At 40.5% G+C, this 57,671-nt stretch carries 55 protein-coding genes and 2 pseudogenes (2 of these 57 running past the window's edge); 29 read left to right on the top strand and 28 right to left on the bottom strand.

Annotated features, from left to right (window positions below; all coding sequences use genetic code 11):
• The 3 genes in view from RMZ43_RS10180 to RMZ43_RS10170 are tightly spaced (at most 5 nt apart) and all read right to left on the bottom strand, a layout consistent with a single transcriptional unit that may run on beyond the window.
• Positions 1-1,817, bottom strand: the 5' portion of a protein-coding gene (locus RMZ43_RS10180; protein ID WP_322653140.1) for a PAS domain S-box protein. Its footprint begins 13 nt before the window's first position; only the first 1,817 of its 1,830 coding nucleotides appear in the window; the start codon lies at positions 1,815-1,817; the stop codon falls past the left edge of the window.
• Positions 1,807-2,838, bottom strand: a complete 1,032-nt coding sequence (glsA, locus tag RMZ43_RS10175) for a glutaminase A (protein WP_416212091.1) — start codon at positions 2,836-2,838, stop codon at positions 1,807-1,809. Before glsA ends, RMZ43_RS10180 begins: the two co-directional genes overlap by 11 nt.
• 5 nt (positions 2,839-2,843) lie before the next feature.
• Complete coding sequence (locus RMZ43_RS10170; protein WP_322649683.1) at positions 2,844-3,602, bottom strand: MinD/ParA family ATP-binding protein; 759 nt, start codon at positions 3,600-3,602, stop codon at positions 2,844-2,846.
• 273 nt (positions 3,603-3,875) lie between these two features.
• Between RMZ43_RS10170 and RMZ43_RS10165 the strand changes: the two genes are divergently transcribed.
• Together RMZ43_RS10165 and RMZ43_RS10160 are read left to right on the top strand one after the other, a co-directional pair.
• On the top strand, positions 3,876-4,589 hold the full coding sequence (locus RMZ43_RS10165; RefSeq protein WP_322649684.1) for a rubrerythrin family protein: 714 nt from the start codon (positions 3,876-3,878) through the stop codon (positions 4,587-4,589).
• A gap of 96 nt (positions 4,590-4,685) precedes the next feature.
• Positions 4,686-4,850: a hypothetical protein gene (locus RMZ43_RS10160; RefSeq protein ID WP_322649685.1), complete on the top strand. Its 165-nt coding sequence runs from the start codon at positions 4,686-4,688 to the stop codon at positions 4,848-4,850.
• Positions 4,851-4,959: 109 nt separating this feature from the next.
• Here RMZ43_RS10160 and RMZ43_RS10155 read toward each other — a convergent pair whose 3' ends face one another.
• The 5 genes and pseudogenes from RMZ43_RS10155 to RMZ43_RS10135 all read right to left on the bottom strand — a co-directional run bounded on the left by RMZ43_RS10155 (position 4,960) and on the right by RMZ43_RS10135 (position 7,862).
• Positions 4,960-5,535, bottom strand: a complete 576-nt coding sequence (locus RMZ43_RS10155) for a TMEM175 family protein (RefSeq protein WP_322649686.1) — start codon at positions 5,533-5,535, stop codon at positions 4,960-4,962.
• Positions 5,536-5,659: 124 nt separating this feature from the next.
• Entirely contained in the window at positions 5,660-5,995 is a 336-nt protein-coding gene (locus RMZ43_RS10150; RefSeq protein WP_322649687.1) for a XisI protein, read from the bottom strand.
• Positions 5,983-6,398, bottom strand: a pseudogene (locus RMZ43_RS10145) (XisH family protein). The gene RMZ43_RS10150 and the pseudogene RMZ43_RS10145 overlap by 13 nt, the downstream one beginning before the upstream one ends.
• Positions 6,399-6,429: 31 nt before the next feature.
• A complete protein-coding gene (locus RMZ43_RS10140) occupies positions 6,430-7,068 on the bottom strand; it encodes a Uma2 family endonuclease (RefSeq protein ID WP_322649688.1) in 639 nt (212 codons plus the stop codon).
• A 158-nt stretch (positions 7,069-7,226) separates the two neighbouring features.
• On the bottom strand, positions 7,227-7,862 hold the full coding sequence (locus RMZ43_RS10135) for a transaldolase family protein (RefSeq protein ID WP_322649689.1): 636 nt from the start codon (positions 7,860-7,862) through the stop codon (positions 7,227-7,229).
• A gap of 16 nt (positions 7,863-7,878) precedes the next feature.
• Here RMZ43_RS10135 and RMZ43_RS10130 point away from each other — a divergent pair, with 16 nt between their 5' ends.
• Positions 7,879-8,109, top strand: coding sequence for a hypothetical protein (locus RMZ43_RS10130; protein WP_322653139.1), 231 nt, complete (start codon positions 7,879-7,881; stop codon positions 8,107-8,109).
• A 163-nt stretch (positions 8,110-8,272) separates the two neighbouring features.
• Here RMZ43_RS10130 and RMZ43_RS10125 read toward each other — a convergent pair whose 3' ends face one another.
• The 4 genes from RMZ43_RS10125 to RMZ43_RS10110 all read right to left on the bottom strand — a co-directional run bounded on the left by RMZ43_RS10125 (position 8,273) and on the right by RMZ43_RS10110 (position 16,351).
• The gene (locus RMZ43_RS10125; protein ID WP_322653138.1) at positions 8,273-11,938 is read right to left on the bottom strand and encodes an AAA-like domain-containing protein; all 3,666 of its coding nucleotides are present in this window, start codon (positions 11,936-11,938) and stop codon (positions 8,273-8,275) included.
• Between the two features lie 40 nt (positions 11,939-11,978).
• A complete protein-coding gene (locus RMZ43_RS10120) occupies positions 11,979-12,374 on the bottom strand; it encodes a hypothetical protein (RefSeq protein ID WP_322653137.1) in 396 nt (131 codons plus the stop codon).
• 571 nt (positions 12,375-12,945) lie between these two features.
• Complete coding sequence (locus tag RMZ43_RS10115) at positions 12,946-14,361, bottom strand: AAA-like domain-containing protein (protein WP_322653161.1); 1,416 nt, start codon at positions 14,359-14,361, stop codon at positions 12,946-12,948.
• An 832-nt stretch (positions 14,362-15,193) separates the two neighbouring features.
• The gene (locus tag RMZ43_RS10110; protein WP_322653136.1) at positions 15,194-16,351 is read right to left on the bottom strand and encodes an AAA-like domain-containing protein; all 1,158 of its coding nucleotides are present in this window, start codon (positions 16,349-16,351) and stop codon (positions 15,194-15,196) included.
• Between the two features lie 308 nt (positions 16,352-16,659).
• Here RMZ43_RS10110 and RMZ43_RS10105 point away from each other — a divergent pair.
• Positions 16,660-16,945, top strand: a pseudogene (locus RMZ43_RS10105) (IS982 family transposase); the annotation flags it as partial.
• A gap of 49 nt (positions 16,946-16,994) precedes the next feature.
• Complete coding sequence (locus tag RMZ43_RS10100; protein ID WP_322653135.1) at positions 16,995-17,891, top strand: hypothetical protein; 897 nt, start codon at positions 16,995-16,997, stop codon at positions 17,889-17,891.
• A 50-nt stretch (positions 17,892-17,941) separates the two neighbouring features.
• On the opposite strand, the gene RMZ43_RS10095 is transcribed toward RMZ43_RS10100, so the two are convergent.
• On the bottom strand, positions 17,942-18,112 hold the full coding sequence (locus RMZ43_RS10095) for a hypothetical protein (RefSeq protein WP_322649696.1): 171 nt from the start codon (positions 18,110-18,112) through the stop codon (positions 17,942-17,944).
• 20 nt (positions 18,113-18,132) lie between these two features.
• On the opposite strand from RMZ43_RS10095, the gene RMZ43_RS10090 reads away from it, so the two are divergent.
• A complete protein-coding gene (locus RMZ43_RS10090; protein ID WP_322653134.1) occupies positions 18,133-18,642 on the top strand; it encodes a GNAT family N-acetyltransferase in 510 nt (169 codons plus the stop codon).
• A 178-nt stretch (positions 18,643-18,820) separates the two neighbouring features.
• On the opposite strand, the gene treS is transcribed toward RMZ43_RS10090, so the two are convergent.
• The 6 genes from treS to RMZ43_RS10060 form a co-directional block, all read right to left on the bottom strand.
• Positions 18,821-22,207 carry a maltose alpha-D-glucosyltransferase gene (gene treS, locus RMZ43_RS10085; protein ID WP_322653133.1) on the bottom strand — a complete coding sequence of 1,129 codons (3,387 nt, stop codon included), beginning with the start codon at positions 22,205-22,207 and terminating at the stop codon, positions 18,821-18,823.
• A gap of 195 nt (positions 22,208-22,402) precedes the next feature.
• Positions 22,403-22,525 (bottom strand): hypothetical protein, encoded by a 123-nt coding sequence (locus RMZ43_RS10080; protein ID WP_322653132.1) that lies wholly within the window; start codon positions 22,523-22,525, stop codon positions 22,403-22,405.
• A gap of 738 nt (positions 22,526-23,263) precedes the next feature.
• On the bottom strand, positions 23,264-24,160 hold the full coding sequence (locus tag RMZ43_RS10075; RefSeq protein WP_322653131.1) for an SDR family oxidoreductase: 897 nt from the start codon (positions 24,158-24,160) through the stop codon (positions 23,264-23,266).
• 2,041 nt (positions 24,161-26,201) lie between these two features.
• Positions 26,202-26,363 carry a ribbon-helix-helix protein, CopG family gene (locus RMZ43_RS10070; protein ID WP_322651404.1) on the bottom strand — a complete coding sequence of 54 codons (162 nt, stop codon included), beginning with the start codon at positions 26,361-26,363 and terminating at the stop codon, positions 26,202-26,204.
• 588 nt (positions 26,364-26,951) lie between these two features.
• Positions 26,952-27,449: a GNAT family N-acetyltransferase gene (locus RMZ43_RS10065; RefSeq protein WP_322651405.1), complete on the bottom strand. Its 498-nt coding sequence runs from the start codon at positions 27,447-27,449 to the stop codon at positions 26,952-26,954.
• Between the two features lie 114 nt (positions 27,450-27,563).
• Positions 27,564-27,686, bottom strand: coding sequence for a hypothetical protein (locus tag RMZ43_RS10060; RefSeq protein ID WP_322653160.1), 123 nt, complete (start codon positions 27,684-27,686; stop codon positions 27,564-27,566).
• A gap of 232 nt (positions 27,687-27,918) precedes the next feature.
• Between RMZ43_RS10060 and RMZ43_RS10055 the strand changes: the two genes are divergently transcribed.
• Together RMZ43_RS10055 and RMZ43_RS10050 are read left to right on the top strand one after the other, a co-directional pair.
• Positions 27,919-28,044 carry a filamentous hemagglutinin N-terminal domain-containing protein gene (locus tag RMZ43_RS10055; protein WP_322653130.1) on the top strand — a complete coding sequence of 42 codons (126 nt, stop codon included), beginning with the start codon at positions 27,919-27,921 and terminating at the stop codon, positions 28,042-28,044.
• Positions 28,045-28,104: 60 nt separating this feature from the next.
• The gene (locus RMZ43_RS10050; protein ID WP_322653129.1) at positions 28,105-29,751 is read left to right on the top strand and encodes a hypothetical protein; all 1,647 of its coding nucleotides are present in this window, start codon (positions 28,105-28,107) and stop codon (positions 29,749-29,751) included.
• A gap of 119 nt (positions 29,752-29,870) precedes the next feature.
• On the opposite strand, the gene RMZ43_RS10045 is transcribed toward RMZ43_RS10050, so the two are convergent.
• Positions 29,871-30,098: a hypothetical protein gene (locus tag RMZ43_RS10045; RefSeq protein WP_322653128.1), complete on the bottom strand. Its 228-nt coding sequence runs from the start codon at positions 30,096-30,098 to the stop codon at positions 29,871-29,873.
• Positions 30,099-30,387: 289 nt separating this feature from the next.
• On the opposite strand from RMZ43_RS10045, the gene RMZ43_RS10040 reads away from it, so the two are divergent.
• From RMZ43_RS10040 to RMZ43_RS10020, 5 genes are all read left to right on the top strand, one after another.
• Complete coding sequence (locus RMZ43_RS10040; protein ID WP_322653127.1) at positions 30,388-30,945, top strand: GNAT family N-acetyltransferase; 558 nt, start codon at positions 30,388-30,390, stop codon at positions 30,943-30,945.
• A gap of 327 nt (positions 30,946-31,272) precedes the next feature.
• The gene (locus tag RMZ43_RS10035; protein ID WP_322653126.1) at positions 31,273-32,385 is read left to right on the top strand and encodes a formylglycine-generating enzyme family protein; all 1,113 of its coding nucleotides are present in this window, start codon (positions 31,273-31,275) and stop codon (positions 32,383-32,385) included.
• A gap of 171 nt (positions 32,386-32,556) precedes the next feature.
• Complete coding sequence (locus RMZ43_RS10030; protein WP_322653125.1) at positions 32,557-34,869, top strand: sulfatase-like hydrolase/transferase; 2,313 nt, start codon at positions 32,557-32,559, stop codon at positions 34,867-34,869.
• Between the two features lie 111 nt (positions 34,870-34,980).
• A complete protein-coding gene (locus RMZ43_RS10025) occupies positions 34,981-35,853 on the top strand; it encodes a bile acid:sodium symporter family protein (protein WP_322651412.1) in 873 nt (290 codons plus the stop codon).
• A gap of 112 nt (positions 35,854-35,965) precedes the next feature.
• Positions 35,966-36,847, top strand: coding sequence for a class I SAM-dependent methyltransferase (locus RMZ43_RS10020; protein ID WP_322651413.1), 882 nt, complete (start codon positions 35,966-35,968; stop codon positions 36,845-36,847).
• On the opposite strand, the gene RMZ43_RS10015 is transcribed toward RMZ43_RS10020, so the two are convergent.
• Positions 36,827-37,069 carry a PIN domain-containing protein gene (locus RMZ43_RS10015; RefSeq protein WP_322651414.1) on the bottom strand — a complete coding sequence of 81 codons (243 nt, stop codon included), beginning with the start codon at positions 37,067-37,069 and terminating at the stop codon, positions 36,827-36,829. The two genes, RMZ43_RS10020 and RMZ43_RS10015, sit on opposite strands and share 21 nt — an antisense overlap.
• A gap of 53 nt (positions 37,070-37,122) precedes the next feature.
• A complete protein-coding gene (locus tag RMZ43_RS10010) occupies positions 37,123-39,432 on the bottom strand; it encodes an FAD/NAD(P)-binding protein (protein ID WP_322653124.1) in 2,310 nt (769 codons plus the stop codon).
• Between the two features lie 521 nt (positions 39,433-39,953).
• Here RMZ43_RS10010 and RMZ43_RS10005 point away from each other — a divergent pair.
• The 10 genes from RMZ43_RS10005 to RMZ43_RS09960 all read left to right on the top strand — a co-directional run bounded on the left by RMZ43_RS10005 (position 39,954) and on the right by RMZ43_RS09960 (position 47,310).
• On the top strand, positions 39,954-40,217 hold the full coding sequence (locus RMZ43_RS10005; protein ID WP_322653123.1) for a hypothetical protein: 264 nt from the start codon (positions 39,954-39,956) through the stop codon (positions 40,215-40,217).
• A gap of 149 nt (positions 40,218-40,366) precedes the next feature.
• Complete coding sequence (locus RMZ43_RS10000) at positions 40,367-42,076, top strand: fumarate reductase/succinate dehydrogenase flavoprotein subunit (protein ID WP_322653122.1); 1,710 nt, start codon at positions 40,367-40,369, stop codon at positions 42,074-42,076.
• A gap of 2 nt (positions 42,077-42,078) precedes the next feature.
• Entirely contained in the window at positions 42,079-42,783 is a 705-nt protein-coding gene (locus RMZ43_RS09995; RefSeq protein ID WP_322653121.1) for an HAD family hydrolase, read from the top strand.
• A 26-nt stretch (positions 42,784-42,809) separates the two neighbouring features.
• Positions 42,810-43,505 carry an HAD family hydrolase gene (locus tag RMZ43_RS09990; protein ID WP_322653120.1) on the top strand — a complete coding sequence of 232 codons (696 nt, stop codon included), beginning with the start codon at positions 42,810-42,812 and terminating at the stop codon, positions 43,503-43,505.
• Between the two features lie 58 nt (positions 43,506-43,563).
• Entirely contained in the window at positions 43,564-44,346 is a 783-nt protein-coding gene (locus tag RMZ43_RS09985) for a class I SAM-dependent methyltransferase (RefSeq protein ID WP_322653119.1), read from the top strand.
• Between the two features lie 24 nt (positions 44,347-44,370).
• A complete protein-coding gene (locus tag RMZ43_RS09980; RefSeq protein WP_322651420.1) occupies positions 44,371-44,841 on the top strand; it encodes a GNAT family N-acetyltransferase in 471 nt (156 codons plus the stop codon).
• Between the two features lie 12 nt (positions 44,842-44,853).
• Complete coding sequence (locus tag RMZ43_RS09975; RefSeq protein ID WP_322651421.1) at positions 44,854-45,264, top strand: VOC family protein; 411 nt, start codon at positions 44,854-44,856, stop codon at positions 45,262-45,264.
• Positions 45,265-45,297: 33 nt separating this feature from the next.
• The gene (locus tag RMZ43_RS09970) at positions 45,298-45,525 is read left to right on the top strand and encodes a 4Fe-4S dicluster domain-containing protein (RefSeq protein WP_069068766.1); all 228 of its coding nucleotides are present in this window, start codon (positions 45,298-45,300) and stop codon (positions 45,523-45,525) included.
• 35 nt (positions 45,526-45,560) lie between these two features.
• Complete coding sequence (locus RMZ43_RS09965) at positions 45,561-46,523, top strand: HEAT repeat domain-containing protein (RefSeq protein ID WP_322653159.1); 963 nt, start codon at positions 45,561-45,563, stop codon at positions 46,521-46,523.
• A gap of 19 nt (positions 46,524-46,542) precedes the next feature.
• A complete protein-coding gene (locus tag RMZ43_RS09960; RefSeq protein ID WP_322653118.1) occupies positions 46,543-47,310 on the top strand; it encodes a DUF4058 family protein in 768 nt (255 codons plus the stop codon).
• A 53-nt stretch (positions 47,311-47,363) separates the two neighbouring features.
• On the opposite strand, the gene RMZ43_RS09955 is transcribed toward RMZ43_RS09960, so the two are convergent.
• Complete coding sequence (locus RMZ43_RS09955) at positions 47,364-47,876, bottom strand: 2'-5' RNA ligase family protein (protein ID WP_322653117.1); 513 nt, start codon at positions 47,874-47,876, stop codon at positions 47,364-47,366.
• Between the two features lie 118 nt (positions 47,877-47,994).
• On the opposite strand from RMZ43_RS09955, the gene RMZ43_RS09950 reads away from it, so the two are divergent.
• The 6 genes from RMZ43_RS09950 to RMZ43_RS09925 all read left to right on the top strand — a co-directional run bounded on the left by RMZ43_RS09950 (position 47,995) and on the right by RMZ43_RS09925 (position 53,233).
• Positions 47,995-49,029, top strand: a complete 1,035-nt coding sequence (locus RMZ43_RS09950; protein ID WP_322653116.1) for an Mrp/NBP35 family ATP-binding protein — start codon at positions 47,995-47,997, stop codon at positions 49,027-49,029.
• 179 nt (positions 49,030-49,208) lie between these two features.
• On the top strand, positions 49,209-49,358 hold the full coding sequence (locus tag RMZ43_RS09945; RefSeq protein WP_322651424.1) for a hypothetical protein: 150 nt from the start codon (positions 49,209-49,211) through the stop codon (positions 49,356-49,358).
• 4 nt (positions 49,359-49,362) lie between these two features.
• Positions 49,363-49,914, top strand: a complete 552-nt coding sequence (gene pyrE, locus RMZ43_RS09940; protein ID WP_322651425.1) for an orotate phosphoribosyltransferase — start codon at positions 49,363-49,365, stop codon at positions 49,912-49,914.
• 125 nt (positions 49,915-50,039) lie between these two features.
• Positions 50,040-51,443, top strand: coding sequence for an amidase (locus RMZ43_RS09935; RefSeq protein ID WP_322653115.1), 1,404 nt, complete (start codon positions 50,040-50,042; stop codon positions 51,441-51,443).
• Between the two features lie 177 nt (positions 51,444-51,620).
• The gene (locus RMZ43_RS09930) at positions 51,621-52,313 is read left to right on the top strand and encodes an HAD family hydrolase (protein ID WP_322653114.1); all 693 of its coding nucleotides are present in this window, start codon (positions 51,621-51,623) and stop codon (positions 52,311-52,313) included.
• 227 nt (positions 52,314-52,540) lie between these two features.
• Positions 52,541-53,233 (top strand): class I SAM-dependent methyltransferase, encoded by a 693-nt coding sequence (locus tag RMZ43_RS09925; RefSeq protein ID WP_322653113.1) that lies wholly within the window; start codon positions 52,541-52,543, stop codon positions 53,231-53,233.
• 76 nt (positions 53,234-53,309) lie between these two features.
• Here the strand turns inward: RMZ43_RS09925 and RMZ43_RS09920 are convergent, their stop codons facing one another.
• The 5 genes from RMZ43_RS09920 to RMZ43_RS09900 form a co-directional block, all read right to left on the bottom strand.
• A complete protein-coding gene (locus tag RMZ43_RS09920) occupies positions 53,310-54,752 on the bottom strand; it encodes an FAD-dependent oxidoreductase (RefSeq protein WP_322653112.1) in 1,443 nt (480 codons plus the stop codon).
• Positions 54,753-55,104: 352 nt separating this feature from the next.
• On the bottom strand, positions 55,105-55,344 hold the full coding sequence (locus RMZ43_RS09915) for a hypothetical protein (protein ID WP_322653111.1): 240 nt from the start codon (positions 55,342-55,344) through the stop codon (positions 55,105-55,107).
• Positions 55,345-55,405: 61 nt separating this feature from the next.
• Entirely contained in the window at positions 55,406-56,437 is a 1,032-nt protein-coding gene (locus RMZ43_RS09910) for an ABC transporter substrate-binding protein (protein WP_322653110.1), read from the bottom strand.
• A 46-nt stretch (positions 56,438-56,483) separates the two neighbouring features.
• Positions 56,484-57,245, bottom strand: coding sequence for a class II aldolase/adducin family protein (locus RMZ43_RS09905; protein ID WP_322653109.1), 762 nt, complete (start codon positions 57,243-57,245; stop codon positions 56,484-56,486).
• 29 nt (positions 57,246-57,274) lie between these two features.
• Positions 57,275-57,671, bottom strand: the 3' portion of a protein-coding gene (locus tag RMZ43_RS09900; RefSeq protein ID WP_322653108.1) for an LLM class flavin-dependent oxidoreductase. Its footprint extends 713 nt past the window's final position; 397 of the gene's 1,110 nt are visible here — the last part of the coding sequence; its start codon lies beyond the right edge, outside the window; the stop codon is at positions 57,275-57,277.

Below are 57,671 nucleotides of genomic sequence, written 5' to 3'. Positions count from 1 at the left end.
TCATCTAGGTTCACGTCTGCCATCTCTTGCTGCACCTCCTGAAAATAGCTGCTTTGAGTCAGCATTGCTACTTCTTTTTCGCGTTTCTTATGGTCAATTTCAATCTTTAATTCCTCTAATTGCCGTCTCAATTCATCTTCTCGGCGTTTGCGATCGCTGATATTCTGTACAATACCCTCGTAGTACAACACCTTCCCTTGACTATTTTTCACCGCCCGAGCATCAATTTGTGTCCAGATAATACTACTATCTTTGCAGTAAGAACGGTACTCAAAATTCTTCGCAGTGCCTTGTGTTTTTAGTAGTTCTTTAAATTCAGTGCGTTTCTCTCGATCAACATAAAGCTGCTCACTAATGTTCGTGATGCTCTCTATCATCTCAGCAGGTGAGTTATAACCATAAATCTTTGCCAGTGTCGGATTGACATTGATAAATCGTCCTTCTGGTGAGGATTGGAAGATACCTTCGAGGGCGTTTTCAAAGATGCTGCGGTAGTTTTCTTCGGCAATACGTAATTCTTCATTTTTGGCTTCCAGACTTTCAAAGGAGTTTTTCAATTGTCCTGCCATGCCATTAAAAGAATCTGCCAAAGTATCAATTTCAATAATCGGGCTGGGTGCAATTTGCTGATTGAGGTTGCCCTGAGCCAATTCATTAGATGCCTGAGAAACGCGCAGAATCGGATGAGTTATCCAACGTGAAGTATAGATACCAAGCGCGATCGCTACAGCCAATGCTGCTAAACATAGTAAAATAGTATTTTGGGTATTGGTATTGATTTGTGCCATGAAATCATTTTCAGGAACAATCACCACTGCTAACCAATCAATTCCTCGCCCATCTCGAATCGGCACTACTTCAATGTAATACCGTTCTCCATGCACAAAAAGTTTTAAATTCTGTCGCTTATTGATGTTATTAAAACCACCAAACTGATTTTGCAAAGATTGGGTGATTCCTTGAACTATAGCATTGCTACTCTTAATCGCTGGAAGCCGCTCTATTTCTTTATTATCGCCTTTAACCACAATCTTAAAAGGCTGGGAAACTGTCGAGCTTGCAATCAAATCACCCGATCTCTCAATAATAAAAGTTTGTCCATTTGGGCTGATGTACAAATCTTTCAGAAAATCTGAAATCAGTACTAACCGCATATTGATAGATAAAACCCCTAGCAGCTTTCCATTTGAGTCATAAACTGGTTTTACCGGAGAAATTTCTAAGGAATTGTTATGGCGAGAAAATGATGCATAAATTTTGCTCCAAGTAGACTTACCTGTTGCTTTCGCCGCCTCATACCAGGGACGGGGACGAGGATCGTACTTTAATAATTTTAGGAGTTTTTGTGGTTGTACCTGCTCATTTAATAAATAGGTTTTACGGTTTGGTGCTGATGCCTCTGTCCGAATTTTGAGTTGAACTGTGCCATCTTCCATTTGCTCAACACCAATAAACTCCCCTTGCTCGTTGCCATAGTAGAAATAGTCGATCAACCTTTGCTGATGAACAATTTGCCAAAGATAACGTCCCAATGCTTCAAAATCCTGCGGATTTAAATTGCTACTTTGAATGGCTGAGTAGGTTGCATCAATGAGATGATGGGGTTCTTCGAGGTAGTTTAAAACCCCCTGTTCAATCCGCTTACCAATCTCGCTGTTCAACTGGTTGGCTAAATTATCAACCGATCGCTGTCCATTACGGAGGGAGAGATAGCCTATCAGTCCAACGGCAATTACAATTTGCAGCACAAAAGGTACTACCAAGGTGATACGAAGAGGAAATTTACGGGGTGTTTTCTCAATAGCTTTACCAATCATTAATGCCGTCTCCTCCTACCAGCCATTGTTGTAAATCTCGCTCTGGCTTGGCAACGTTAAATAGATGTAAGCCAAAATCTTTAGATAGGTATTCACACACCTTAATGCCTCGTATACTGTTTCCCTTGGCATCTAAAGGTGGGGAGAACGTACCAATGCCTAACTTGCCAGGAACGACTGCTGTAATCCCGCCACCTACTCCGCTCTTAGCAGGTATCCCCACTCGATACGCCCACTCGCCCGACGCATCGTACATTCCACAGGTAAGCATGATGCTAATCACATCCTGAACATAGCGCTCATCGATTGCCCTTTCCTTCGTAACTGGGTTGATACCCCCATTTGCCAGTGTTGCCGCCAGCATTGCTAAATCTTTAGCGTTAACTAAAATCGAACATTGCTGAAAATAGAGATCCAGTGTTTCGTCAATCTTGTCGCTGATCATGCCAAAGTTCAGCATTAGGTAAGCCATTGCTCGGTTGCGGTAGCCAGTCGATTTCTCCGACAAAAAAACGGGTACATTGATGTCGTGTTCCCTTCCGGTATAGAGTCTGAACATTTCCAGTAGTCGTTTCAAGCGTTCCGTGCTGTTTTTGCCTTTGATCAGATCCGCAGTGGCGATCGCCCCTGCATTCACCATCGGGTTATAGGGACGGTTGGTAGCCTCGTCTAACACAATCGAGTTAAATGCTTCCCCTGTAGGTTCAACACTGACTTTGCTATTTACATACTCGCGTCCATGATCCTCTAATGCCAAGCCAAACACAAACGCCTTTGAAATGGACTGAATTGTGAATAGTTGTTGACATTCTCCCACCTCAAACACCTGTCCATCGGCAGTGACGACACAAATGCCAAACCACTCTGGTTTTGCCAGTGCTAATTCGGGAATGTAGTCAGCAACCTTGCCCTCGTTTAGCGATCGATATTTTTCGTACAGATCGTTCAAATAATTCCGAAAGGGCGACGTAACTGCACTAATGGAACTGGCAAGGGACTGCATATCTCCTAAATTTGGCATTGTGCTTACCCCTCTATAATTTGCTGTGCTACTTTGCGAAACTCCTGACTCACTGAGTGTTCTGGATATTTCACGCAAAACACTCCTTCACTGGCAAGCTGTACCATATCTTCCGACAAAGAAAACATACCAGCAACAGTTTCACCGTAGGTTTCCTCAACTTTTTGCTTCAGTGCCTCTAAATTGAGTTTGCTGTGTGCCTTGTTGATTGCCAACAGCATTTTTCGGACTTTCAGTTGCCGCGCCACATCCACGGTGATCGCAGTACCTTGGTAATCTTGCTTGTCGGGGCGCAAAATCAGGATCAGCACATGGGAGATGGCGATCGAGAGAAATGTCTCTTTCGACAAACCAGGATGGGTATCAATAAATAAATAATCAAGCTTGAGTGCTTTTACCAAGCTACGAAATCCATCATTCAGCAGCTTGACATCATAGCCGTCCTTCAAAATTCTGGCGATTTCATCTGCTTTGACACTGGAAGGCACCAAAAACAGCTTGCCTGGAATATCTACATCAATGTTGACACTGACATCGTAGGCAGCTTCTTCGATCGAACTTTCACCCCACAAATAGTTATTCAGGGTTTTGCCTATCTGCTCTGACTCTAGACAGAATAAATTGTGTATGCCAGGAGAAGGTATATCGGTATCAACTACGCCAACGCGGTTGCCCAGTGAAGCTACTGTGGTTGCTAGGTTGGCAGTAAAGTTAGATTTACCCGTACCGCCTCGATAGGAATGAATTGAAACAACTTTAGGCATTGGTTATGAAACTATTAATTTTAATTGGTTATACCACCATTTGCGATGTCACCAGTGGCAGAATATATAATTTGTCAGTTGCAAAACTTTTCGGTTTTATAATTGTCTAAGTAGGGGAACACAGCCGTGTTACCCTACTAAGAAAACGGATTGCAATATTTGGGCTGAAAAAGTTTGTATAAACCGTTTCTATTTTATACAAATAACGGCTCATATTATCCGGTTGTAGAGTCTGTGTTCTTGCACTAAATTACTTCGCAGGCATCCAAAATTATGGATTTGTCCAACTTTACTACACTCCAAAACTTAGAAGCTGCTTTCGGTGGTGAATCGATGGCAAATCGCAAGTATCTGTTTTTTGCTGAGGTGGCGCGTCAACTTGGGTTTACAGACTTGGCGAAACTTTTTAAAGAAACAGCAGAACAAGAAACCGAACACGCTTTTGCACATTTTAAGTTGCTGCATCCAGAACTTGTGGTAGAAGATTCGGCTGCTTTAACTGATGAACAAAAGCGCGAAATTGTATCTCGCTGTTTATCTTTGGCAATTGAAGGGGAAACTTACGAATATACCACAATGTATCCAGAGTTTGCCGCAGATGCTCAACGCGATCGCGACAATCCTGCGGCTGAAGAATTTCTCAAACAAGTTAAAGAATCTACCGATCATGCCAACACGTTTCGGGAAGCTGCACACCGTTTTGGCTTGTTAAAATCTATCGAAAATTACCACGCCGATCGCTACGCTGAAGCTTTAGAAGTATTAAACGGAGGACAAACAGCAACCAGAGTTGCAGGTGAAGATCCTAAAACTCGCAAATGGATTTGTAAACAATGCAGCATGATTTACGATCCGGTTGCTGGCGATCCTGATTCGGGAATTGCACCAGGTACACCTTTTGAAGAAATTCCCGATGACTGGGAATGTCCGATTTGCGGTGCTAGTAAAAAAACTTTTAAACCATTTGAGGAAAAAGTTGCAGCTTAAGGCGACAATCAATTAGGCACTCTTTTTTGCACATAAACGCGAAGCATCTTTTAAGACGCTTCGCGTTCTTTATTATTTATCCACTAAGGTAAAATCATGAATTTACCAGAAGATAACAGCCAATTTCAACAGCAAAGACCAATTTATTTAGAGTTAAATTTTCAGATTATTTGTGCAGTTGCATTGATTGCTGTTATCGGAGTTTCTAGCGTGACTCCAGCTTTTCCCAAGTTAGCCAAAGATTTAAATATCTCTGCTTAATTGGGTGGAGGTTTTAGTTTAGATAAAGGACAAGAAAGGGTAGGTTTGTTTTTGCTAGTCGATGCAATGGCATTGTCAGCCGATGCAATGGCATATTGAACAAATACGTTTAGGGAGTGATAGTGTTTTCAATGCGACGGTCGGGGATGAGCCACATAACTGCAACCAGAACGTATAGTATACAGGCAAGCCATGAGCTTACAAAGGCAAGGGGAATTGCTACTGCATACAACATCATCGATATTTTTCCTTTAAAATCTCGACCCACTGCGATCGCTAATGTCGAATCGCTGCCATGATAAGAAACTAGGGTGCGGGTAAGAATGAAGTAAGCGATCGAAGACAACAACAACACCACACCATAAAGTGCTACTGGCATAGCAGCAAAGCTATTCTCACCCATCCAGCCAGTGACGAAGGGGATTAGCGATAACCAAAACAGCAGGTGCAGATTAGCCCAAAGGATACGCCCATTAACGTGTCGGACTGCTTGTAAGAGATGATGGTGATTGTTCCAGTAGATGCCAAGAAAGATAAAACTCAGCACATAGCTGAGAAATACCGGAATCAGGGGACGCAGCGCCGCTAAATCGAACCCATGTGGCACTTTGATTTCCAGCACCATAATGGTGATGATGATGGCAATCACCCCATCGCTGAATGCTTCTAACCTCCCTTTCCCCATGTACGCATTCCTTTTTGATTTACTTGAAAGTAAGTTGTGACACTCTGCACTTTATCGTATCAAGTAGCCGCCGTTGATGAAAATTGTCTACGGGTGATTTTTGATATGCTATGGTTACTTTCTCTTAAGCTACTCCATACCCTGTATACGGACGCTTATACGGCGGATGTAAACCGAGAATAATATTTTCTTTCGGCACACCAATTTCTACTAATTCCCGCGCAATATCTACATCAGTCATATTACGCTGAATCCAAATCTTTCCATCTTTAATATCCAAATGGATGATACAGTTGTAAACTCGCTTAAATCCCTCCCAGCCCACTTCTAAAAGCTGGTAGTGGTCATGTTCTGTATCAAACACAAGCTGAGACTCAATGTCTGAATTGCCAATCTCAAAAGTAGCGTGAGACGTTAATATTTGGCGGATGCTTTGACGGTATCGTTCTATTCTTTCCATTCGACAATCACCTCCTGAAGTGGATCATAACTCACCAACTTCACTTGATAAAGCTTGACAGCTTCCTGAGTGAATCGCTCCTGAAAAAACGACTCAAATGTATCGACGGGAACTGCTAAATATAATGTTCTATCTGGTTCACTCATTTGTAATGCAAGGCGATAGTTCAAAAACTGCCCCAGTGCTGAGTGAAAGTTAGTGATGACAGAGCTATTAAGAAAGCTTTTGATTTCAACTGCTATTTTTCGCCCTGCCTTATCAGCTGCAAGGATTTTTCTGCCGCTAAATCAATCTCAAACTTTACACGCTCAATTTTGATTTTTAGCGGATCTGCTGTAATTACCCATTGCTCTTTTAACAATGCTTGTTTGACAGCATCATGGAATAGGTCTTTGGCAGCCATTTCTCCTCACATAGAAGCGATCGCACAATATTTAATTTTCACTGGCTAATTTCCGGCGCAATTCCCGAATAGCAGCACTAGTATTACGTTCGTAGGCAATTTTCAAAGACTCTGTAACTACCTCTGACACATTGATGTTAGGAAAATAGCGGCTACTAGTTTCAACAGTGTAGACATCGCCTTGCAATCTGTAAATCACAAGCTGGTTTTTCTTGAACAACCAAACTTCTGGTACTCCATAAGACAGATAGTCATTTACATCGGTGTAGCTGGTGATATCTATCTCTACCACTAAATCGGGGGATGGATCAACGCCCCAATTGATGCGATCTTTACCTGCGATTGCCTCCCAGTTTTCAATATAAAAACAGTAATCTGGTTCTATACCACTTTCCTGTGGCAGTTCCATTGTGATTGGGGTAAATGCTTCGTATTCTCGTCCTAGATGATCGAGCAAAACTTTGACTACATCTGCAATTACACTTACTTTTCGCCCATATTCTGGTAGCGGTGCCATCAAAAGAATTTCTCCATCTCGGTATTTAATGCGGGGAGAGGAGCGATCGCCTAGTTGTTCATTCAGTGCTTGATAGTCTTGCCAACTTCCAAGTAGGCGTATTACTGCGCCTGGGGACAAATGGATTGTATCGGGTGTGACAACAGCAAACATAGAACTTGAACCTCCATCTCCACTGTAATAGTTAAATATCAACTGCTACGGCTAAAAAATACAGCAGCAACAATAATAAAACCTAAAAGTGCTAAAGGAACCCAAAGATTAGGAATATCTGACAAACTCATATTTAATTACGAATTACGAATTACGAATTATATTAAGCCAATACCTCCTTTAGCAAATTCTTCAACAGTTTTCTGTGAGAATTCGTGAGTTGCGATCGCTTGTAACATTGCCAATGGTAAAGTCAAATGATCCGCCCCAGCTTGCAATGAAGCGGCTGCTTCTTCGGGAGATTTGATACTAGCTGCCAAGATTTTTGTATCACTGCTTTTGAGTACGCTAGCCATATCTCGCACCAAAGCAATACCATCACCTAACAACCGTGTAGCGCGATTTACATAAGCTATGGCAATTTTAGCTCCTGCTTCCCGTGCTACTGCTGCCTGTGCTGCACTGTAAATTGCTGTCACTGAACAGGTAATTTTTGGTGATAGACTTGCCACTACTTCAAAACCTAAGGATGTTGCGGGAATCTTCAAAATTGTTTGTGAACCAATAATCTCGAAAGCTTTTCTACCTTCAGCTAACATCCCAGCTTTATCAGATGCTACAAGTTGATAGTATAACGGGCCATTCGTCAAGGCGACCAATTTTTTGAGCGTGGTTTCTGGTGGGGTATCGCTTTGAGACAACAGCGTGGGATTTGTGGTAATGCCTTTCACCCATCCCCAAAGCTTAACAACTTCAGCTTCAGATGCGATCGCTGAGTCTAGATATAGTGCCATAATCTTTCCTGAATAGATGGTTAAAATTAATTCACCAGATGTGCAACTTAGACTTTCTTACGTAACAAAATATTCTGCACTATTTCCTAGCCCTTGGCATACCATTAATTCAGGACTGCCATTGGGAGGTAGTTCAGGAGCAAAATATTTTCCAAATCTATATCCCGAAGATGTTCATAATTATATTCGACGTAATAAGCTTTTCTTTGATGGCAAAGATTATCCCCAATCTTGGATAGAACGTTGAAAAGGCTGTTCTAGAACACCAATGTCACAGCGAAGCACGAGTCCGTAAACGTCGTCCAAAAGCTGCTTACCGCTTACCCCTTCATGATCAAACCCCGGCATGAATTACGCAAGCAATTCCAAACCGCTTAAATCACAAGTGTTTCGGCTTTTCTTATTGCTATTCAGTTCTCAGAATGATTGCACAGTGAGCGATCGCGCAGCGACTGTGCAGGAGTTTCGCCTTTCTCAACTGCTGTGTTAGTTTTCAGATAATCCTGCACCAACTTGCAACCATAAGTCAGTGCATTTATATGGAGAATTCGCTGCAAATTCCAAAGAATGAGCGTGTTGTCATCACCCCCTGAAGCTAGAAAACTCCCGTCGGGGCTGATAGCAATTTGCCTAATCGCTGCGGTATGTCCTTGTAGGGTCGTTATTTCTGTACCATCAAGCTTCCAAAGTTTGACAGTACCATCTACGCTACCAGAAGCAAGTATTTTTCCATTGGGACTAAACGCAACTCCCCAAATCGCAGCACTGTGACCAATGAAAGTTTTCAGCAACTTCCCATCCAGTGTCCACAGTTTAACGGTATTGTCACCACTTCCAGAAGCTACCATTTTACTGTCAGGGCTAAAAGCAACTCTCCATACTGCCGCCGAGTGTCCTACAAGAGTTCTGAACAACTTGCCATCAAGTGTCCATACCTTAACAGTACCGTCGCCACTGGCTGAAGCAATGAATCGACCGTCTGGACTAAATACAACTTGCCACACTTCGGCCTGATGTCCTTTGAGAATCTGTAATGCAGGCTGATCGTGCCGCCATATCTGAACAATCTTATCAACAATTGCGATCGCAACTGTTTGACCATCAGGACTTAATAGCGCTCCGATGATTTTGCTGTAAGGAACTTTGTAAGTAGCAACATTGGTGCCGTCTGGCTTCTTGAGTTTTATCGTATCATTGTTAATTTTAAGAGCAATTAATTTACCATCTCCACTGAATGAAACCTGAGAGATTGAGCCTCTAGATTCAGTCCAAGTTTTGAGCAATTTGCCTTGGCGACTCCAAAATTTCGCAGTATTTTCGTGGCTGGCTGTGGCTATGGTTGAACTGTCGGAGGTGATAGCAATTGACCAAATCCCAGACTGATGGGCAATGATAGACTTTTGGAATGGGTTCTCAGTCTGCCAGAGTCTGACAACGTTTTCTGCGCCTGCGGTTGCAATAAAGCTGCCGTCTTTGCTATAAGTTACTCCCCAAACGGATGCAGTGTGCCCTCTGAGTGTCCTCAGTGCTGTACCATCAATGTTCCAAAGTTTAATTGTTTTGTCGAGACTAGCGGAGGCAATAGTCTGACCATCGGGACTAAAGGCAATTTTCCAAATCCCGGCACTGTGTCCTTGAAGAGTTTGATATTGGTGGTAGCTTCCATCTGTGCTATTTCGCTGCCAAAGTTTGACAGTTTTATCTTCACTTGATGAAGCAATAGTCTTACCATCAGGGCTGAAAGCTACCGCTACAACCCAACTACTGTGACCTTGAAGAGTTTGTACTATCTTGGCATTTTGCCAACCTCTAGTGTTTCGTTTCCAGAGTTTTACTGTTTTGTCTAGATTTGTGGCAGCAAGAAGCTGACCATCGGGACTAAATGCTACTCCGCTAAATCCCTCTGTGTAAGCTTGAAAGGTGTTGAGCCTTGTACCGTCTCGCTTCCAAACTATCACCGTTTTGTCCCAACTCGTAGAGGCAAGGAACTGACCATCGGGACTAAAAGCTACTCCCCAAATCAAAGCCGTGTGACCTTTAAAAGTTTTTAGCAGTTCACCGTTAAGCTTCCACAGTTTAATAGTGCCATCTTCACCCGCCGAGGCGAGTGTTTGACCATCAGGGCTAAAATTGACTGTCCTAACTGCTCCCTTATGACCTTTGAGAGTTGCAACTAGTGTACCATCACGTCGCCAAAGCTTGATTGTTTGATCTACACTTGCTGAGGCTATTAGAGAACTGTCAGGACTGACATCCACAGCTAGAACAGCTGCTGTGTGACCAGAAAAACGGTTGTACTCATCTGCACCATAAACTGCTTGTTGCAGTGCATTCTCCACTTGAGGTGCAAGATTTATATTTAATTTACCTAATTTTTGCAGTCTTTTTTTTGCTCTGATTGCTTCTACAAGTGCATCCAATTTGCGATTTGAGGCAAACAATCCAACAGAAGAAGATATAAGTGCTTGAATTTCACTGTTTCTAGCTTGAGTTTCGCTTTTTTGAGTCTGGCGATACAAAATGAAAGTTCCTATTCCCAAACTACTAGAAACGAACAACCCAATACTTACTGCAACTAGTAAATATCTCTGTAATAAAGCCGTTCTTTTCTCTTGTGCTAGTCGTGCTTCTACCTCTAAAGCAATTTTTTTCTCTTGTTCGAGTCGTGCTTCTACCTCTTTGGCCCGTGCTGCCTCTAATGCCATTTGCACTTCACGCCTGTCGCATTCAATACTTGCGGCTAAAAATTGATAATCTAAATCGCTCAGACTCTTGCCTTGTGACCAATTTTGAGTATTTTTTAAGGCTTGTCCTCGCAACAGACGCGATTCATCTTTGTAACGCGATGCTACCCAAGCGTTAAATGTTTGCGAGTAGGGGCGGAGATTATCTAGTTGTCTTAACACCCATTGGGCATTAAAAACATTTCGATAGATAGGATTTTTAATTTTGAGATAGCCGTTGTGTTTTTCTATTAAACCGGACAACAACAGTTGTGTTTGTTCTCGACTATCATCACTTGGAACAGAATGAAGAGGGAAAGGGGAAAACTCTTCTCCCCCGCTCTCCAGTTCAATACCCTCTTCTGCTTGTAATACCTGTTGATAAATACCCAACAACCGCCCTGCCTGTTGTTCGTCAAATAGCAGGCGATCGCGAATAGTACGCAAATGTTCGGGTTCGTCTTGTGACTGCCAATTTTGAATAATCTGCGATCGCACTAATTGCTCAACCCATAATGCTTCTATACCTGGAGGTAGAGTAATCTTCCCTCTAGTAGTTTCAAAGGCTACTTGAGTAATTAAGTTACAGAGTTTTTGTGTCAAAAAGGGTTGTCCGCCTGTCCAATAAATAACCTCTTGCAGTATTGCTTGTGGTTGACTGACTACTTCTTCTAATCCTAGAAGCAAGGGCGTCGCTTCATCTAGTCCAAAACCCTGTAACTCAATTGCTTCACCAAGGTTAAAGGGCGTGCGGCGTTTATCAGCAATTAAGTCGGAGGGACTTGCTACACCAAATAGTGCAAATCCCAAGCGTTCAAAGTTTGAGTTATACGGCCGTAAATTATAGCACTGACGAATCCAAGCAAAAAAGTCGTTAATTGGGAAACTTAAACTCAATAGGCTATCAATCTCATCAATAAAGATAAAAATGCGTTTGGCTTTGCCGTCTCGCAGAGAATCACTTTTAATATTTGGTAGTAAGATATCTTCAACAAATAGCTGTAGTTTTTGCACCGAGGAAATTCCTGCTTGCATTTCCCACCAGCGCTGAAAATCAATTTTTGACGCTAATTTTAAGCTATATAATAAGCTGATAATAATGCCTTTGTACCATTGATCTGGTGTAGTATCTTCAATACCCAAGCGAGTCATATCTAAGTAAACACAGCTATGCCCTTCTTGCTTCAGACGATAACTTGTGCGTTGTAGTAACGATGACTTACCCATCTGACGGGAGTTGAAGACATAACAGAAATTTCCAGCTTTCAAACTGGCATAGAGTTGTTCATCTGCCTGACGTGTAACGTATGTGGGGTCGTCACTACGAAGGCTACCCCCTACTTGATATCTCATATCTAAGTGTAATTATCAAACAAAGACCTTAACATAATGACTAGTAATTTGTAGATAATTTATTAAAATGCTTTAACGGTGGGATGCTAAATTTAACTAGCAATAGCAAACTCACACTTCTTAAGCTTGCCGTAAAAATATTGATCCAAAATTGGGTAGGAAGACTATGAATTAGATTAAGTTGAAATTCCTGAATTTTTCCATCTCGATAAATCACCATCCCATTCACACCAACCAGCACCAGACACATAATCACACAAATTAAAATTAAAATTTTGCTGATGCTGCGGCGCAGGAAAGTGATGTTTGCAGTTCTTCCTTGAAGGAAAGAAACTTTAGTGACCTGCTTGAATATTATACCAATTAGCCAGTTCAACAGCGAGAAAATAATTATTAAAAATATGACTTCGCCCAGAATAATTAGTATATTATTCATTTTATAAATATCAGTTGGTTAATTTATTAAATTTGAGCAGGGAACTAGGACAAACGTGCTTAAAATTTGCCTTTATCTGTGTGCATGAATGTAGTCTACAAAGTGAAATCTTGGACGAAGCCAGAATCTCAGCCAAGTATAAGCTCCTAGACCTAGTAGTGCGATCGCAATTAAGGGTAAACTACCTCTTTGTTTTTTTTGATAATTTATTATTTAGCAGATGCAATTTATAAATGAAAGAATTATTGCCCAGGTTTATAATTACTATTTACCCATTAAATTCTTTTTATAATTGCTGATGTACTGCTACTGGTATTTAAGCATTTAGATATTCTCAACAAAGAAGTGAAAATGCAAGGAAAGTTAAGAAAGTTAAGAAAGTTAGCAAAAAATTATTTTAAACTGAAAATAGATTATAGCTAAATACTTGATATCAAACAGCTGTTAACTGCTCTTGTTGAAAACACAGAACTAAAATTTTCTCGAATTTGCTCCTGTACTACTGTGATGCTTAGGTTGGGCTGCGCCTACGCAGTACCTGATATTGAGTGAGTGCCTAATAATTGCTTTATCAAACAATTGTCGATAGCTGTTTTGCAAAATATGTCTGGTAGAGTCCGTAACGGGGTAAGACGCGATCGCCCTCAAAGCGAATTAATCCCAAACCTTCAAGCTTGTAAGTGTCAATAGGATTAAGAGAAATACCTTGCTTTGCTGCCAGAATTTCAGCATAAGTCTTTGCCAGTCTGGGATTTCCTTGCAGTTGGATCAACTGTCGCCATAAATGATCGCGGTAGATGCCACCATTGGCGATCGCTTCCTCTATTATTTCTTGCAGAGTCATTTCTTGAGACTTAAGATAGTATAAACTAACATGAATTAGTGCTGGATGTCCCCCTATTAGTGACATTAGTTGAGCAAAATCTTTAGCTTTAAATGAATCTAAACTATACCGCCTAGCTAAATCTTCTACTTGTGGTTGAGTAAAATCGTTCAGACGAATAGGTAGACCAATATTAAAAGGAGAAAGGTTAATATCCATAGAGATGTACCCTTCGGTTGAGTAAACCATTACTAACCTCAGTTTTTGCCAGTTGGGATTGTGTCGTGCTTCCTCACACCATGATCGCAACAAAGCAAAAAACTCGTGACAAATGTGAGGATATTCAAAAAAACGGTCAATTTCATTCAACACTAAAACCACTGGGCTTTGACATTGTTCGAGCAAATAGTTTTCTAAATAGAAGCCGCTACTCAAGTTGTAGCCAATTTGTTCATTCCACTTTTCCTTGAGGTTCGGGTCAATACCTAATTGAGTTGCAATTTTCCAGCAAAGACGACGCAACAGTTTATTTAAATCAGTTAGACACTCACTATCAAATTGGTAGCAATTCAGATTCACAGTCTGATATCCAAGTTTGTGTGCAAAGGCACAAAGCCGCAACACAAGAGAACTTTTACCCATCTGTTTGGGGGATCTAATCCGAATCACGCAGCCACTAGTAGTTACTTCTCGATAAACCTTTTTCTCTAGTAGAGGACGTTCAATATAAAAGTGAGAATTTAAAGGTACGGGGCCATCCGGGTATGACAAAAGATTTTCTATCTGTTCAGTTTGTGTGTGATGTTCTTCAACAAATGAGGTTAATTCAGAACGTTGAGATAAATTTTTTTTTATATTTGCAATAGGCAATAATTCAGATGTTTCAGTCTCATTTAGTCTGTTGACTATGGCGTAGTCTTCGCTGTGTAATTCTAAATTAAAAGCGCTAAAGCAGAGTTTTATAGTTTTTTGATCTACACTTTCACTTAAAGACCATAATTTACTCAAAGTTCTAGTAGAAACATTAATGCGTGAGCTTATTTCTTCTAAACTCAAGTGTTCGCCTTTATTTTCTACTATCTCCACAGAAAGAATTGCTGATTGTAACCGTTTAATTCCTGTGGATGTTAGTACAACTCCTCGTTGACGTTTAGTTTTACACATTGCTGTTTTAAGTACTTTGTTATCAATGAGTGTCACAACATTTCTTTTTACATACTGGAGCTATAATCCTACGTAGTAATTTTTGATACGCTTTTGTTTCATTTTTTCTTAAAATCCATAGGAACTCTAATCAACTAAGTTACATTATATAAGCTTGATAGTAAACGCCGACATCAATTATCTATTTCTCCTACTTTTCCTACTTTTCCTACTTTTCCACTCGGTGTTTTAATGGTTGTCTTGCAAAAACTCTCTGAAAAAATGAAGACCTTGTATTTGCATAAATTTTTACAAATGTGATTGAATAAATAATGTAATATTTTTAATTTATAACAGTTAAGACAGTTAAGCAAACATTTAAATAACCTTCATATAGCAGTTTAATAACTTTACACTGGTTTTATAATGTTTACTAAGCCCCGACTGTGCAATAGAGATAACCCACAATGGCTTTCAAAACCATGAGCAATTTTATGACTTTCCATAATTGATGCCAAAATTACGGTATTGAAGTTAGTTAGAACTTAATAAAAGAGCGGAATATTTTTAATAAGCTATAGGACGAGCGCGGGCAGTGGTGTATATCAAGCGCTACAGCACAAATATCAAGTAGTTGAAAGCATTTATATTCCAACAGATTAGTACTAACAATTTCTCGACCAAATAATCATAAGTAATCACAATCTATACTGTGTCTGCTGCTCAGAGAATTGCATGTCAAGAAATATCAAAAAATATAAGTATTTTAGCGATCGCTTTTTGGAGAAAAACTTTTTGGTTTACTGTTTAACCGCACATGATATGACAGATGTATTCTGATTACTAGCTCCTATCAAGAAAAGAAAAGATTTTCTAACTGTCTTGATACCCATTGAGGAGTGAAAACATTCCGATAGATCGGATTTTTAATTCTCAGATAGCCGTTATAATCTTCCACCAAACCAGATAGCAACAATTCTGTCTGTTCTTCACTATTATCGGTTGGTATCAAGTTATCTATCGGGTTCCTATTCCTTAGTTCCTCTACTTGTAACACCCGTTGATAAATATTTAATAGCTTTCCTGCTTTGTGTTCGTCAAAAAGTAAGCGATCTCTTATGGTACGGAGATGTTCAGGTTCATCTTGGAATTCCCAATGTTGAATAATACGCGATCGCACTAATTGTTCTACCCAGAATCCTTCAGCACCGTTCGGTATAGTAATCGTTCCTTTATAACTTTCCAAAGCAACTTGCACAACTAACTGACAAAGCTTTTGCGTGAGAAACGGCTGTCCTCTTGTCCAATGAATAATATACTGTAATATTGGCTGTGGCTGACTCACTACTTCTTTTAGACCTTCAAGTAGGGGCATAGCTTCATGTAATTGAAAGTCACGTAAGTTAATCGCTTGACCAATGTTAAAGGGAGTTCGATGTCGATCAACAATTAGGTTAGATGGACTAGCTACACCAAACAAAGCAAAACCCAAACGTTGAAAACTTGGGTTGTGTGCTTGCTGCTCATAACAGTAACAAATCCAGATAAAAAAATCGTTGACCGGAAAATTCAAACTTAGCAGGCTATTAATATTATCAATAAAGATGAAAATACGATTATTTTGAATTTCTCTCAGCAACACCTGTTCAACAAATTGATACAGTCGTTGTACAGGAGCAAGCTCTGATTGTTGCTCCCACCAACTTTCAAAGTTGACATGTTTTGTTAGATTTGACTTGTGAAACAGGCTGAAAATAATGCCTTTATACCATTGTATAGCTGTAATTTGATTAGTACCTAATAGAGCTAAATTCAGATAAACACATGTATGATTTTCTTTTTCTAAGCGATGAATAGTCCGGTGTAGTAGAGATGATTTGCCTGTTTGGTGGCACTTGAAGACATAACAAAAATATCCTGTTTTTAATCCAGTATAAAGTTGTTCATCTGCTTGACGGACAATATATGTAGAGTCATCATACTTCAGGCTACCACCGACTTGATATCTCATAATCAAGTCAATCATTATAAATGAGGATATTTCTACTTTTAGAAACGATCCTATTAACTATATATAATAATCTCATACTATTTAATTATAATTTACATTATTTTTACTGTTGTTTAAATTTCGCTTGTCTTATATTTACTTGCATTTTCTAACAGCGATCGCATTGTTTCAATAAAAATTATGTGTTTTTAGATAACTAGAGAGCGATCGCTCAAAAAATAGTGCCAAAGTTAATCACTATATTGCAGACTTATCTTCTCTTAGCTAAAAATAAAAATCAAGGAAAGTTAAGACATTTAACTAAATTATTGAGATTGGCAATAGATTTTTTCCCATACCCAGGATAACAGCAGTTTTTGGGGTTTGTCAGAATAAACAAGTGCAAGCCTATTCCCGAAATTATCAGACCAAAGCCAATTCTGCCGTTGAGCCAGACGCTTGGAGGGAATGCTCGAAGAACTAAGACGTTTTTGGGTTTGAGACTTAGGGGTAATATTTGAGCGTACCTTGTTGTTAAATACAAAACCAGTAGCAGTAGTTGGCTACAAATGCGACAATGAGCAAAGTTATATTACTGGTAGTGCTGATTATGGGTAGTGTACCAGTCGAAACCCGATTGTTGTCAATCAACAGGATTATAAGGATGAAAAAATTCAAGATTCAAGTATTTTTCAGCTTGACAGGTGCATTTTTGGCAGTAGGATATTCCAGTTTGCTAGCTACAGAAATTACCATACAGAGTAGGTCAAACCTCAGAAAGCATTTATTAACACAATCAGAAATCAACCCTAATGTCAATGAGTATCTGGATAAAAATAAACCGGAAAGTTATAACGCTTTGAAAAAGCAGTTAGATGCAGCGATTGAGGATGCAAAAAGACCGAGTGAAGAGAAAGTGGTAAAAAATCTTTGGTCATTGTCAAAAAGTAATAAGCAAATAAAATGGAGAGAAAATAACGGTAAAATTGAATATCTGATGGCGAATTGGAAATATGTCAAAAACCCAAGTGAGGATTGGAAAGTAGGTACAAAAAAAAGTATAGAAGCACGGACTTGGTTAACAGCCGTTCCTCAAGTTAAAGAATTTTGTCAAAATTGTAAGGGAATCGGCATAAATATTCCCGGTGATATCATGCTTTCTCTGAGGTTACAGCAGTATTTAGGTTTAATTTTAAATAGAAACTCAAATAAGACGCATTTTGTAGAAATGTGGGTGAAAGCCGAAGATTTAAGTAGACCATGTGTTGATCCAGAAATTAATGATTCTAGTTGTAACGTTTTACGTATACCGATTACTGTTAATTATCCGATTTTGCAAGAGATATACACAACTTCTTATGCAGTTGGTAGTCAAGAACATTATCCTTGGACAGGTTTAGGTTACACCTATGATTGGGGAAATCCAAAAAAACCTCGTGAGGGAGCTAGTGAGTTTCTGATCAACGGAACTAAAGAAAAACCGATAGAAGTAGAGGTTGTTTCTGTCACATCTACGAAAGAATATTGTAATAATCAATATTTATTGTCAGATATGAAATAATCTCACACAGAGGCGCAGAGAAAAGCGATAATTGCTTTGGCACTACAAATTCACTGCTTGCTCCGGCGTAGCCCCAAAAAGTGAGTAATCAAATCTACTTGCTCTAGATCAGAATTTAGAATATCCATTGTCAGATTAGGTGGTAAACCGCACATTTTGACTTGCTCAATGTCACTACTGAGAAATCCGAGTAGGAGTCGGGATAATAAATAGTTAGACATCAATAACAAAGTGTTCGACTATGAAAGTTCTTGAAACAGAGCGTTTAGTTCTTCGTCGGCTGACAGTTGAAGATAGCGAGTTCATTCTTGAGATATTGAATGACCCTTTATGGTTGCGTTTTATTGGTGATAAAGGTGTGAGAACCTTTGATGATGCTCGTGAATATATTTTGAAGAATCCAGTTGCTATGTATAAGCGTCTCGGCTTCGGGCTTTATTTGGTTGAGCTAAAGGGGAAGAGCGTTTCGATTGGAATTTGCGGTTTGATAAAAAGAGATTCTTTGGAGGATGTGGATATTGGGTTTGCCTTTCTTCCTAAGTTCCGGGGAAAAGGATACGCCTATGAATCTGCTTCTGCTGTCATGATGTATGGGAGAAAAACCTTCGGCTTAAGTCGTATTATAGCTATCACTACACCGGACAATTATAGTTCAGCAAAGCTGCTCAAAAAACTAGGACTAAGCTTTGAGCGAATGATTAAACTATCTGATGATAGTAAAAGTGTTAGTTTGTTCATTTCTGATGTCTAATAATTACGGTGCAGCAGATTGAAGAATTAATTACGGTAGCTGGAGTAGTAATTAAGCCTTTCAGCACCGTAAAAGCACAGACCTATCTAGGGCTTGCTGAAAAAGTCAGACGTGGAAATGCGCCAATCCTGATCCAAATGAATAGCCCAAAGCTTTAAAATATTCTAACCTTAACTACTCAAGCAGTTTTACTTAATAATTGCAGAATAAATTGGAGTGGAATTTCTACCCAATCAGAGCGATTATTTAGTTCATAGCCTAGTGCATCAATGGCTTGTTCTAGAAGATAAGCAAAAAGTAACACATCTAGTTCTTCTGTTGTGTTTGGAAGGAAAGATTCTTGATTAACAGTTTCTAAATAAGAGTTCAAAAAGCTAGTACTGACCCAGGTATACCAAAACTGTCCCCATTGTTCTATAAGGGGGAAATTTTCAGGCAGGATCATCCCAGATTTTTTTTGATAGCCTAGAGCTTCGTTAACTGCATAGTTGAAAGATAGCAACATTCCTGCGACATCTTGTAAAGGCGATCGCTTGATGCGTCGTTCGCTTAAACTGCGATCTGCTTTGCCTTCAAAATTAGTAATCAAGAAGTCTTTTCCTGTGTAAAATACTTGTTCCAGTTGGTAGTTTCCATGATAACGAGTCCGCAATGCGGTAATTTTTTGTCTGACAACTAACTGAAAGCGTTCTAAAATTTCCTGTTGGCTATTAAGAACTTCTAATGCTAATGGTTGAGTATTGTTCGGCAAGTACTCTATTCGTTCTTTTAACAACCGAAATATTTGTCCGGTTAAGTTACGTGCATTTTGATATATCGAACGTTGATATAGTGATGAAAAAGATTCTGGAGCAAAGTCTGAACTATCTATATTTGTAGCCAGCGCTATATGGAATTGGGCTGTGGATTTACCCAGCAATTCAACACTTTGTAGGTAAGAAGTGATAGTTGCAATTGCCAATTCTGGAATCTCAATTCTCTGTAAATCCAACAAAGAACCTGATGGCAGAGGCACTTCGGTAATAGTGGCGTGTTCTGTAGTCACTAAATCAAAGTATTTTTGCAAACTATCAAGGGTGTAGTCCCAACCACTGCGAATATCTGGAATAAACTCTTGTAATATGCCTATAGTTGTAGGTAGAGCAGTTTTATTGCCTGTTTTATTTGCACGGCGGTACTCTAAAGCACCAGCTAGGAAAACTGAGTTTTGCAAGCCTTTTTTCTGGTATAGGAAACGCCGCATTTCTAAATCTGGGTGCAAACCCTCCTCGACTTTACGGAAGAGTTTCAACAACAAGTGATCACCATATACTATATAAGTATTGGTTTGTTCTTCTTGATTCAGAATAGTCGGCTCATGATTGGTTAACTGTCGGCGCAATTCGGAGAATGAATCAGTAGTAGTGCCAAATAATTCTCCGGTTATCCCTTTATAAGAGTGATGATTACTGATCGCATCATCTAGCAGTGAGGTAAGAAAGTTCTTGTCTGCTAAAGCATCAAATAAAATTCCAACTTCTTGAGTATTGGATGGATTTGTGTCTGTTTTGCCTTGTACTCCAAGCCGTGCAATCACAGCTTGCGGCATTTCTGCCAAAAGATGGGTTGCTTGCTCACCTTCTGCATAAGCGAGAAATAACAGATAAGTTTCTTGGTTTCCCTGGGTATAATCTACCTGTAACCAAACAATTTGAGCTATCTGCTGGTTATAGGGTAAAGAAATCGCTTCAATGATTTGTACTGATTGTACAGTCCGAGTTTTGCCGCCAAACCAGCTACAGGTATAGAGGTAATCCCGCAGCGTTGATTCTAGAATGCTTTTTGACTCTCGTTGCGAAATCACATTTTGCCATGAACCATTTACCACCAGATAGCTCAAGTCTGCTTGGGGTTTAGGAGATTGCATCAAGCTAGGTTTACGTTGTAAGGTGAACCAGTAAAACCCGTAAGGACTTAAGCTAAGGAAATAGGGTGATTCTGTAATCGCTGGAAACTCAGTGGAACCAAAAATTTCTACTGGTAGTAGCCCATTGAAGCTTGATAAATCTAACGCCACCGTTTGCACATAACGAGATAAATTTGCTACTACCAAGATTTGTTCTTCAGAGGCAATCCGGCTGAAGGCAAAAACTTTGCGATTATTAGACTGTAGCAATTCAAAACGCCCTTCACCCAATGCCGCAAACCGTTTCCGAGTAGCGATTAAACGTTTCATCCAATACCAGAGAGAATTGGTATTAGTCCGTTGTGCCTCGACGTTGAGTGCTTCGTAGTGATATTCTGAGTCAACGATCACAGGTAGATACAAGCGTTGCGGGTTGGCGCGACTAAAACCGGCGTTGCGGTCAGAACTCCACTGCATAGGTGTGCGAACACCATTGCGATCGCCTAGATAAACGTTATCTCCCATGCCAATTTCATCACCGTAGTAAAGTACGGGGGTTCCTGGTAGAGATAACAGTAAACTATTGAGTAACTCTATTTGGCGGCGATCGTTGCCCAAAAGTGGCGCTAATCTGCGGCGGATGCCTAAATTTACCCGCATCATTGGGTCTTGTGCATAGGCCCCATACATAAAATCGCGGTCTTCATCTGTCACCATTTCTAGAGTCAGTTCGTCATGGTTGCGGAGGAACAATGCCCACTGACAGTTATCAGGAATCGATGGAGTTTGCTGGAGAATATCTACAATCGGGAAATTATCTTCCATCCGCACTGCCATAAACAAGCGCGGCATTAGGGGAAAATGAAAGTTCATGTGACACTCATCCCCTGCACCGTAATATTGAGCTGCATCTTCAGGCCATTGATTCGCCTCAGCTAGCAACATCCGGTTAGGAAATTTTGCGTCGATGTGCGATCGCAATTCCTTCAAAAACGCATGGGTTTCGGGTAAGTTTTCGCAGTTCGTTCCTTCCCGTTCGTAGAGATAAGGTACAGCATCCATACGAAGTCCATCTACACCCATCTCCAACCAAAAATCTAGAACATCAAATACTGCCTGCCGCACCAAGGGATTATCATAATTCAAATCAGGCTGATGCGAATAGAAACGATGCCAGCAATAAGCTTGGGCAATTGAATCCCAAGCCCAGTTAGATGTCTCAAAATCTTGGAAGATTATTCGCGCTTCTTGGTATTTCTCAGGAGTATCGCTCCAAACATAAAAATCTCGCTCCTGGCTGCCTTTTGGTGCGCGACGTGCTTTTTGAAACCAAGGATGTTGGTCAGAGGTATGGTTGATAATTAACTCAATAATTACACGAATACCGCGTTGATGAGCAGCGCTCAAAAACGCCTTAAAGTCTTCCAACGTGCCATAAATAGGATTGACACTAGTATAATCGGCAATATCGTAACCATCGTCCCTGAGTGGTGAAGGGAAAAAAGGTAACAACCAGATGGCAGTAATACCTAAATCTTGTAAGTAATCTAGTTTTTCTGTCAGTCCTTGAAAATCACCAATACCATCACCATTACTGTCGGCAAATGTGCGAACACCTAGTTCGTAGATTATTGCATTTTTGAACCATAATGGGTCATCTTTCAAGTTAAAATTTGACATTTTTTAAGAGATATGCAATTGCATATCTAAATAGAACTATATTTTTACTTGATACAATCGCTGAGATGATCAGCTTATTTAGCTTATACGAGTAATGTATACATTTTCTTACTTACAGTCATAAAACTACCATTAGTGGTAAAAATTATATCAAATCAATAATTGAGTTGTTCGCAACTCCGGGTATGCTGGCTGTTAGGGCTGAACTGAGCGCAGTTCACGCTCCAGAAAGCGGTGTTCACTGTCATTTGTTACCAGCACGAGCTCAAGCGCGTAGCTCTGTGCGGCTTCTTGATCGGCTTTGATGCGGCGCAGCAAAAATGACGCTCCTACGGACGCTTGTTCCGACGTTCGTTCCTCACTATCGCTAACGCTAACGCTGCGCTAACGCAATTAAAAAACTTAGATATAGCAAGGTTTTCAGGGTTTACATCTGCATCAAATTTTTCCGTTAAATGGTATCACGCTGGGAGTCGTGCAGCAACATGAGTGCAACTGGTCGACCTTGACCCGAACGTGAGCAACGCGATTTTGTGAGGTCGGGGAAAAAAAGTGCGATGCCTGCGGCAGTGGGGAGCGATCGCAGGAATATCGGACAACGCCTCTGTCAAACAACGCAGTTGCTGGTCAAATATGAAATATAAGGTGAGATTTAATAACTGAAGTCTTGAAATATGAAAAGATAGTCACATAAGGAAAGCGCTGAGTTAGCAGCGCAGTTAGGAAATCGGTAGGTTTATACAATAATGCTAGTATGCTGGCACTAACTGTATAGACTGATCAAAAAGCTAGGTTAATAGCGATAAAAAATATCCCTATTAACCTAGCTTTTCATCCTTGTATTTGCCTAGCTTGCCGCCGAAGGCATTGCTTTCCCCCTCCCATTCGCCTCTCCTTGATCTAATACCCGATGTGGTCAAGCCAGAGTCAATGCAACAAAATACGCGGTTAGCTATAGGGAAGGGGTAAAGGTATGGAATTTTCCCTTGCCCTTCAACATGCAAACATGCATCCCAATATTTTGGCATTTGTTACTTTTGCAAGATGTCTTTTGAATTAAGCAATCCCAACGCCGCCTGTTACACCATAAACTTCCCCGGTGATGTAGCTGCCTTCTTGGGAAGCAAGCAACACATACACAGGAGCAATTTCTACAGGTTGCCCAGGTCTTTTGAGCGGAACTTCAGAACCAAATTTCTCGATCTTGTCCTGGGTCTGACCACCACTCGGCTGTAGCGGTGTCCAGAATGGGCCGGGTGCGACCGCATTAACACGCACTCCCTTGTGGATCATCTGTTTGGCGAGAGATTTGCTGAAATTCTCAATGCCGGCTTTGGTCATCGCATAGTCAAGCAAACTCGCTGAAGGTTGATATGCCTGAATCGAAGTGGTGTTAATAATTGATGCTCCGGGCAAAAGATGTGGAACGGCTGCTTTGGTAATCCAAAATAGCGCGTAGAGGTTTGTCTTCATCACTTTATCAAAATGCTCAGTCGTGATATCGTTAATTGAAGGGTAAGATGTCTGTGCGCCAGCATTGTTCACGAGAATATCTAAACCGTTCAAAGATTGCACTGCATCTGTCACCAGCTTTTGGCAAAAATGCTCGTCGGTGATGTCACCCGGAAGCGCAACCGCTTTGCGCCCTGATTGTTCAATCAATTGGATCACCTCTATTGCATCAGCCTCTTCGCTCTTAAGATAGCCGATCGCCACATCAGCACCTTCTCGCGCAAATGCGATCGCAACAGCGCGCCCGATACCAGAATCGGCTCCCGTGACTAATGCCTTCCGACCTGCAAGCTTTCCACATCCAACGTAGCTCTGCTCACCGTGATCCGGTTGGGGCTGCATCTTTTGAGCAAGTCCTGGTATGGGCTGCGGTTGTTGGGGAAAGGGCGGAGCGGGATATTGCTGCCGGGGGTCTTGCATCTCTAATCGATCGTCTTTCATCACTTGGTTTTTTTGATAGTTTTTGCAATTCAAGACTCAAGTATTAAGTATTGAGGAGAACGATTCCTCACCCTTTTAGTAGAATAATGTTCCAGAGTATGCAAGACTTAAGTGCGGGCTAATTGATACGCTTGTAGCTGCTCCCGTCACAAACTCCCAGTTTCCTAAGTAGTTTAAGAAAATTTAGAGAAAATCTTGGCGACGATTCTGTATAGTCAAGATAGTAGGGGTGTAAGCAATACTACTCGGGTTTTGCATTTTGAACTCAGAATTTGGTTTGGGGAAAAGGTTACTGGAGTTGGGTTAAAGGCTTTTTCTTTTCCTTGGTTGTTGCAGGATTCAATTCATTATTTGGTATAAATCGCTATGCCAATTATCTAATCGTTACTCCGTCATGCCCAAGCTGGTGGTTTTAGCGCGGAAACTGTTGAGGCTTACAGAAATGCGCTTGGTGGTTCTGTATCTGCTTAAGTAACAAATCTGCGATAAATTTTAACGGGATTGCTGGCTGTAGCCTCAAGGCTACTCTCCATTGGTTTGGTTCCATACACCAGGCGCGATCGCTATGTTCAAAATCTGTTCAAAAGTGAGATAATTCAGGGATTACACCCTAGACTTACAGGTTTTAGCCACCCCCATACGAGCAATTCTTCTTGAAAGCTGACACGGAAGCACTTTCATTCCAGCGATGCTGTACCACTTCGTGGATCTTGCTACGCAAAGCGTCTCTAAGAGTTGGCTGGCTGCGCCTACGCATTTTACTTTGAGCATCTCTGTTTCATTTTTTGTACCCTCTCATTTACAATAATATGTTTTCTAGAAAACTCCAGTTTTCAAGATGGATGAGGTTTAGGTAAATTCTCATGCAGTTACAACCGAAACAAGTTAATACAAACAAGCAACGCCTTGAATGCGTGATTTGTCATTATCACATCGATCAAAATGATAAATCTGCATTTTTTACGTTCCCTTGTAATGTTAGAGCCTTTACAGGCGAAAAGTTCAAGGTTTGGAGATGTCCGCACTGCAAGACGATTCATTGTCTAGATGCAGTAGATCTTGACCATTACTATGCAAAATACTGAAATCCTCGAATTTTTAGGCACTAGTCAGGGATGGGAGCTTGTAGATTTCTACGAGCGCAGATATGGCGATACACGGAGGTTCGGTTTTAATGTTCGAGCTTGGAACGTTTACGTAAGTCTCTTTGATGGCTCATTGGACGTTCTTCTTGAGCTGCTCCAAATAGCGAAAGCATTGACCTCTTATAAATTTCTTTTTTACGCTATTTTCGGCTATTGGCTAAGTCTTCATTGTGGGATGGCTATCATGTTCCGCAAAGGCGTTTAATCAAGCGTAGGCGCCTACGGTCTTTTATAGTCCAAGCTAAAATACCTGGAAAAATACTTTAACTGAGCGATCGCGTCCAGAAAAACCACGTAAACTAAAGGTCAGGACAGAGGCATTTTTGATTGCTACCACTTGCAGCCAACCACCAAAAGGATACCAACGCTGGAGATTACAATTGGTTAGTTAGACTAGAAATGGTAGACAGCATAAGTGCCGATACAGTAGCATGTGGGTAGTTAAATTATTTGAACCTAGCGGTAGAGCTAACATACCTGAAAAGCCAAAATTCACAGCAACATTATGCTTAATTTCTACAGTGCCTAAATTCTGGTCTAGATAAAGAGTACTTAAAACCTTTGATTTTTAGGTACTCTATCTAGGGCTTTATTTTATATGCGGTTTACTAAATGCCAGCTAGAAAAAGTTGCCAGCTCTTTCCATACACCTAATCAGCGTTAAATCACTTTGAGCTACTATTGCTGTTGAAATTTTGTCAGTTCAGGAGCTTTGTTAATAATGCGCTGGTAGGTGTAGTAAGCTAATCAGCATTTAAGTTGCATAAAATCAGGGCTGAAGCCCTTACTATGAGCGAACCATTCTAGAAAAATGAATGACAATTAGCTTATCAATACTTGTCAGATTTTGAGGAAAAGGGAAAGAAAAAACCCTCAAACTTACTCTAGATGAATTCCTAATTCACATTTTGTACTTCTTCAATTGGCAGAGACCGAATTAATTCCCGGATTACATCGGTTGCTGGTCTGCCAGTCTTTGAGCAGTATTTTTCCAGCTTCTCTGCTTCACTTGATGTGAGATTGATTGTAAGTCGTTTAGCAGCCCATTTCTTATTCATAATATTAGACAAGTTAGATTTCGCAACTACTTCTCTAATATCAATCACTTAATCTGCTACTGCATGGGTATCAATAATGACTTTTAATTTAAGAGATGATGAAGCAAACTAATATGTTTTTCTAAAAAATAGTGAAAATGTAAAGTTTATTTTAGAGTATGAAGTTTCAGTCTTCTAAAAAGAATAATTATTAAAGCAATATCAAGAAAGTATAAAACACTTTGAGACAAAATAGGTACTCTGAACAAGTAAGTTTTTACCGTTTCTTAAAAAAGCATCGCATTGGCAGCATTTTGATATACATCAGCAACCATTGCCACAACATGAGGTTGCGCGATTAAACTAGAGAACTACATTTTGGCCCTGGCAGCATTACCTGTCGTCGAGAAGAGTGAAAGCGATCGTCTTAACACTACACCCAACACTTACCCCCTACACTCTGCCCTGACTAGGTTTCATTTTTTCAAGCGTGCCATTCGATACAGGCACTTTGGTAGCCCAAATTGTCATTATCTCCTGGGTTTTGAGATTACGCTCCTAGTTCTTAAGAGCGATTACGTCGCTCCAATTACCCAAATCCATAAAGAGTTAGCCATTATACGCGAATACCAAAAATTCAGTGCTTTCATAGATGAACTCTGCCATCTTGCACATACCCATCTTTTGATGTGCTTGAAGTGATGGTTTGTTGTCTGCTTTAATGAACAGTATCCCCTCACGCTCTGGTAAAAAATCTTTCAATTTAGTGAACATTTTCGCAGCAATACCTTGCCCACGTATCGTTTCATCAACACAGATGGGGCCATATAAGTAAGCATCTTTTGTACCAGCGTAGGCTTGTAACATTACCGTTATAATTGGTAAATTAGCAGTTGCTTTTGACCAACTGAGTAAGAATCCTACAACTTGTCCATCTTTGCGGGCTACAACGCTCGGCATTTTAGATATGGTCATCATCACTGCCTCTGGCTCAAGATGGCCTAACAACATACCACCATGTTCCGCGTCATTGGCTTGCGCCAACTTGAGAATTCCAGTAACATCGCTGAGGTTAGCACGGTCAATTACGATATCATTGCGACACATACTTGGTTCAAATAAGTGGGAGAAACACTCAAAATCAAAGAATTTTCTTTAATTTTATGAAAAACACACAGAGCAGAGTAAATCAGATATGTTGGGTGAATTAGCTTTTAACACTCATGTTTCCCTAGCCTTTACTGGGTCATTTGGTTCACCTAACACATCTATGATGCGTCCGTCTTTGAGATGAACTTTCAATCGGCACAGAGAATTGCAGAATTGACAAGTACTATCTACAATCTTATCTGGCTCTAGGGCAATTGCTTGTGTGGATGGGGTGCTGGTGAAGTGGAATAGACCTCTTGCAAAAATCCTTGAATCACCCCTGGAATTAAGGGGGGTCTATTCGACTTATGTAAGAGGTCTAATGAGTAGCGTTCGTCGTAGTTTGAGGGCTATGTTTGTAAAGGTTTGTAAAAATTTTAAGTTTTTGCGAAAAATTTGAGTTTGAGAATGAAATTTTATTAGGTAATTGACTGTTAACAATATTTCTAATATTGATGGCTTAATTCGTACTAATGGCACACCTAATGTGTTTTTTGTAAATCCCAATGGTATCGTTTTTGGTTCTAATGGCAGTTTAAATGCCAGTGGTTAATTTGTAGCAACCACTACCTTTAATAAACCACTTGTATAAAGCAAAGTACCCAACAAAACAATGATAACTGGCTTTACCCAACTCAAACCCCAGTTCGTAACTCATTTAGGATTGCTATCTCAAAAGTTTTATTTAATTTATTTGACTTGTGTGAATATTAATCAGCCGCTTCAGTACATTCTCAAACTATGCCTTTTGGCAACAATTGTTAACAGTCTAGCTGTCAATGTTGTTGCTGCTGAAGTACAAACTTTTGGACAAGCTGGTAGAAATGGTGTAAATGGTCGGTCTGGACGAGATGGGAACTCTGTATCAGATCAAATAATTCGCGCTAGCGAACAACTACAACCGATTGATCTTTCAGGTACAGATGGTGAAGCGGGAGAATCTGCTACCTCTGGTGAACAAGCTTCTGGATGCCAACAGCCGCAGGATGTAACAGTGAATGTATGCGGTGCTAAAGGCGGCAATGGTGGTAATGGTGGTAATGGCGGTCATGGCGGTCATGGCGGTAATGCTACTGTTTACTTTGAGTCATTATCTCAACTTAAGAATGTGGTGTTACGTAATCGGGGTGGGAGGGCGGGTGTTGGAGGAAAGGGCGGACAAGCAGGTAGTGGATGTAACTGTACTCAACCGCGCTGGACTGTAAACTATTGCACTTGGGCATTGATGGCGCAACAAATCAATGTAGCTAACGCCCAGTGGAGAGAAATTAACAGAGAATTATTTCGCTGTTCGGGTGATGCGTTCTATGACGAACAACAAAATCGACCCCAGCAGCTTCTAAATTTAGATCCAAACTACCGCTATGGCTGGAAATATATTGGTCTATCACAGCAGAGAGATTTTACTTGTGAGAATGGCCTTATTGGTCAACAGGGACGCAACGGTATAGATGGGGAACCTGGTAGTTACGGTCAAGTATTGTTGGTCAAGGGTACAGAAATTCCTCAAGAACAAATTAGTTATGGCAATCGCGTTAGCTTGTTAGTCGATCAAAGCATTGGGCTAATCAAGAAAAATTTATCGAAAAAAACGGGACTACGGAGTTTACTTGGTACTGGTTCGGATGTCCGAGATAGTTATCGTTTACTAGAAACCGTTCAAAGTTCTTTTAAAGTATCTTGGCAAACTGTTAAACGCCCAGAAGATTTAGGAGATCCTCCGCTCAAAGCTGAAATTACTGAATCGGGTAAATTGCAATTTTATATTCCAGGCACATTGGAATATAAACTCAATAATTTGCAAAACCCAACTGAAATTGTGATTACTGGAGGTATTCACCCTAAACGTTTAGGACGTTTTAAATTTAAAGGATTTGATCGCTTTCCCGATCCCCGCAATTTTACTCTTTTAGATGAAGGTAAGCTTCTAGGCGAGTTAAAAACAGTTAAATTGACAATTATTTTGTCTCAGAACAACTCCAAAGTGAGCCAGATGTCTTACCCACTTGTTCCATATCGACCCTATCCTCACTGGGCCGATGCTTATCAGATCAATTTGGGCGATCGCTTTGATTCTTGGCTTAAACCAGGGCAACCTGTTGAATATGAAATTAGCATTGAACAAACTACCCGTTCAGGAGTCACCTATACATCTGGAATGAAAATTGGCTTCGTTGTAGATAAAGCTTCTCATTCTCCCGATATTCAATACTACTCAGGAACGACACTAACTAATCTTTTAAGGCTTATAAATAAGTAGGCAGACAATACTTCTCGGTTAAGAACAAAAGCAAGGTAAAGTGATATCCCTCCAGGGCAAACGCATCTAAAGTATAAGAATCTTTTAATAGCAAGGGTTTTAGCGTTTTTTAATTTAGCCTATTTTTTCGTCAAGCTCCTTATCCAGCAGGGATTGCGGTACACAAGATCGCCAGCTACAAGGTCTGTGGGTGCGATACTTTGCGCGTCACAAAGTGCTAAGGGTGACTCTTGGATTGGTTCTGCGTAGGCGTAGCCCGTCGTAGACATCGCTCGCCAAACATTGATGATGGCAAATCGTTGTTTTAGTAATGTATCAATATCATCATTTATAAAGCAATAAGACAAAGGTCAGACGTGTTAATTAGTACAGTTAAATAATTGAGTGGCAGGTATCTATGTCAGTTAAATGATATATTACAGTTTATCGGTCGGTTTAGCGTAGTTTTTTTATTATACAGTCTTCCTGAAAATATGTATTGATTTGAATATTCCTGTAGTCACAGCAAACCAAGGCACAATATGGAGTTTAGCAAGGCGTGCTTCTATATGAATCTGCACTTCGTCCGAGAGGAAAACTGTTTGCTATTTAATCACAGAGCTTTTCATAGATTAAATCTTAGAAAGAGGAAATTTTATGTCAGACAAGTCTAATTTCCAAAACCCGCTTATAGATGAAATACTAGCTCATTATGAGCGGGATTTGGAAGCTGAACGCTTATCAAAGCGTACAAATCCGATTGAAATTTTAATACGCAGCGTTAAGCAAGATGAATTATCAGCACTGCTATACCTGTACAAACATCTGAATCCAATGGATGCTCCCTTACCTGACGCATCAGCTCTTGAGAAAATATGGAACGAAATATTGAGCGATAGTAAGATTAGTTGCTTTGTAGCAACCTGGGAGGGAAACTTAATTGCCTCTTGTATTTTGACGATCATCCCTAATCTGACGCGAGGCGCTCGTCCCTATGGACTAATTGAGAATGTAATTACTCATCCCGATTATCGTCGCCAAGGTGTAGGAAAGCGCCTGATATATCATGCTTTACAATCTGCATGGAGTCATAATTGTTACAAAGTAATGCTCCTAAGTGGAAGTCAAACCAAGGAAGTACTCCAGTTTTACGAAAAAACTGGGTTTAAGAAGGGTATCAAAACTGGTTTTGTGGCTACACCAATATCTGACTAAGGTGGTGTTAAGCCTTTTCGTAGCTAAATATAGATAGTGCTTGACTTATGTTTTCACAAGATGTAATTTATCAATATTAGATAAAACATCGGTAAATTAATCGGTTTTTAGTACTTTAACCAAAAGGAATATCTTTGTTGTAAATTAACCTAAGTTTAGAGTTAACACTTTCTGCATAGTATCAAACCTTGAAAATTTTATTAAAATATGGATTTTTCCACAATAAATAATATGATGCGAAAAACATATTACCGAAAAATACAACGCAATGGGAGATTGTTCATCTAAAATCTAAAATGATATAAGTTGAAAAAATTAATCTTATTAATGAACTACAGGCATTCAATTATAAATAGCAAAATTGAGAATATTAGAGATGGAAAAAAACATTACTTTCTCACACTAATATTCATTCAGGTAATAGCGATCGCATTCTTATTCATTAATACAACCGCATTGGCAGCCACAGTCAATCCCTGTCCCGAAGGTATGGCGATGATTTCAGGAGGAACGTTCAAAATGGGGTCTGATAATTCCAGTTTTGTGGAAGAGCGATCGCCTGGAGATGTAACGGTGACTAACTTCTGTATTGATAAATATGAAGTAACAAATTCACAATTTAGTGAATTTGTCAAAGCTACAGGATATGTGACAGTTGCAGAGCGTCCCTTATCTCAAGAACAGTTTCCCGATTTACCCGATGAGCAGCGATTACCGGGTTCTTTAGTGTTTGAGATGGCAAAACCGGGTGTCAAAGAAGTTTCCTTTCTGAGTTGGTGGCATTGGACTACTGGCGCGAATTGGCAACATCCTTTTGGCTCTGACAGTGTGATTGCTAGTAAATCCAACTATCCAGTTGTTCACATAGCTTACGAAGATGCCCTAGCTTACGCCAAATGGTCAGGAAAATCTTTACCCACCGAAGCTCAATGGGAATATGCCGCCCGTGGTGGCTTGGATGGTACAACATATACTTGGGGCAATGAATATTCTGAACATAGAGCCAACACTTGGCAAGGAATTTTTCCCTTTTTCAACACCAAAGCCGATGGTTACTCGGGCATTGCTCCCGTCGGTTCTTTTGCACCCAATGGTTATGGACTCTATGACATGACCGGCAATGTGTGGGAATGGACTAGTGATTTCTTTCAAGTAGGACGCGATCGCAAATCCGATCAAATTAATCCTATTGCCTTAAATCAAAGCTTTGATCCCAAAAAGCCCAATGAACCAAAGTTACACGTAATCAAAGGGGGATCGTATCTCTGCGCTCCCAATTACTGTAGCCGCTTCCGTCCGGCGGCGCGGGAGTCAGAATCACCGGATACGGGAACTACTCATATTGGGTTTCGGCTAGTTAAAAATTTGCCTGCTAGCACACTACCTATGAAACCAATTCGCAATTCGCAATTGAATCAAGCCACCAACAAGGGGCGTTAGCGTAGCGGGATGCAGTACGGTTTTAAACCTTCACTTTTTTCATAAATCCAAAATTGTATGACTAATCCTCACAAGAGAGATTCTTTGTATGCGTCTCTGAAGCTAACTTCTGGTGCGTTCGCGCAGGGTCTCCGTTCGTGCAGCGTCCCGAAGGGAAGGAGAATCGCATTTTTGAGTGCCCTAACGCTAATATTTTCTAGTCTCTTACCTCTACCTGCTTGGGCGGACTATGGCGAGAAATTGCCATTACCCCAACCATCTTTTCAAGGCAAAATTGGCATTACTTACAAAGAATCCGAACCAGACTTCCCCAAACCAATTAAGGCTCCAGAAAATGCACCAAATGTGTTGCTGGTGTTGCTTGATGATGTCGGTTTTGGACAAACCAGCACTTTTGGCGGTCTAATCGATACGCCAAATTTAGACCGTCTAGCAGCAAGGGGATTGCGTTATAACCAATTCCACACTACAGCACTCTGCTCTCCTACCAGAGCCGCATTACTCACGGGACGCAATCATCATTCTGTGAATACAGGTGTGGTTGAGGAGTTAGCCACAGGCTATCCAGGCTATACTGCGATTTTACCTAGAAGTGCGGCAACGATCGCCGAAGTATTGCGAAATTATGGATATAACACCGCAGCCTTTGGCAAATGGCACAACACCCCAGACTATGAAACCAGTGCAGCAGGCCCATTCGATCGCTGGCCGACAGGTTTAGGTTTTGAGTACTTCTATGGATTTCTGGGCGGTGATACCAATCAGTGGAGCCCAGCTTTGGTGGAAAATACCCAACATATTCAGAAACCAAATCGCCCTGATTATCACCTCACCCCCGATCTAGCAGACCATGCAATTAAGTGGATTCGTACCCAGCAAGCGATCGCTCCTGATAAACCCTTCTTTACCTACTTTGCCACTGGCGCAACCCATGCCCCACACCATGCGCCCAAAGAATGGATCGACAAGTACAAGGGTAAATTCGATCGAGGTTGGGATAAATTACGCGAAGACATCTTTGCTCGTCAGCTAGCCTTGGGTGTAATTCCCGCCGATACTAAGCTAACTCCTCGCCCAGTGGAACTCCCGGCTTGGGATTCCCTTACTACCACTGAGCAGAAAGTTTATGCGCGTCAGGCAGAAGTATTTGCAGGTTTCCTCAGCCATACCGATGCACAAATTGGTAGAGTCATTGATGCGATCGATCAACTGGGTAAATTGGATAACACCTTAGTCTTTTTCATCGCCGGCGATAATGGTGCGAGTGCTGAAGGCGGCTTAACAGGTAGTATCAATGAATTAAAAGTCTTTAATGGCGTAGCAGAAAGTCCTCAAGAAGTTCTCGCGGCTTTTGATGATTTAGGTGGGCCAAAAACCTTCAATCATTTTCATGCAGCTTGGGCTTGGGCAGTGGATAGCCCCTTTCAATGGACAAAACAAATTGCTTCTCACTTCGGCGGAACCCGCAATGGTTTAGTTGTGGCTTGGGGCGATCGCATCAAAAATCGTGGTGGACTGCGAAGCCAATTCCATCATGTAATTGATATTGCTCCCACAATTCTGGAGGCTGTGGGGATTGAAGAACCAGAGTTAGTCAACGGTGTAAAACAACAACCCATCGAAGGTACTAGCCTTGTTTATAGCTTTGATAATCCTGCTATACCATCCCATCACAAAACCCAGTATTTTGAAATGTTGGGCAATCGTGGCATTTACGATCAAGGTTGGGTAGCAGCCGCCCGTCATGGACGCTTACCTTGGGAGCGTGTCTCCAAAACCACCTTCGATGAAGATAATTGGGAACTATACGATATTACCAAAGACTTCAGTGAAGCTAACGATTTAGCCAAGCAGAACCCTGACAAGTTAGCGCAACTACAAGATTTATTTTTGAGGGAAGCAAAAAAATACAAAGTTCTGCCCTTGGACGATCGCTTACTTCAACGGTTTGATGTCAAAATCCGTTCCAACCTAATCACAGGACGCAATAGCTTTACTTATTACACATCTGTTGCAGGGATTCCCGAAGGCAGCGCTCCCAATATTAAGAATCGCTCCTTTAGCATCACCGCCGATGTAGATGCTGCCAAAGATGGTACTGAAGGCGTTTTAGTCACTCAAGGCGGACGTTTTGCGGGTTGGAGTTTCTTTTTGCAAGAAGGTAAACCCACTTTTGCTTACAACTTGTTAAATAGCGATCGCACAATAATTCAATCTTCTCAACCAATTGCGATCGGCAAATCCCAAATCAAATTTGACTTTACTTATGACGGTGGCGCTCCGGGAGCAGGCGGTACTGGTAAGCTCTCAATCAACGATCAACAGGTTGCCGAAGGCCGTATTGATAAAACTGTAGGCTACCGATTTGGTTTAGATGAAACCTTTGATGTTGGTCAAGATACTGGCACACCTGTGGTAGATACTTACCAAACACCCTTTGCATTCACCGGTAACTTACAGCAAGTCACCCTGGAATTGAAGTAATAGAAATTAGGAATTGGGGATTGGGCATTGGGCATTGGTTATTCTCCTCTGCCCCCCTGCTCCCCAGCCCCTCTGCCCCCTGCCCCTTTGCGTCTCTGCGTGAAAAAAATCATGAACGAAATCTTGTCACTAATCGATAAACTCGCACTTTTCACATTTATCGTGTTCACCATGCTGGGTGCAGGGTTAAGTCTCACCGTACAACAGATTTGGGAACCACTCCGCAACCTTCGCTTAGTCATATCATCGCTGTTAACAAATTTTGTATTAGTGCCAGTTTTTGTATATTTACTATTGCAAGTAGTACATTTAAGCGAACCACTAAGAGATGGCTTACTGATTATGGCAGTAGCATCAGGGCCTCCAGCATTACCGAAACTTGCCCATATAGTCAAAGGCAATATAGCTTTCTCGGTGGGATTAATGATGTTGCTAATGCTGGGCACAATTTTTTATATGCCGATTGTACTGCCTTTAGTGGTGGAAGGTGTACAAATTAACTCCTGGGACATTGCCAAACCCTTATTGTTAATGATGGTTAGCCCATTGATCGTTGGGTTATTCATCAAAGCAAAATTGAGTGCGATCGCCCCCATTATCCAACCGATTTTGTTCAAATTATCTAATGCTGGATTGCTTTTAGGTTTAGTAGTCAGGCTGATAGTTCACACTAACGATATCATTGGCTTATTACAAACAGGTGCAATTTTAGTTTGTGCTATATTCATAGTCTTCTCTTTTAGCGTCGGTTATCTTTTGGGCGGCCCTGGTATCGATACCCAACGAGTGCTAGGAGTTGGAACAGCTCAACGCAATTTTGCCGCAGCATTATTAGTAGCTACAAGTAATTTTGAAGATCCCAGCGTCGTGAGCATCATCATGGTGACGAGTCTTTTAATGATGATCGTAGTTCTGATCGCCGGGCCAAAGTTCATAGAACTAGACCAAGGAACCGGTGTAGAGATAGAACAGGTAGAAGGTTGAAACCCTCTCTAAAAACTGTGCTTGGTAAATACGCTAAATCAATAGTTTTACCGTATTATGTATTAGATACACAAATATTAGATCAGATAAAAAACTATATATGAGGTAGCAGATGGTTCAATCACAAACAAGCTCTTTTGATGCAATCAGTCCAACAGCTTTGATGGTAGCTTATACTAGGCAGTTTACTGATATCCCTTATGGCAAGGAATTAGCTCAATTAGTTAATGCCGAAAGCTTCATAGAACAACTGCAACAAAAAAAATTAAGTCAGCCAAGTGAAGTTTCTGTTCTTGTTGAAGCTCGTTACAAAGCTGTTAATCAAGTAATATCTCAACACTTGCAATTTGAGACTACCCAAATTATCGAGTTAGCATCTGGATTATTGCCTCGTGGTATGGCAATGTCTGAAAATCAAAATATCACTTTTGTTGAAAGTGATTTACCTGCAATGATTAGTCAGAAGCAACAACTCGTAAAACGATTGATTAGAGAACGGCATAATTTGTATTTTGAAGCAATTGACGCTACTAATCAACCTAGTCAGTTTCCTTGGAACGTAAATTATTTACATCAAAACCAACCTGTAGTTGTTTTATGCGAAGGATTGTTAACATACCTAACCTTAGCAGAAAAGCAAAAAGTGTTTGTTAATGTTCGTGAGATACTGCGAGTTTACGGCGGTGTATGGATTACACCTGACCTAACCACTTTTGATGGCTTGAATCAACTACGGCAAATTAGTCCTGGGTTGCAAAGACTCAATCAAACTGCAAGTAATGTTTCAGGTCGAGCTATTAATAATTATCACTTTGAAAACATCGGTCATGTGAAACAGTTCGCTTATGAACAAGGGTTTGATATTAAAGAATATAGTATGCTCGAAGTGATGAATCAAATTACTTGTTTAAATCCTTTAGGGATTGAGCCAGAGGTTGTTAAATCAATGTTGGCTATTGGCTCTACTTTTGTTTTAACCCTTCGCAATTCTTGATGTCTTTAACTGGTTTTTTTGTATGTACCCTCTTGCTACTGCTTGCCTTGCACATTCAATGTTTTGAGTATGCCGCCTCGCAATGTAAAAGATATCTGTTAGCGTTGTCGCAGTAGCATAACCAAGAATTTGTCTTGAGGCGATCGCCTGAAATAACAACTCTGCATCATGCAAAAACGCCTCTCTTTCTAGTAGAAAATCTAGAATGATATTCGTACTCAACTACCGCGTAGTCTAAACCAACAACTCAGGTAAATTTATTACTAGAATTCATCTTAAATATACATAGCAAAGTAATCATTGTAGATTTCTGTATTAGTCATAACTGTGAGTTCTATTTGTTTTTGTTCTTCATCTGTTGCCGAAGTCGTAGCTGAATCTAAGCTTTCTTGAGGAATAAAATCACCACAGTATTCATTCGCCGGTACTGTTGCATTCATCTTCTGGGGATAACTCAATTTGAGATTATTCATGATAGTAATGAATTGACTACGGCTGCGATACTCGTTCCGAGTCGCTCCGCGAACGCTAAATCTGGGATTAAGACGCTTTTCTTCGCCAATAGTGGAAACTGTGCGTCCTTTATAGTCATGGGCAGGATATACCAAGGTATCATCTGGCAAGGTGAATAAGCGTTGTGTCACCACATCATATAAAGTTCCAGGATCACCTCCCTGAAAATCTGTGCGTCCACAACCACGAATAAATAAGGCATCACCAGTTAACAGATGGGTTTTGTTCACTAAATATGTTATGTGACTGGCGCTGTGTCCTGGTGTCAAAATTGTTTCGATGATTACCGATCCTACCTCTAGAATTTCGCCACCGACAAGGGAGCGATCGGCTTTTGTCACAGCAGTATTCTGGGGAACAATCACCTCACAGCCTGTTTTTTGCCTGAGTTTGCCTGCCCCTGTAATATGATCGGCATGGAGGTGAGTTTCTAGACAGTAGCGTAGCTTTAATCCCAGTTCATCTAAAGATTCCAAATCGCGGTCAACTTGCTCTAATACAGGATCGACTAGAACAGCATCTCCTGTCTGCCGATCACCAATTAAGTAAGTATAACTACTAGTTGCAGGGTCAAAAAATTGCCGAAATAGGAAAGTTGATTGCGGTATCTCTGCACTGCCATCGCTTAACAAAGGCATCGTCGGAATAGGGCGTACACGCACTGGTAGCGATTGCAACAACGCCTTAGATAATTCTTGCGCCTGTCCCCGTAATTCTGGCACAGCAATAGTTTCCCACAAGTCGCCCTTGCGGGGAGTTCCCAAGGTATAAAACAGCGTCGAAACGTTACCGTCTGCTGCATATAAAGCACCGTGGCTATCTGTATCTAATCCTAAACCGATGGCATTGGGTCGAATTAATTTCTGCGATCGCAAATCAGTAATCAGAGGATGAGGTGATCGGCGATAATCTGCTGCTACCCCTGTACAATTCACCACCCGCCGAACTTGCAAGATATGATTAGTTTGGGTTTTGCGCCAGCACACAGTAACAGCTACACCGTCCGGCAAAGCTTGATATTCCCGAATCCGCCCAGCAGAGATGGTGAGTTGGCCAGAATCCAGCATTTGGGTGACAACATTTGCTACTTCTGGGGCAATGCGGTGACGATGCACATCCCAATAGGGTGTCAGATGACGCAAAAAACGTTGCTGTTCTTCAGTCGGTAGTTTTTGCCAGATTTTCTGAATCATGGGACGCAGAGAATCAATTACTGCCCGCCAGTCGTAGCCTTGGGTAGCCGCAATTTCCACTTCGGTACGTAGCCGACGTAACCAGTTGCGTACACTTTTTGGTGAATTTTCTGGCGTCAAGAAGCAGGCATAAGGTTGAGCCGCCTGATGTTTTAGGGGAAATAAGCCTCGTCGGGACACAGCATAAATTTTGCCGCGATGTTGGCGATCGCTCAGAGATAGAACCATGTCCACCATCGTCAATCCCGTACCAATTAGCAACACAGGCGCATCAGCATCAAGGTCTGCTAGAGCATCGGCTGACCAAGCATTCCGCAGATAATCATCATTACTGTTTGGGTTTTGAATAGCGGGGGGTGCAGAAGGTGAGTTCCCCAATGCCAACACAACTCTGTCTGCGGCAAAACAGCGACCACTACGTAGAGAAATCATTGCGCCTTTTTCTTCAGGCTGTACCCCTACCGCTTCATCGGTGAAGCGTTCTAGTCGCACATCACTGGGCGCTGTGGCTTCTGCTTCTGCTAAAACCGATTGAATGTATAAACCATAAACTTTACGAGGTATGAAAGTACTGGCATTGACTTCTTCTGAAAAAAATGCTGTTAACTCATCGCGGTTGTGCTGAAGCCAACGTAACAAATGCCCTGGATCATGAGCAAATGCGCTCATGTTGCCTGCCGATACATTCAGCAAATGACAGTTGGTATCGGTGCTGTAGGCGATTCCCTTGCCAATTTGATCGCTACGCTCAATCAGCTTAATTGTGAGGGGTTGGCTGGCAGTTTTTAATAAGTGGGTAGCGACTAGAGAACCACTAAAACCTCCGCCAACAATAGCGATCGTGGTTGGAGTATGGGCAGTTAAAAAGCTAGGGTTCATGGCGGTCTTAGCTAGAATCAATAGTTATGCTGTCTCTTTACTGGAACTAAATGCTTTTCCAACCCAGCTAAAAAATCAGACTTGATTTATTATAAATTCTTATAATACCTTGATCTCAAGCATTAAATACATTTAATTGATAAATTAACAGTAGTTTGTGGCTTATTGACAGAATCTGTACAATTATCATCTTAGAAAGTTCTCAAGATATTCATATCTATGACTTACGCAATAACTCTCTGAAACTCTCATTCCTTTGTGTCCTTCTCTGACTAGACGCTGCGCGTAGCAATATCCCCAAAGGAGTATAATGCGGTTCGTTTTTTCATTATTTTGCGTAAGTCTTGTACTTAACATACAACGCAACTTAAAAGAACCTATGAGCTAGTCAAAGAGTTCAGCAAATAATTCAACTGTCACTAATAACAAAACCTCAGCAGAATCTCGTAAGAAAAAACAAGCGGCAGCAAAAATTACAACTGGGTATGCGGAGTAAATGGCACCTGAAAAAATCGTTGTAAATGAGCCACCGCCTAAACCAGACTATCCTCGCTATAGAGTTCATCTTAAAGGAGCGGGTACTGTGGGATGACTACCAAGCGGCATTTGAAGACATGATTAACAATTGCTCGACTGCTCATGCCCCCTGGTATGTCGTACCTGCAAACAATAAGTGGTATCGTAACTTAGTAGTAGCTCGAACGATCGCAGACACTTTAGAGGCAATGAACCCACAATTTCCACCAGCAGAAAAGGGTTTAGAAAATATTGTAGTTCCAGATTAAGCAGCGATCGCAATTTTCGGATCTTGCATTTGCGGCTTATCCATGTGAATATTCTATCAATAAAATACGGTAATTTGCTTGCTTTACCGTAGTATTTATATTGGTTATAGCTTAAATGTTCTACGTATCCTCAACACTCCCAAAAGCTTATGGACATCAACACCCAACGAATAAAAACTGATGTACTTGTCATTGGTGGCGGTACAGCCGGGACAATGGCTGGAATCAAAGCCAAACAAGCCAATCCTGATGCAGAGGTGCTGATTTTAGAAAAAGCTAACATCCGACGGAGTGGTGCGATCGCAATGGGTATGGATGGCGTGAATACCGCAGTTATTCCCGGACATTCCACCCCAGAACAATACGTCCGCGAAATCACCCTAGCCAATGATGGTATTCTCAACCAAAAAGCCGTATATCAAACAGGCAAATTAGGTTATGAAGTTATCCAAGAATTAGAAACCTGGGGTGTGAAATTTCAAAAAGATGCCCAAGGCAACTATGACTTAAAACAAGTGCATCGTGTGGGTAAATATGTCTTACCCATGCCAGAAGGTAAAGACCTCAAAACTATTCTTACCCGCCAAGTCAAACGCCACAAAGTCAAAGTGACAAATCGTGTCATGGCAACCCGTGTCTTAGTCAAAGCAGGACGTGCTATTGGTGCAGTAGGATTTGATGTCAGAAACGGAGATTATATTGTTATTCAAGCTAAAGCAGTCATCCTATGTACAGGTGCCTGTGGCAGATTAGGATTACCCGCTTCTGGCTATCTCTATGGCACTTATGAAAATCCTACCAATGCCGGAGATGGCTATTCAATGGCTTATCATGCAGGTGCAGAACTCAGCAATATTGAATGCTTTCAAGTTAATCCTTTAATTAAAGATTACAACGGCCCCGCCTGTGCTTATGTTGCTGGGCCTTTTGGCGCACATACAGCCAACGCCGAAGGGAATCGCTTCATTAGCTGTGACTATTGGAGTGGTCAAATGATGTTGGAAATCTGGAAAGAATTAAATTCTGGGAAAGGGCCAGTCCAATTGAAAATGACCCATTTGGATGAAGATACAATTGCAGAAATTGAATCCATACTTTGGGCAAATGAACGACCAAGTAGAGAACGCTTTCATCAAGGTAGAAATGAAGATTACCGCACTCACGGCGTAGAGATGCACATCTCAGAAATAGGCTTATGTAGCGGTCATAGTGCCTCTGGTGTGTGGGTGAATGAAAACGCCGAAACAACCGTCCCAGGTTTATATGCAGCCGGAGATATGGCTAGCGTTCCCCATAATTACATGATTGGAGCATTTGTTTTCGGTCGCATAGCCGGAACTCATGCCATTGAATATATTCAAGATTTAGATTTTATTGAAGCAGACACAGATTTTTTAGAAGCTGAAAAAGCTAGAATATATGCACCTTTAACTCGTCCGAATGGTGTACCTCACACCCAGGTAGAATATAAATTAAGACGCTTAGTTAATGATTATCTGCAACCACCAAAATCCGGTAATAAAATCGAGATTGGTTTAAAACATTTTGTGCAATATCAAGAAACATTAGATTTAATGGGCGCTCGTGATCCCCATGAATTAATGCGTTCTTTGGAAGTGCATTTTATTAGAGACTGTGCAGAAATGGCAGCTAGAGCATCCTTATATCGTCAAGAAACTCGTTGGGGACTTTATCATTACCGCTTAGATTATCCAGAAAAGAATGATGACGAATGGTTTTGCCATGTGAATTTAAAGAAACATGAATTAGGCGAAATGGTATTGTTTAAACGTCCTGTAGATCCTTACATTGTGGATGTAAGTTTACATCATGAAACTTATGATATAGCAGTGAAATAAACATGAAATATTTATTTTGGGATTTTGATAATACATTAGGTTATCGTCAAGGAATGTGGAGTGAAACATTACATTCAATTTTAATATTGAATGGAATCTACAATATAGATTTAGAAGATATTAGACCATTTTTGAAGAATGTCTTTCCTTGGCACTCGCCTGAAACTCCCCATAGTTTATTGTTTAATGAAAAAACATGGTGGGAATACATGAATGAATACTTTGCACAAATATATCAGAGAGTAGGAATAAATAGAAATCAGGCAATAAAATATGCTTTTCAAGTCCAAAATGAATATAAAAATATTGAAAAATGGCATTTATATGATGATGCAATTCCTACTTTGCAAGATGCAATTAAAAATAATTATAAAAATATAATTCTCTCAAATCATATACCTGATTTACACGAAATCATAGACCAATTAAATATTACAAAATACTTTGAAAAAATATATACGTCTGGGAAAATTGGATATGAAAAACCCAGTGTCAAATTTTATACTCATGTCATCAATGATTTAAAGATTGAAAAAACAGAATGTGTAATGATAGGTGATAGCTACAATGCTGATATTGCTGGAGCATTACGGGCAGATATACAAGCAATTTTAGTTAGGAAGCCTAATGATAAAAATTATAAACTTTATAGTCAAGATTTCAGAGGAATACTAAAAATGATCAGAAAAATTTCAACTATAGAATAAAGCATTTCCGTGAATTAAAGAATTGAATGAATTATAAAGCCATAATTTTCGATCTCGATAATACACTGTTGAATTTTGAGCTATGTGAACGCCAAGCTATTCTGGGAGCGTTGGAAGATTGTGCAGTATCTTTAGATTTAAATGGAGTCAGTGAGACTATATTTCTTCAAGTATTTGAAACTTATAATTCCAAGTATTGGAGACAGCGAGAAATTTTTTCTCCTAATGATTTAATCGAGATGTCTTATCGAAGTACACTTGCTCACTTAGATATACAAACAGATCAAATCAGCAATCTTAGTCAAAGTTTTTGGCATATTTTTAATCATTCTGCTGTAATAGAACCTGATGTAAATGAAGTATTAACTGTTCTCGCACATAATTATCGTTTGGCTGTTATCACTAACGGTTTTGTATCAGCACAACTACCGAGAATGCAAGCTGTGGGAATTGAGCATTTTTTTGAAGAAGTTGTAGTTTCTGAAGCAATTGGTTTTGCTAAACCATCTCCTGAAATATTTCATCATGCGTTATCTAGATTAGATTTAACACCAGCAGAAGTCCTTTATGTAGGAGATTCTCTTACTCATGATTATGCGGGAGCAATGCAAGTTAATATTGATTTTTGCTATTACAACCGAAAACAACAAAGTTTACTACAAGGAGTGCAACCAAAGTTTATTATAAGCCAACTTTTAAACTTGCTGGAGTTGGTTAACTAACAAGCTTTTGATTTATTCATTTAAAGTTTAAATTATTTTGAAAAATGTTATCATAAATATGTCTATTTATAATTCAATTGGTCAACAATATTCCAAAACTCGCGTTCCTGATATTCGCATTGTCAATAAATTAATTGATTTACTCAATCTACCCAAAAATAGCATTATTGCTGATATTGGGGCTGGTACTGGTGGTTACAGTCTATCGCTAGCTAATCAAGGATTTATTGTTAATGCTGTTGAACCTTCTTTGGTAATGCAAAAACAAGCATTAGAATATCCGCAAGTTAAGTGGTTCACTGGCTATGCAGAAAATTTACCTTTGCCAGATAAGTCTGTTGATGGCGTTGTAAGTATCCTAGCAATTCATCACTTTACTAATCTCGAAAAAGCGTTTCAAGAAATGCAACGAATTATTAGAGATGGCATAATAGTTTTACTAAGTTTTGATATTAGATTAGCCCAAAAGATATGGCTTTATGACTATTTTCCGTTTTTGTGGGAAGATGCCTTACGATTTTTGCCACTTAATGAACAGATAAACTTAATTCAGAGGAATACTAAAAGGCGTGTTGAAGCCATACCCCTTTTGTTACCATACGATTTATCTGATTTATTTGCAGCAGCAGCCTGGAGGCGACCAGAGTTATATCTTCAAAAAGAAGTACGTGCGGGAATATCATCTTTTGCATTAGCAAATCAAGATTTAATTGAGCAAGGAGTACAGTTACTTACAGCAGATTTAAGTAGTGGGGAATGGACGAAAAAATATGGCAATATTCACAATTTGACAGAGATTGATCTAGGCTATCGTTTTATCCATGCAACGTTGGATAACTAAATAATTGTAATTTAAAATTAAATCATGACAAATAAAGTTACTGTAGGTGAAAAAATTAAAATTAGACAAGCTGAGATTAAAGATGTAGAGAGAATTACTAGTCTTTGCCAACAACTTGAATATTCTGTGACAAATGAACAAATAGAAGAGCGCCTTACTAAAATTACAAATGACGATGCTTATATTGTGTATGTTGCTACTCTAGAAGATGAATATGTAATTGGTTGGGCGCACGCTCATATTTGTGATTCAATAGTCATTCCGACTCCAGCAATTCTTTTAGGATTAATTGTAGATAAAGATTATCGTCACAATGGAATAGGAAGTGTTTTAATGCAGCAAATTGAACAGTGGGCTTTTCTAATTGGATGTGAGGGTATTCTGTTACGTTCTAATGTTAAACGTCGAGAGGCTCACTCGTTTTATGAAAAAATTGGTTATAGGAATATCAAACAGTCAGTGACATTTTATAAAAAATTGCAACCTCAAGAGTAAATAATTTCAAAAATGATTACTGGAATTAACCACATTACTTTATCTGTCAGAGATTTAGAGGAATCTATTAATTTTTATACCAATGTGCTAGATTTTCGCTTACTAGCAAAATGGATGAAAGGTGCTTATCTTTCGGTTGGTGATATTTGGTTGGCATTAATTTTAGACCAGAAAGTTCGAGAAAATTCTATACCTGAATATACCCATATTGGTCTGACTGTTTCTATTGAAGATTTTCCTACTCTTAGCCAACGCATTCAGCAATCAGGAGCAAAAATTTGGCAAGAAAATAAAAGCGAAGGTGCTTCTTTATATTTCCTTGATTTAAACGATCATAAACTGGAAATTCATGCTTCTGATTTAAACATTATAATAAAAACTGCTAAAGCATCTCCGTGGGAAGGGTTAGAATTTTTCATTTAAAGTTGATTAATTGAATTAGAGAGTAATAAATGTATGGCTTTAATTACACAAAGGATAGATGTTCCTGTCATCGTTGACGAATCAAAGTGTTTAGAAAAATGCACAGCTTGTATTGAAGTTTGTCCCCTCGATGTATTAGCAAAAAATCCAGAAACGGGGAAAGCATATATGAAATATGATGAGTGCTGGTTTTGTCTCCCTTGTGAAAAAGAATGTCCCACCAATGCAATTACAGTACAAATTCCCTTTTTATTGCGATAGTTTTCTCTTATCCTTTGTGACTTGGTGGTAAAATGATGAATGATGATCTCAAAAATTGGCTAGAAATGCTGCGATCGCCTGATGTAAATGACCGCTTAGTAGCTGTCAAAAGCTTACAACATCTAGGCGATGAAGAAACAATAGATGCTTTAATTATTGCTTTGAAAGATGAAAATGTCGCTGTACAAAAAATAGCCATATCTGCACTTTGGGAAATTGCCGATCCTGTAGCAATTCCTGCTTTAATTGAATGCTTAACTTCAGCAGATTCAGATATTCGCGCTGAAGCTGCATCAGCATTAAATGAATTGGTAACACCAGATGAGTTGTTACTTTTATTAGATAAGTTACAAATTAATGATGTTAATATACAACTAAATATTTTAGTGCTGTTGCGAAAAATTCATGATATTCAATCTCTACCGTATATTTTACCCTTTTTAGAATCAAAAAATTCTGAGTTAAGAGAAGCAGCAATTACTACACTTCGATATATAAATCAACTAAAAAAATGTCCACAAGCTTTGGATTTAATTTTTGACCAAGAACCAATAGTCCGTCGTGCTACTGCTTTAACTTTAGGGCATTTACAAGATACACAAGTAATTACAATACTTGCTCAAGTACTTACAAATGATAGCGACTGGCAAGTTCGCCGGAATGCAGCCAAATCCCTGGCTATTCATGAAAATCAGCAAGCAACTTCAGCATTAGAAATAGCTTTAAATGATGAACATTGGCAAGTACGCAAATCAGCAGCACAAGCTTTGCAGAAAATCCCAGATATTCAAGTTATGCCGAGATTAATTCAAGCATTAACAGATGAATATGCAGATGTCCGCAAAGAGGCTGCGATCGCACTTGGTAATTTAGCTCATCCTGATGTTATTAACCCCCTGCAACAAGCCTTAGATGATCCTGACAAAGAAGTGTCCATTCAAGCGCAACGGGCAATTCAGAAGATTCAAACAGATAGAATAGTCTCAAGGGAGCAGTAAATAACTAAGGGAAAGCGTAATGGACAATCCATTTCCTGGAATGAACCCGTATTTGGAACAGCCTGAACTTTGGCATCAAGTTCACAATCGTTTGATTGTAGCGATCGCTGATCACTTAACTCCTCAAATCGCCCCTAAATACCGAGTTTCTATTGAAGAGCGAGTTTACACTAGTGTAGATGATATCTTACTCGTAGGAATTGCTGATATAGCAGTTGCCAAACGTAATACTACAGATAACAGTACAACTTTGACTGCTGCAAAACTTGCTGAACCCAGTAAAGTGAAAGTTCCTGTACCTGAACAGATAACTGAGCGATTTTTAGAGGTGCGAGCAACTCCAACCACAGAAGTAGTCGCTGTGATTGAAATACTTTCTCCTAAAAATAAACGCTCCAAAGAAGGTAGAGCCGCTTACGAAAGCAAACGACAGAAAATTTTGGCTTCTGCAACCAACTTAGTAGAAATTGACCTCTTGAGACAAGGGCAGCCAATGCCTATTTTCGGAGCATCAACCACAGATTATAGTTATAGTATCTTAGTCAGTCGCAGCTACAACAGGCCTGATGCAGATTTATATACTTTCGATTTAAAAAACCCAATTCCTGTTTTTCCTATACCTTTGCGTGAGGGAGAACCTGAACCGATAGTTGAATTGCAAAGGTTATTAAACGAAGTTTACGAACGTGCTAGATTTGACTTGGCAATTGATTATTCACAACCTTTAAAGATAGTGCAATCACCCGAAGAAGAAGCTTGGGTAAGAGAAGTTTTGCAGAGGTTCTAAATCAGAGCGATCATTCTTGATAACTCAGGAATGCCAACCCGATCAAATATTTGCTAATTTCGCAATACAAATTCTTTACTCCAAATTATTGATCTCTGCTCATCAGCAATATTTATTAGGTGGACTTTATCGACAAAACAATGATAATTTAAATTTAATTGCTGTGCTTCTTCTAAAACTTGCAAAAATTGATCTATATTGTTTGTAAATATTCCTAAAGTTAAATGTGGAATAAATAGTAAATTATTTCTGCAATATTTAGCTAATATCCCTGTATATAATTCATTGTGTAATTTTATCATATCTGCCTTTCCTTCTTCAACCATTAAAAACAGATATTCATCCCATGATTTTTGCAATCCTTTGAAACAAATTGGAAAGGTTTTCCATTTACTCAAGATATTATCAATATGAAGAATAAGGTTGTTTTCATTAATAGACTCGATTATGGGAGATACAAGTGTAATATGTGGTTCTATTAAATAAACTTGTGGATCATATTTCTGCCTTATTTGATTGATATCCTCTGTGCTAATATTGGGGTAATGTACGATTGCGTAAGACATATTGATAAATTATTAAAAGTTATACAGCAAATTTAAACTTCTCTACTTTGCATAGTGTGTCACAGCTTACGGGGCTACGCTAACGTGAAGTACAGGAATACCCTTTTATCCAAAAGATATGACTACAGCCCATCAGCAAGAAGTCGTCCAATTACTCAAACAGGTTATCGAACCTAACTTAAATAATGACATCGTTAGTTTGGGAATGGTACGAAACTTACGCATAGTTGATGATTATATTTACTTACGTTTATATATTGGTTCTCATCAGCACCAACTACAGGCAGAAATTCAATCTAAATTGTCATCTTTATCTTGGTGTAAAAAAACTTATATTCAAATTTGTACAATTCCAGGTGTTAAAACAACTCTAGGCATCTCTAGTGGTAAAGGCGGTGTGGGCAAATCTACAACAGCCGTTAATATAGCCGCAGCTTTAAAATTACAAGGTGCAAAAGTAGGACTATTAGATGCTGATGTCTATGGGCCTAATGTTCCCCAGATGTTGGGTTTAGGAAAAGCTGATATTCAAGTGATTAATACTCCCACAGGTGATAAATTTTTACCTTTAGAAGTTCAGGGAATAAAAGTGATGTCAGTGGGTTTACTTGCAGAAGCAAATCGTCCTTTAGCATGGCGTGGGCCTGTATTGCATAAAATTATCATGCAATTTTTGCAAGATGTGGAATGGGGTGAATTAGATTATTTATTGATAGATTTACCTCCAGGTACAGGTGATGCTCAAATTACAATTATCCAAGAAAGCCCAATTTGTGGAGTCATTTTAGTGACAACTCCTCAACAAGTGGCTGTTGCAGATGTACGACGTAATATATATATGTTTCGCCAAGTGGGTGTTCCTGTCCTTGGCATCATTGAAAATATGAGTTATTTAATTTGCGATGATTGTGGTTCACGCACACCGATTTTTGGCAGTGGTGGCGGCGAACAACTGGCCGCAGAATTACTTGCGCCTTTGTTGGGACAAATTCCTATTGATCCCCGCATTTGTAGCGGTAGTGATACTGGAAATCCGATCGCAATGAGTGAATACACTTCACCAGTAAAGGAGGTTTTTACACAAATAGCTATTTCATTAAATAGTACTTTTATGGTACACGATGAGTCTACGCAGCTTGACTCAGAGAAATAAGGAGGAGAGAGTTTTTCGCTAGTTTTTTGAGTATTTTTTTATTTGGAAGTCCCTTAATTAATTCCCTGATTTTGGTGATTGAGTTATGAGACAAACTACGATAAGCTGATGTAATTACCGTAGTTAATCTAAGTAGGAATCTACCATACATCATTCTCTAAAAGCAAGCTATTTAATTAATGACTCAAAAAGCAGAATTATCTCAATTTGCCCACGAGCGAATTAAACGAGTAGTATGCAACAACGCCGTTTGGTGCGATACGATTTGTCGAGTACATGGGCTATCTGGGGAGTTTAAGGATGTATTAAAGTCTCTAAAGGAAGGTTGAATACATGGAAGCTTTTCAAAAAGGAGTTGAAGGCGAAATAGTTAAAAGCGAAATAGCAAAGCAAATTTATACAGTTTCACATCTAGCTGGGTCTTTTAAACTCCGTTCTGGGAAAATCTCAAACGAATATTTTGATAAATATCAGTTCGAGGCAGATCCAATTTTACTTAATGCTGTTGTTAAGCAGATGCTTACTCTCATTCCAAGTGATATCAAAGTACTTGCAGGTCTCGAACTTGGTGGCATTTCGATAGTGACACTCTTATCACACTACTCTGGTTTACCTACTGCTTTCGTAAGAAAAGAAGCGAAAAAATATGGAACTTCTCGATTAGCTGAAGGTGTACAGATTAATAATCGGAAAGTGCTGATTGTAGAAGATGTAGTAACTTCTGGTGGTCAAATCATTATCTCAGCCAATCAACTGCGTCAACTTGGCGCTCAAATTGATTACGTACTCTGCGTTATCGACCGCGAGGAAGGTGCTATTGATAAACTCTTAGCAGAAGGTATTACACTGCTTTCTCTACTAAAGCGGAGTGATTTTCCTAATTAATATTAAGGCTATGACGGTTTTGCTATAGCGAAGCGCAGATCGCACTTATGACATCAGACAATTAGCAACCTTCTCTAAACCCCTTAACGAAGCCGTAGTTTCAATAAATCTATTCAAACCGAAATATGTCAGACATTGCTGATTTTTCTGCTTCTCAACTATTATCGCTATATCGCGATCGCCAGTTATCACCAGTTGCAGCAACCAAAGCTGCCCTAGAACGGATCAATACTTACAATAACTCAGTTAACGCCTTTGCGATCGTAGATGAAAACACTGCTCTGGCTGAAGCCCAAGCCTCAGAAGTGCGTTGGCTAAATGGAAATCCTCGTGGCTTAGTGGATGGGATACCTTTTACCGTCAAGGATTTACTATTAACCAAGGGTTTACCAACGCGCCGAGGGAGTAAAGCGATAATCTCCCATCAACCTTGGGAAGAAAATGCACCTGCGGTGGCTCGTCTGCGGGAACAAGGAGCAGTTTTATTAGGAAAAACCACAACCTCTGAATTTGGTTGGAAGGGTGTCACCGACAGTCCACTGACTGGTATCACCCGCAATCCTTGGAATACAGATTTGACTCCCGGAGGAAGTAGCGGTGGTGCTGCTGTTGCTGCTGCATTGGGCATGGGAACACTGCATCTCGCTACAGATGGTGGTGGATCGTCAAGAACACCGGCGGCATTAACAGGTGTGTTTGGTTTAAAACCGACTTTTGGACGTGTTTCTGGCTACCCATCAGCCCATACTGGATCATTGTTTCATATTGGCGTTTTGGTTCGTACCGTCACTGATGCCGCACTCACATTAAATGTTATCGCCCATTCTGATGTGCGTGATTGGTATGCTTTACCAGATGACAAACAAGATTATACTTCTGAGTTAGACAAGGGTGTAGCTGGATTGAGAATTGCTTACAGTCCCAACTTTGGCTATGCTGAGGTTGATGCAGAAGTAGCTGCTTTAGTTAAAGCCGCAGTTGATGTTTTTGCTAAACTCGGTGCGATTGTCGAAGAAGTCGATCCAGGTTTTGTAAATCCTCGCCCTATTTTTCAAACCTTTTGGCAAGCTGGTGCAGCTAAGTTATTGCGTGGCTTTAGTCCAGAACAACAAGCTTTAATTGAAGAAGGTTTGCAAGCTATAGCCAAAGAAGGCGATCGCCTCACCTTAATAGAATATCTCAGCGCCCAAGATGCCCGTGAAGCATTGGGACGTCAAAAGCAAATATTTCATCAAAACTATGACTTATTACTTACTCCCACCTTACCAATAGTTGCTTTTCCTGTTGGACAAAATCGGCCTCAATCATCTATTGATCATCAGCACCGAGATTGGACACCTTTTACATATCCTTTCAACCTTACACAACAACCTGCTGCATCTTTACCTTGTGGCTTCACCAAAAACGGTTTGCCTGTTGGGATACAAATTGTCGCCGCAAAATATAAAGATTTACTGGTATTGCAAGCAGCTAAAGCTTATGAAAGTATTTTTCCTTTTATCATGCCGTTAGGAGCAAGTCAATTGTAGACATCAGTGGAATTCTCTTTCGCCTTTAAATATTCTCACAAGCAATTACTTTGTTTAAACAAGGGCTTTAGTGTTCGCACTTCTTTAGGGCTGCGGCAGGAAAGGATGATTGTTAACGTTCTGATTTTTAAATCTTCTGCAAAATGCTTAAGCTGCTCCATATAGCTAAATAAATATATGATTAGAGCCGTACTTTTTGACCTTGATGATACGCTCATAGATCACGATGCAGCAATTAGGGATGCCGCAGGTGCATTGTTTGATAAGGTCATACCCGATGGCAAACATGAGTTCAAGGTGTTCATAGAGCAATGGATATCCTTGAACCGAAAGTGGTATAAGAAGTTCTTTGCAAAACAAGTCACTTTTCAGGAATCAAGCAGAGGAAAACTGCGAGAAGCATTCTCGAAATACGGATATCAATTTTCAGATACAGATGCCGATACCTTGCTCTCGGAGTACTGGGAACATTACGTGAGTATGTGCCAGTTATACGATGATGTCTATGAGTGTTTTGCACAGTTACAGAAATGCAAGATCGGCGTGGTAACAAACGGTCAGGAGGCGCAGCAGGTTGAAAAACTTAGACGATGCGGTATTCTGCCAGTTATGGATGTCGTTGTTACTTCAGAAGTGGCGGGATTTGCCAAGCCTGCGCCCCAGATTTTCCAGTATGCTTGTGCCAAATTGCGAGTACAACAAACACAGAGCGTCTATATTGGAGATAACTTTGAACTAGACGCGTTAGCGGCCAGAGATGCTGGATTAACAGGAGTTTGGCTTAACCGTCTTCACGGGGATTTGCAGCCATCTCCTCGGATTATAAAACGAATTAATCGGCTGACTGAACTATCAGAGTTAATATTATAAAAGCTGGCATCAAGCTCAAACTAATTATTGCATATTACAGTAACTATAAAAATTTACCGTAGATTGAGGTATAATTCTCTTTTCAATCAGCACCCCAATTAATTTATGACCACTGTATATGTTTGTGATTTAGCCGATACATTGCTTGGAGATAATGTAATACTTTCTTCCTTCAGCAAGAAAGTCCTTCATGAAGTCTTGCATCAAGGACTAAAGTTTATCAGATCATGAACAAACGGCGAGACAATGTTCCTTTTGATCCTTACTACTTTGAGAAGCTCACATATCTAGGTGTGAACTTACTGCCCAGCGATACCTTCCGGCACATCTTCCAAACGAATCATTGGCGTGGATCTAATTCAATTTCAGGGGAGGGTGCTAGTAGAAGACAAACACAACAGATTGAAGCTCAACTTCCAGCATTACTTAAAACATTACAAGTGGAGATACTTCTCGATCTCCCCTGCGGAGACTTCAGTTGGATGCAGTTTATAGATTTACCTATTTCAAGTTACATCGGCGCAGATATCGTACCTGAACTGATTACTGAAAACCAGAAGCGTTACGGAAGTAAAAAGTGTCAGTTTCTGACATTGAATTTAACAAGCGACCCTCTACCAAGAGCAAACATATTGCTATGCCGAGATTGCTTTGTGCATCTTTCAATAGCAGACATTTTCTTAGCTCTCGATAATATTAAAAGTAGCCATATTGATTATCTACTAACAACTACTTTCCTCAATTGTGAAGACAACGAGGATATCACGACAGGTGACTGGCGTTTATTAAATTTGGAGAAACAACCTTTTAATTTTCCTACACCTCTACTACTGATAAATGAACAATGTACTGAGGGAGGTGGCTTATATAAAGATAAGAGCTTGGGATTGTGGCAGGTGCAAGACATTACCTTGGTTTAGAGTGATAAATAGCGATCGCATCTGAGTGCAGACATTTTAATTCACATTAGGCGTGAATTATAAACACTACACAGATTTAGCTAACTGCCACCTTGGTTTGCTGTTTCCATACCGCATCTGCATACAATGATGTGTCGAAGTCCGGCGAAATATTGCCGTTAGTGATCCGGGCTTCGTGTAATGACCAGTCAGCAAAGAATAAGTCGTGGCTGATGCGTGCCACTACTGCTGGCACATCGCGGCGGATGCTGGGTACGTCACCGATAGGCAGACCGAAGCTTACGAAGCCAGCAGGATTGAACACATGGATGTCCTTCAGGTAAGGGGCGTTGCCAAGTACTTTCTCTTGGTATTCATGGGCGCTACCAAGGTAAGGGTGGGTGCTGAGTTGATCGTCACGCTGGTCGGTTGGGGCTTCATAGCGATCGCGCCAGAGGGCGATGTGATGTGCAAATTCGGCAAGTTCCGGCCGCTTTGTCGGGTCAACAAAATAGCCAGTACCAGCGATCGCAAAATCGAACTCGAAAACATCATCATTTACTTGAGCAACGATGCGATCGCCTTGATTGTGAGCAGATTTCCAAGGTGCAGATAAGTGCAGGTAGAAGTTAGAGAAAGCTATTACCCGCTCGATTGCGTCTGGTGGTGGTGTAGAGCCAACCTGATTAAACCGCCAAGCTTGGAACCAGCGAGCTGCATCAGGTAGTTGCGGATAGTTGTAGTAAGCGCCAGGATAACCTCGCAGGCGATTCACTGGCAGAGATGCGATCGCTGGCCGTCGTGCGAACAGGTGTACTGCCTTAGCGCCTGATTCCAATGCTACTCCTGCCGCATCGAAGGCCGAGGCCGCAGCACCCAGCACTGCTACTGTTTTGCCACGTAGATTGTTGAAGTCGATTTCATCGGCGGTATGTGCATATAAGGTACGTGGCAGAGATGCCAATATAGGCGGTATATTTGGGCCACCAGTGCCAGCTACACCATTGGCGAAAATAATTTTACGTGTGGTTTCCACCTGGGCGACACCGTTCACTTCTAAGTGTAGACGAAAGAAATCTGCCTCTGGCTCAATCCGCACCAACTTTGTCTGATACCGAACTGGAATGCCCAGGAAATGCCGATACCAACTGAGGTACTCAGCCCACGCCACTCGTGGAATGCGGTCAAGCGCTGCGTATGCCTCAACACCGTGCCGCGCCTCGTACCATGCTTGAAATGATAGCGCCGAAATGCCCAGTTCTGGCCCTGGCAGATTTTTCGGTGTGCGTAACTTTTTCATCCGCGCCCGCGTCAGCCACACGCCAGCATGAACTTCGTCAAGAGCCTCATCGATGACTGTCACACGGCCAATGCCGGCACGCCGCAGGGCAAATGCGAAGGTGCTGCCACTGCCACTACCGCCTACTATTGTCACATTGTGGTCAATGCCTGGGCGATCGCTTACCCAGTTTTCGGGATCTGGGCCGAGTAGGCGCAACGCCTCACGAGCGGCAAAATCGAGGTCAGTCGTTGTTGTCATGTCGGTATTTAAGGATGAAATAAGATTTTATCGAGATTAGTGATACTGAAAAGCATAATATCACGAGGAGCTAATAATTAGCTTACCTAATATTAAGCTTTACGAATAAGATAATTACTGACTGTTAGCGAAGCGGTGCTGATGTCACCCAAATAGTAAGGATTCAGCACCCAGGAGTCAGGAGCCAGAATTTATCAGGAATCTAGAATGATTGGTATATTTAGTCATCAAATGTTCTCCTGATTCTTTAACTATTCTGAATTCTTACAAAGAAGCACCACGGTAAAGGTTACTGCACATTGCAAATTAGTTGAAATTTTCTATTAGTTTGAGTAGCTGATAATGCTTATCTTTATTTATTCACACTCGCCAATAAATAAAAACTTTTTAGTTTGCTGAAAATCCCAAACCATTTTATCTCCTGCTTAAGAACACGCTCACGATCAGCAGATTCTTGTGGTGGTAGTTCCCAAATATCACGGATTTCATGTTCTTGCTGATCTGTTAATTGGAGATGATGAGGTAATTGAGATTGTTGCCCAAATAACCAAGGTACTCCATTTAATAATTCTCTTTCTATTCCATCAAACATATTTTTACCCTTATGAAAAATAAGGTGATTTTGACATTTGGCTTTTTACTTCTTGCTGCAATTATTGGCATTTGGCGATATCTTTGTTAAAACTGCTGTCCCAAAGTTGTTTTACATCAACTTTTGTGGAAATTACACCCGCTTGAAAAAAGGTATCAGCAACCTTTTGCTCAGAAGCAATAGCTGCGTCAGAAATAGGAAGTAATTCTTGACGACGCTGTTGTTGCCCTTGCTTGGCATCTTGATAAACGATGCCTTCATCAACGTCTATGGTAGTTGCATAATTCTTCGACCATTGCTTGAGATTAGATTCTCGCCAAGTTTGGGATTTCTGCAAACGACAGAGAAAATCAGCAATTACAACTTTCTTTTGGGGATCAGCGATCGCATTGGGTGAAGCAATAATCACAAAGTTACCGCTCAAAATATCTTTTGCAGATTCCAGCACTCGCGCCCCTTCTTTTTTGGCTTGGGGGATGGAGTAACCGTAGGTAGCCCAAGCATCAAGCTGTCCTTTACGAAAAGCCGAAAGCCCATCGGGTATTGATAAAGGAATTGCATTGATATCCTTCATCGTCAGCCCGACTTTTTCCAACATTTTAATCAGGAAGTAGTGGGCAGTCGTGGCTTTAACATAACCCACTTTCTTACCTTTAAGATCAGCGATCGTTTTGGCAGTAGAGTCCTTGGGTACAAGTACAACTTGACTAACCGTAGGCCCTTTGAGAGTGGCAATAATTTTTACAGATGCTTTCGATTCAATCGCAAAAATCGGTGGAATTTCACTAGAAGAGGCTAAGTCAATTGCACCAGCATTGATTGACTGTACCATCAAGTTACCCCCGGTAAACTCAGTAAATTGAGTTGTGTAAGGGAAATTATCTAGTCCAGCTAACTTTAAATTTAGGTCCCAGCCACCTTTATACTTAGCAACACGCAATTGAGTTGTATTCGACACTGCAATTTTAGATGGACTAGGATTAGCAGTGATCGTTGTCGGACTGGTAGACTTAACCTCTGAGCAAGCTGTTGTTGCTACTAACAAGCAACCCAGAGAGAAGAAAAAATTTTGCCGCAGCCAATTGGTAGACACGTTAATTTTTAGGTATAAAAAGACAAGGAAGAAAAATAACCACCAACTACTCTAGTAAGCTTGGTTCTTCGCCCACAATTCGGTCGTAGAGTGGCTGAAAGCTAAACCAACCGCCAGAATGGGTTCCTATTTGGTTATGAGTAAAAGTTGCTGTTTCGTGGTCAATGGGAAGTGGTTTGCCAGCTGCTTCTGCAAGTAGTTGGGCTTGAGCCGATCGCTCAAAAGAAATGTACCAAAAAGCAGCTTCGTCTACTGTCTGTCCCACTGTCAAAAAGCCATGATTCCGTAGGATGACAGCTTTTTTGTCTCCTAAAGATTCAGCAATTCTTTTACCCTCTGAAGTATCTAAAACTACTCCTTTATAGTCATCAAATAGAGCGTGGTCTTGATAGAAAGCACAAGCATCTTGAGTTAGGGGATCAAGGAGGCGACCAAGACTTGACCAAGATTTACCATGCAGAGAATGAGCATGAGCCGCTGCAACTATATCAGGTCGCGCCTCATGAACCTGTGAATGAATGGCAAAAGCGGCGCGATTGACGGGAGCATTACCTTTGACAACTTCGCCTTCTCTATCGACCAAAATCAAGTCAGAAACCCGGATGTGGCCAAAGTATTTGCCAAGGGGATTTACCCAAAAATGGTCAGTAAACTCAGGATCTCTGGCGGTGATGTGGCCTGCTGTTCCCTCACTAAAGCCAAAACGAGCAAACAGCCGAAATGCAGCCGCAAGGCGTTGTTTGCGGTAGAGTCGTTCTTCTTCAACTCGTTCAAAGACTGGCGGTTGTGGTCTAGTGAAATTTGGCATGATTTTCTCTTTCTTGTTTCACAGGGAGATTAAGCTACGGTTGCTGTTTGTCTTTCTTGTCGTTGCACTTGTTGACGTACCAAAGGAATCACATCTCGACCGTAGGCGATCGCATCTTCCACAGGGTCAAAACCGCGAATCAATAGTGTTGTCACTCCAGCTTTGTAGTAATCAAATAATGACTCTGCAACTTGTTCTGGAGTCCCCACCAAAGCAGTAGTATTACCACGAGCGCCAGTAGCAGCTGCGATCGGTGTCCATAAACGCTTATCATGAATTTCGCTTTCCTTAGCAAAATCCAACAACCGCAATGAACCAACAGCTTCAGGTCGGAAAGAAGCCCCCGGAGATAATTGAATCCCAGCCTTAGCCCGGGTTTCATTGATCCGTGAGAGAATATAATGTGCTTTTTCCCACGCTTTTGCT

The sequence above is a fragment of the Nostoc sp. CmiVER01 genome (genome assembly GCF_034531135.2).
Lineage (GTDB): Bacteria > Cyanobacteriota > Cyanobacteriia > Cyanobacteriales > Nostocaceae > Nostoc.
Note: the sequence above shows the minus strand (reverse complement) of the source record. Positions and strands in the feature narration are given on the sequence as shown.

Coding starts and splice junctions, on each gene's coding strand:
- glsA (WP_416212091.1), bottom strand. CDS start 2,838: ATGCCAAATTTAGGAGATATGCAGTCCCTTGCCAGTTCCATTAGTGCA.
- RMZ43_RS10170 (WP_322649683.1), bottom strand. CDS start 3,602: ATGCCTAAAGTTGTTTCAATTCATTCCTATCGAGGCGGTACGGGTAAA.
- RMZ43_RS10165 (WP_322649684.1), top strand. CDS start 3,876: ATGGATTTGTCCAACTTTACTACACTCCAAAACTTAGAAGCTGCTTTC.
- RMZ43_RS10160 (WP_322649685.1), top strand. CDS start 4,686: ATGAATTTACCAGAAGATAACAGCCAATTTCAACAGCAAAGACCAATT.
- RMZ43_RS10155 (WP_322649686.1), bottom strand. CDS start 5,535: ATGGGGAAAGGGAGGTTAGAAGCATTCAGCGATGGGGTGATTGCCATC.
- RMZ43_RS10150 (WP_322649687.1), bottom strand. CDS start 5,995: ATGGAAAGAATAGAACGATACCGTCAAAGCATCCGCCAAATATTAACG.
- RMZ43_RS10140 (WP_322649688.1), bottom strand. CDS start 7,068: ATGTTTGCTGTTGTCACACCCGATACAATCCATTTGTCCCCAGGCGCA.
- RMZ43_RS10135 (WP_322649689.1), bottom strand. CDS start 7,862: ATGGCACTATATCTAGACTCAGCGATCGCATCTGAAGCTGAAGTTGTT.
- RMZ43_RS10130 (WP_322653139.1), top strand. CDS start 7,879: ATGGTTAAAATTAATTCACCAGATGTGCAACTTAGACTTTCTTACGTA.
- RMZ43_RS10125 (WP_322653138.1), bottom strand. CDS start 11,938: ATGAGATATCAAGTAGGGGGTAGCCTTCGTAGTGACGACCCCACATAC.
- RMZ43_RS10120 (WP_322653137.1), bottom strand. CDS start 12,374: ATGAATAATATACTAATTATTCTGGGCGAAGTCATATTTTTAATAATT.
- RMZ43_RS10115 (WP_322653161.1), bottom strand. CDS start 14,361: ATGTGTAAAACTAAACGTCAACGAGGAGTTGTACTAACATCCACAGGA.
- RMZ43_RS10110 (WP_322653136.1), bottom strand. CDS start 16,351: ATGAGATATCAAGTCGGTGGTAGCCTGAAGTATGATGACTCTACATAT.
- RMZ43_RS10100 (WP_322653135.1), top strand. CDS start 16,995: ATGAAAAAATTCAAGATTCAAGTATTTTTCAGCTTGACAGGTGCATTT.
- RMZ43_RS10095 (WP_322649696.1), bottom strand. CDS start 18,112: ATGTCTAACTATTTATTATCCCGACTCCTACTCGGATTTCTCAGTAGT.
- RMZ43_RS10090 (WP_322653134.1), top strand. CDS start 18,133: ATGAAAGTTCTTGAAACAGAGCGTTTAGTTCTTCGTCGGCTGACAGTT.
- treS (WP_322653133.1), bottom strand. CDS start 22,207: ATGTCAAATTTTAACTTGAAAGATGACCCATTATGGTTCAAAAATGCA.
- RMZ43_RS10075 (WP_322653131.1), bottom strand. CDS start 24,160: ATGAAAGACGATCGATTAGAGATGCAAGACCCCCGGCAGCAATATCCC.
- RMZ43_RS10070 (WP_322651404.1), bottom strand. CDS start 26,363: ATGAATAAGAAATGGGCTGCTAAACGACTTACAATCAATCTCACATCA.
- RMZ43_RS10065 (WP_322651405.1), bottom strand. CDS start 27,449: ATGTGTCGCAATGATATCGTAATTGACCGTGCTAACCTCAGCGATGTT.
- RMZ43_RS10050 (WP_322653129.1), top strand. CDS start 28,105: ATGATAACTGGCTTTACCCAACTCAAACCCCAGTTCGTAACTCATTTA.
- RMZ43_RS10040 (WP_322653127.1), top strand. CDS start 30,388: ATGTCAGACAAGTCTAATTTCCAAAACCCGCTTATAGATGAAATACTA.
- RMZ43_RS10035 (WP_322653126.1), top strand. CDS start 31,273: ATGAACTACAGGCATTCAATTATAAATAGCAAAATTGAGAATATTAGA.
- RMZ43_RS10025 (WP_322651412.1), top strand. CDS start 34,981: ATGAACGAAATCTTGTCACTAATCGATAAACTCGCACTTTTCACATTT.
- RMZ43_RS10020 (WP_322651413.1), top strand. CDS start 35,966: ATGGTTCAATCACAAACAAGCTCTTTTGATGCAATCAGTCCAACAGCT.
- RMZ43_RS10010 (WP_322653124.1), bottom strand. CDS start 39,432: ATGAACCCTAGCTTTTTAACTGCCCATACTCCAACCACGATCGCTATT.
- RMZ43_RS10005 (WP_322653123.1), top strand. CDS start 39,954: ATGAGCCACCGCCTAAACCAGACTATCCTCGCTATAGAGTTCATCTTA.
- RMZ43_RS10000 (WP_322653122.1), top strand. CDS start 40,367: ATGGACATCAACACCCAACGAATAAAAACTGATGTACTTGTCATTGGT.
- RMZ43_RS09995 (WP_322653121.1), top strand. CDS start 42,079: ATGAAATATTTATTTTGGGATTTTGATAATACATTAGGTTATCGTCAA.
- RMZ43_RS09990 (WP_322653120.1), top strand. CDS start 42,810: ATGAATTATAAAGCCATAATTTTCGATCTCGATAATACACTGTTGAAT.
- RMZ43_RS09985 (WP_322653119.1), top strand. CDS start 43,564: ATGTCTATTTATAATTCAATTGGTCAACAATATTCCAAAACTCGCGTT.
- RMZ43_RS09980 (WP_322651420.1), top strand. CDS start 44,371: ATGACAAATAAAGTTACTGTAGGTGAAAAAATTAAAATTAGACAAGCT.
- RMZ43_RS09975 (WP_322651421.1), top strand. CDS start 44,854: ATGATTACTGGAATTAACCACATTACTTTATCTGTCAGAGATTTAGAG.
- RMZ43_RS09970 (WP_069068766.1), top strand. CDS start 45,298: ATGGCTTTAATTACACAAAGGATAGATGTTCCTGTCATCGTTGACGAA.
- RMZ43_RS09965 (WP_322653159.1), top strand. CDS start 45,561: ATGAATGATGATCTCAAAAATTGGCTAGAAATGCTGCGATCGCCTGAT.
- RMZ43_RS09960 (WP_322653118.1), top strand. CDS start 46,543: ATGGACAATCCATTTCCTGGAATGAACCCGTATTTGGAACAGCCTGAA.
- RMZ43_RS09955 (WP_322653117.1), bottom strand. CDS start 47,876: ATGTCTTACGCAATCGTACATTACCCCAATATTAGCACAGAGGATATC.
- RMZ43_RS09950 (WP_322653116.1), top strand. CDS start 47,995: ATGACTACAGCCCATCAGCAAGAAGTCGTCCAATTACTCAAACAGGTT.
- RMZ43_RS09945 (WP_322651424.1), top strand. CDS start 49,209: ATGACTCAAAAAGCAGAATTATCTCAATTTGCCCACGAGCGAATTAAA.
- pyrE (WP_322651425.1), top strand. CDS start 49,363: ATGGAAGCTTTTCAAAAAGGAGTTGAAGGCGAAATAGTTAAAAGCGAA.
- RMZ43_RS09935 (WP_322653115.1), top strand. CDS start 50,040: ATGTCAGACATTGCTGATTTTTCTGCTTCTCAACTATTATCGCTATAT.
- RMZ43_RS09930 (WP_322653114.1), top strand. CDS start 51,621: ATGATTAGAGCCGTACTTTTTGACCTTGATGATACGCTCATAGATCAC.
- RMZ43_RS09925 (WP_322653113.1), top strand. CDS start 52,541: ATGAACAAACGGCGAGACAATGTTCCTTTTGATCCTTACTACTTTGAG.
- RMZ43_RS09920 (WP_322653112.1), bottom strand. CDS start 54,752: ATGACAACAACGACTGACCTCGATTTTGCCGCTCGTGAGGCGTTGCGC.
- RMZ43_RS09915 (WP_322653111.1), bottom strand. CDS start 55,344: ATGTTTGATGGAATAGAAAGAGAATTATTAAATGGAGTACCTTGGTTA.
- RMZ43_RS09905 (WP_322653109.1), bottom strand. CDS start 57,245: ATGCCAAATTTCACTAGACCACAACCGCCAGTCTTTGAACGAGTTGAA.